At 41.5% G+C, this 57,671-nt stretch carries 36 protein-coding genes (1 of these 36 cut by a window edge); 23 read left to right on the top strand and 13 right to left on the bottom strand.

Annotated features, from left to right (window positions below; all coding sequences use genetic code 11):
- Positions 1-19 precede the first annotated feature (19 nt).
- From BUA96_RS02890 to BUA96_RS02880, 3 genes are read left to right on the top strand one after another with little or no spacing between them, the layout of a single operon-like run.
- The gene (locus tag BUA96_RS02890) at positions 20-1,306 is read left to right on the top strand and encodes a rhamnogalacturonan acetylesterase (protein ID WP_233430599.1); all 1,287 of its coding nucleotides are present in this window, start codon (positions 20-22) and stop codon (positions 1,304-1,306) included.
- 18 nt (positions 1,307-1,324) lie between these two features.
- Positions 1,325-4,186, top strand: coding sequence for a glycoside hydrolase family 2 TIM barrel-domain containing protein (locus BUA96_RS02885; RefSeq protein WP_072980147.1), 2,862 nt, complete (start codon positions 1,325-1,327; stop codon positions 4,184-4,186).
- 8 nt (positions 4,187-4,194) lie between these two features.
- The gene (locus BUA96_RS02880; protein WP_072980145.1) at positions 4,195-5,706 is read left to right on the top strand and encodes a rhamnogalacturonan acetylesterase; all 1,512 of its coding nucleotides are present in this window, start codon (positions 4,195-4,197) and stop codon (positions 5,704-5,706) included.
- A gap of 52 nt (positions 5,707-5,758) precedes the next feature.
- Here the strand turns inward: BUA96_RS02880 and BUA96_RS02875 are convergent, their stop codons facing one another.
- Positions 5,759-9,721 (bottom strand): hybrid sensor histidine kinase/response regulator transcription factor, encoded by a 3,963-nt coding sequence (locus tag BUA96_RS02875; RefSeq protein WP_072980143.1) that lies wholly within the window; start codon positions 9,719-9,721, stop codon positions 5,759-5,761.
- A gap of 253 nt (positions 9,722-9,974) precedes the next feature.
- Here BUA96_RS02875 and BUA96_RS02870 point away from each other — a divergent pair, with 253 nt between their 5' ends.
- The 11 genes from BUA96_RS02870 (at position 9,975) to BUA96_RS02820 (ending at position 25,369) form a co-directional block, all read left to right on the top strand.
- Entirely contained in the window at positions 9,975-11,783 is a 1,809-nt protein-coding gene (locus BUA96_RS02870) for a glycoside hydrolase family 2 protein (protein WP_072980141.1), read from the top strand.
- 114 nt (positions 11,784-11,897) lie between these two features.
- A complete protein-coding gene (locus BUA96_RS02865; RefSeq protein WP_072980138.1) occupies positions 11,898-13,610 on the top strand; it encodes an arylsulfatase in 1,713 nt (570 codons plus the stop codon).
- Positions 13,611-13,628: 18 nt separating this feature from the next.
- On the top strand, positions 13,629-14,450 hold the full coding sequence (locus tag BUA96_RS02860) for an alpha/beta hydrolase (RefSeq protein ID WP_072980136.1): 822 nt from the start codon (positions 13,629-13,631) through the stop codon (positions 14,448-14,450).
- A gap of 6 nt (positions 14,451-14,456) precedes the next feature.
- Positions 14,457-17,159, top strand: a complete 2,703-nt coding sequence (locus BUA96_RS02855; protein ID WP_233430598.1) for an alpha-L-rhamnosidase — start codon at positions 14,457-14,459, stop codon at positions 17,157-17,159.
- A 189-nt stretch (positions 17,160-17,348) separates the two neighbouring features.
- Positions 17,349-18,668, top strand: coding sequence for an L-fucose:H+ symporter permease (fucP, locus tag BUA96_RS02850; protein ID WP_072980132.1), 1,320 nt, complete (start codon positions 17,349-17,351; stop codon positions 18,666-18,668).
- Positions 18,669-18,713: 45 nt separating this feature from the next.
- Positions 18,714-20,762 carry a glycoside hydrolase domain-containing protein gene (locus BUA96_RS02845; protein WP_072980130.1) on the top strand — a complete coding sequence of 683 codons (2,049 nt, stop codon included), beginning with the start codon at positions 18,714-18,716 and terminating at the stop codon, positions 20,760-20,762.
- Positions 20,763-20,875: 113 nt separating this feature from the next.
- Positions 20,876-22,246, top strand: coding sequence for a 3-keto-disaccharide hydrolase (locus BUA96_RS02840; RefSeq protein ID WP_072980128.1), 1,371 nt, complete (start codon positions 20,876-20,878; stop codon positions 22,244-22,246).
- A 1-nt stretch (position 22,247) separates the two neighbouring features.
- Positions 22,248-23,585 (top strand): Gfo/Idh/MocA family protein, encoded by a 1,338-nt coding sequence (locus BUA96_RS02835; protein ID WP_072980126.1) that lies wholly within the window; start codon positions 22,248-22,250, stop codon positions 23,583-23,585.
- Between the two features lie 6 nt (positions 23,586-23,591).
- Positions 23,592-24,779 (top strand): Gfo/Idh/MocA family protein, encoded by a 1,188-nt coding sequence (locus tag BUA96_RS02830; RefSeq protein ID WP_072980124.1) that lies wholly within the window; start codon positions 23,592-23,594, stop codon positions 24,777-24,779.
- Positions 24,780-24,830: 51 nt separating this feature from the next.
- Complete coding sequence (locus BUA96_RS02825; RefSeq protein WP_072980122.1) at positions 24,831-25,073, top strand: type II toxin-antitoxin system ParD family antitoxin; 243 nt, start codon at positions 24,831-24,833, stop codon at positions 25,071-25,073.
- Positions 25,070-25,369: a type II toxin-antitoxin system RelE/ParE family toxin gene (locus BUA96_RS02820; protein ID WP_072980120.1), complete on the top strand. Its 300-nt coding sequence runs from the start codon at positions 25,070-25,072 to the stop codon at positions 25,367-25,369. Before BUA96_RS02825 ends, BUA96_RS02820 begins: the two co-directional genes overlap by 4 nt.
- Positions 25,370-25,506: 137 nt before the next feature.
- Here the strand turns inward: BUA96_RS02820 and BUA96_RS02815 are convergent, their stop codons facing one another.
- Complete coding sequence (locus tag BUA96_RS02815) at positions 25,507-25,968, bottom strand: Lrp/AsnC family transcriptional regulator (protein ID WP_072980477.1); 462 nt, start codon at positions 25,966-25,968, stop codon at positions 25,507-25,509.
- Positions 25,969-26,217: 249 nt separating this feature from the next.
- Here BUA96_RS02815 and BUA96_RS02810 point away from each other — a divergent pair, with 249 nt between their 5' ends.
- Positions 26,218-27,216, top strand: coding sequence for a DUF1852 domain-containing protein (locus BUA96_RS02810; RefSeq protein WP_072980118.1), 999 nt, complete (start codon positions 26,218-26,220; stop codon positions 27,214-27,216).
- Positions 27,217-27,239: 23 nt separating this feature from the next.
- Entirely contained in the window at positions 27,240-28,268 is a 1,029-nt protein-coding gene (locus BUA96_RS02805; RefSeq protein ID WP_072980116.1) for a methionine synthase, read from the top strand.
- A 64-nt stretch (positions 28,269-28,332) separates the two neighbouring features.
- On the opposite strand, the gene BUA96_RS02800 is transcribed toward BUA96_RS02805, so the two are convergent.
- Together BUA96_RS02800 and BUA96_RS02795 are read right to left on the bottom strand one after the other, a co-directional pair.
- Entirely contained in the window at positions 28,333-29,046 is a 714-nt protein-coding gene (locus BUA96_RS02800) for a gluconate 2-dehydrogenase subunit 3 family protein (protein ID WP_072980113.1), read from the bottom strand.
- Between the two features lie 3 nt (positions 29,047-29,049).
- Positions 29,050-30,768, bottom strand: coding sequence for a GMC family oxidoreductase (locus tag BUA96_RS02795; protein ID WP_072980111.1), 1,719 nt, complete (start codon positions 30,766-30,768; stop codon positions 29,050-29,052).
- A 254-nt stretch (positions 30,769-31,022) separates the two neighbouring features.
- Here BUA96_RS02795 and BUA96_RS02790 point away from each other — a divergent pair, with 254 nt between their 5' ends.
- From BUA96_RS02790 to BUA96_RS02760, 7 genes are all read left to right on the top strand, one after another.
- Positions 31,023-34,037 carry a SusC/RagA family TonB-linked outer membrane protein gene (locus BUA96_RS02790; protein ID WP_072980109.1) on the top strand — a complete coding sequence of 1,005 codons (3,015 nt, stop codon included), beginning with the start codon at positions 31,023-31,025 and terminating at the stop codon, positions 34,035-34,037.
- Positions 34,038-34,047: 10 nt separating this feature from the next.
- Positions 34,048-35,667, top strand: a complete 1,620-nt coding sequence (locus tag BUA96_RS02785) for a RagB/SusD family nutrient uptake outer membrane protein (protein WP_072980475.1) — start codon at positions 34,048-34,050, stop codon at positions 35,665-35,667.
- A gap of 10 nt (positions 35,668-35,677) precedes the next feature.
- The gene (locus BUA96_RS02780; protein WP_072980107.1) at positions 35,678-36,478 is read left to right on the top strand and encodes a discoidin domain-containing protein; all 801 of its coding nucleotides are present in this window, start codon (positions 35,678-35,680) and stop codon (positions 36,476-36,478) included.
- Between the two features lie 295 nt (positions 36,479-36,773).
- Positions 36,774-38,204, top strand: a complete 1,431-nt coding sequence (locus tag BUA96_RS02775; RefSeq protein ID WP_072980105.1) for a glycoside hydrolase family 125 protein — start codon at positions 36,774-36,776, stop codon at positions 38,202-38,204.
- Between the two features lie 12 nt (positions 38,205-38,216).
- Positions 38,217-40,400 carry a GH92 family glycosyl hydrolase gene (locus BUA96_RS02770; protein ID WP_072980103.1) on the top strand — a complete coding sequence of 728 codons (2,184 nt, stop codon included), beginning with the start codon at positions 38,217-38,219 and terminating at the stop codon, positions 40,398-40,400.
- An 11-nt stretch (positions 40,401-40,411) separates the two neighbouring features.
- Positions 40,412-41,239 (top strand): alpha/beta hydrolase, encoded by an 828-nt coding sequence (locus tag BUA96_RS02765; protein WP_072980101.1) that lies wholly within the window; start codon positions 40,412-40,414, stop codon positions 41,237-41,239.
- A gap of 137 nt (positions 41,240-41,376) precedes the next feature.
- A complete protein-coding gene (locus tag BUA96_RS02760; RefSeq protein WP_233430597.1) occupies positions 41,377-42,504 on the top strand; it encodes an ROK family protein in 1,128 nt (375 codons plus the stop codon).
- Between the two features lie 69 nt (positions 42,505-42,573).
- Here the strand turns inward: BUA96_RS02760 and BUA96_RS02755 are convergent, their stop codons facing one another.
- From BUA96_RS02755 to BUA96_RS02715, 9 genes are all read right to left on the bottom strand, one after another.
- Positions 42,574-43,266, bottom strand: a complete 693-nt coding sequence (locus BUA96_RS02755) for an SGNH/GDSL hydrolase family protein (protein ID WP_072980098.1) — start codon at positions 43,264-43,266, stop codon at positions 42,574-42,576.
- A 4-nt stretch (positions 43,267-43,270) separates the two neighbouring features.
- Positions 43,271-45,586, bottom strand: coding sequence for a GH92 family glycosyl hydrolase (locus tag BUA96_RS02750; RefSeq protein ID WP_072980096.1), 2,316 nt, complete (start codon positions 45,584-45,586; stop codon positions 43,271-43,273).
- A 20-nt stretch (positions 45,587-45,606) separates the two neighbouring features.
- Positions 45,607-47,898, bottom strand: a complete 2,292-nt coding sequence (locus BUA96_RS02745; RefSeq protein WP_072980094.1) for a GH92 family glycosyl hydrolase — start codon at positions 47,896-47,898, stop codon at positions 45,607-45,609.
- 41 nt (positions 47,899-47,939) lie between these two features.
- On the bottom strand, positions 47,940-50,111 hold the full coding sequence (locus tag BUA96_RS02740; RefSeq protein ID WP_072980091.1) for a beta-L-arabinofuranosidase domain-containing protein: 2,172 nt from the start codon (positions 50,109-50,111) through the stop codon (positions 47,940-47,942).
- Positions 50,112-50,138: 27 nt separating this feature from the next.
- Positions 50,139-51,113, bottom strand: a complete 975-nt coding sequence (locus BUA96_RS02735) for a glycoside hydrolase family 43 protein (protein WP_072980089.1) — start codon at positions 51,111-51,113, stop codon at positions 50,139-50,141.
- Between the two features lie 256 nt (positions 51,114-51,369).
- Positions 51,370-52,818, bottom strand: a complete 1,449-nt coding sequence (locus BUA96_RS02730; protein WP_072980087.1) for a Gfo/Idh/MocA family protein — start codon at positions 52,816-52,818, stop codon at positions 51,370-51,372.
- Between the two features lie 11 nt (positions 52,819-52,829).
- Positions 52,830-55,121: a GH92 family glycosyl hydrolase gene (locus tag BUA96_RS02725; RefSeq protein ID WP_233430596.1), complete on the bottom strand. Its 2,292-nt coding sequence runs from the start codon at positions 55,119-55,121 to the stop codon at positions 52,830-52,832.
- Positions 55,122-55,295: 174 nt separating this feature from the next.
- A complete protein-coding gene (locus tag BUA96_RS02720) occupies positions 55,296-55,985 on the bottom strand; it encodes a DUF3823 domain-containing protein (RefSeq protein ID WP_072980083.1) in 690 nt (229 codons plus the stop codon).
- 18 nt (positions 55,986-56,003) lie between these two features.
- Positions 56,004-57,671, bottom strand: partial view of a RagB/SusD family nutrient uptake outer membrane protein gene (locus tag BUA96_RS02715; RefSeq protein WP_072980471.1) — the 3' portion only. The gene runs 213 nt beyond the window's last position; the window shows 1,668 of its 1,881 coding nt (coding positions 214-1,881); its start codon lies off the right edge, out of view; it ends in the stop codon at positions 56,004-56,006.

Raw genomic sequence — 57,671 nt, 5'->3', positions numbered from 1 at the left:
AGTTTACCCAAAACGTGTTATGTATAAAATTTTTCAAATGCTTGTTTTGATTGTGGCTTCAATGCAATCGATTGCGAGCCAAACGAACACTCATTATTTTGACTTCGGAAGGAAGGCAACCCAGGCTGATGCGACTTTCATTGCAACAGCACTTCCTTATACTCCTGCTTCGGGTTATGGTTTTGATCTGGGTACAGCCTATCGGGTAGCAATTCAAGAAGAAGGGTTTAAAGCCACAATGCCGGTGTATTTTTCGGTAGATCTTCCTGAAGGAAATTATAAAGTCACGGTAACTTTATCAGGCAAAAACACCGAGATGACGGTTAAAGCCGAATCAAAAAGGCTCTTTCTAGCGCAAGAACGTATCGCCTCATCAAAGGCAGCTATTCAAACCTTCACGCTTAGCCTTTTCAATAAAACGATCGAGCCCGGTTATGATGTTGGACTTAAAGAGCGCGAACTAGCCAAATTAGATTGGGATAAGAAGTTAACGCTCGAGTTCTTAGGGAGCAGTACTGTACAATCAATAAAGATCGAACCTGTAAATCAGACAAAAACCTTGTTTTTAGCGGGGGATTCTACGGTAACCAATCAAGATGTGGAGCCTTGGGCTTCTTGGGGTCAATTTATTACGGCCTACTTGAACGAGGAGATCGCTGTCGCCAATCAAGCTTCTTCAGGTGCTTCTCTGGCGTCTTTTAGAAGTAGTAGAATCGATAAGATCTTAAACCAATTAAAAGAAGGCGATTTTGTAGTGATCGAGTTTGGTCATAACGATGAGAAGGTAAAAGGAGAAGGCGCAGGAGCATACGGCCTCTATACTTCAATAATGACCGATTTTATAAAACGGATTAAAGAAAAAGGCGGTACTCCTATCTTAATTACGCCTACACAACGTCGTGCTTTTGACGGGAAAAAATTAAAACCTACACACGGTGAGTTCCCTGATGCAATGCGTAAAGTTGCTCAAAACGAAGCGGTGGCATTAATAGATCTAACCAAAATGACGACCAAAATGTACGAAGCCTGGGGCCCGCAATTATCTCGTAAGGCTTTTGTACAGTATGCCGCAAATATGTTTCCGGGGCAGCGGGAAGCTTTAGAAGATAATACGCACTTCAGCAATTTTGGTGCTAATGAGGTTGCGCTGGCGATTCTAAGCGGTCTGCGCAAAAGCGATTCTGAACTTAAAAACTATATCGCTAAAGATGCACCAAGTTACGATCCTGATACACCCAATCTTCCTGAATCGTACACCCTTCCTTACAGCAGTTTGTTTGAATCCCTAAAACCTGACGGAAATTAAAATTTAACCCAGTTGTTTATGAACCTTAAAACACGCATACTTTCAGTTTTTTTACTGGCAAGCAGCACGTTTATCTGTGCGCAACAAACCCATAAAATAATGCTTTCGGGGCCTGATTTTGAACATCCTAAAACTTGGGATTTTAAAGTTTCAGAAGGAAATAACAGCGGAAAGTGGTCAACTATTGAAGTTCCTTCGCATTGGGAATTGCAGGGCTTTGGCGAGTACACGTATGGTCGCTGGTATAAAGAACTGGAGCAGGATGAACCCAGTAAAGAAGAAGGCTTTTACAAACTTGATTTTGAGATGCCTGCTTCAGCAGAGGGACAGGTTGTTAGCATTCATTTTGGTGGAGTAATGACCGATACCGAAGTGAAAATAAATGGGGAAGTGGTAGGGCCGAAGCATCACGGCGGTTTCTATGAGTTTGAATATGATATTACTGAGTTTCTAAATTTTGGGGACGACAACCTACTCGAAGTGCACGTCTGGAAGCATTCTGAAAATAATACCGTAAACAACGCAGAGCGAAAGGCCGACTGGTGGCTGTTTGGCGGGATATATCGTCCGGTTTGGCTCGAAGTAAAACCACAAACACATATAGATCATATCGCCGTTGATGCGCAGATGGACGGAAGCCTAAAGGCTGTTCTGGATTTAGTGAATCCTTCAGAAAATCTAAAGGTTCTGGCTTCGTTGAGTCCATTAGAAGGGAATGAAACTTTTGAGGTAAAAACCATTGACCTCACTGCCGAAAACGAGCAAACCATCGCCACACAATGGAGCAAAGTAAAACCTTGGGATCCTGAACATCCTAATTTATATACGCTGAAACTGGAATTGCAAAAAAATGGAAAAACCGTGCACGAAGTTTCAGAACGCATCGGTTTTAGAACCTTAGATTTTAGAAAACGCGACGGAATTTACCTAAACGGAACCAAGCTCGTGATGAAAGGGATCAACCGCCACAGCTTTTGGCCGGAAGGTGGTCGCAGTACCAGCAAACGCATCAGTGTGATGGATGTAAACCTGATCAAAGATATGAATATGAATGCAGTGCGTTTTCATTATCCGCCTGATGATCATTTTCTTGCCGTATGTGATTCTTTGGGGCTTTTGGTGTTAGACGAACTCGCCGGTTGGCAGAATCCGTATGATACAGAAACCGGCGAACAATTGATCAAGGAGATGGTAGATCGCGACGTAAACCATCCTTCGGTGATCATTTGGGACCAAGGAAATGAAGGTGGATGGAACTACGATCTCGACGATGATTTTGAACGACACGACCCACAAAATCGAATTGTAATTCACCCGTGGTCTGATTTTAACGGTTGGGATACCCATCATTATCCAACCTATTTGACTGGTGTGCACCGCTTCGGAAGTGGAGAAAATGTGTTTTTTCCTACTGAATTTATGCACGGAACGTACGACAATGGGATAGGAGCCGGACTCAAAGATTTCTGGGAACATTATAGCGAAAGTCCGTTGTTTGCCGGTGGATTTATGTGGGTATATAGCGATGAAGCTGTGCTGCGAACCGACTGGACCGGCGAGGAGAAATTTGATTCTAAAGGCAACCTTGCTTCCGATGGTGTTTTAGGTCCGCATCGCGAGAAAGAAGGCAGTTTCTACACGGTGAAAGAAGTATGGGCACCAGTCCAATTTCAACCGAAAGCAATCACAGAAACCTTTGACGGAAGTTTTCTTGTTACCAATGCGTATTTATTTAGCAACCTAAACACCGTAACGATGAATTACAGGGTGATGGAAGCCGGAGCGGGAACAATGTACAACCCCAATACCAAAGCCAGGGTTGTAGCTTCTGGAGCTATCGATCTTCCGAATGCTGCACCCGGTGAAACCCGAAAAATTACAATGCCGGTAGCGGCTGATTTCTTTAAAGGAGACTGGCTGGAGATCACCGCCAGAGATCAATATGGGCGCGAGATCTATACCTGGACGTGGGCGATACATAAAGCAGATTACTTTGCTGATAAGTTGATCTATCAAGAAGCGGTTAAGAAATCGGCTAAAGCTACACAGGATGAAAATCTGGTCACTTTGAAAAGCGATAAGGTCACCCTAAAACTGAATGCACAAACCGGTTACATCACAGAGGTAAAAAGTGAAAAACGTAATATACCTTTTGTGAACGGTCCTAAGCCTATTGGGATGAAAGCTGAGGTAGAAAAAGTTACCTTAACTCAAGAGGGGAAAAATGCGGTTTGTAGAATTGATTATAACGGCGGGATTGATCACATCACCTGGACGATGTATCCTGATGGTCGTGTGCATATGAAAATGATCGCACTTAAAAATGCAGGCCGAAATAGTGGTTTTGACGGGGCATTTTATGAAGGCGATATCGATAAATTTGGAATCACTTTTGACTTTCCAGAAGAAGGAGTTGAGGGAATTACGCTTTTTGGCCGCGGACCATACCACACATGGCGCAACCGCTTGCAAGGAATTGAATACGGTATTTGGGAAAAAGAATACAATACCACCATTACCGGAGAAAGTTTTGAAAATTTGGTTTATCCGGAGTTTAAAGGATTTTATGCAAATTTCCTTGCCGGAAATCTTCAAGCCGGGAAAAATAGCTTCAAAGTATTTAGTGAAAGCGATAAATTATTCCTGCGCTTATTTACACCGGATGAGGCACAAAATGGCTTTAGAGGCAGTCATTTTCAGCCCTCATTTCCTCCGGGGAATATCTCATTTATGTATGAGATTCCGGGGCAACGTGCCTTTAAACCTTTATCGCAACAGGGACCTAGTAGTCAGCCTTCAAACATTAGGATCAAGAGCGGCGACGATGGGATCTCTATGAAACTTTGGTTTGACTTTAGAACAGATGTAGACTTAAAATAGAATTAGATATGAGAATAGTTTCAGCATTTTTAGTGCTTTTTTCGGCAGTGCTTTTTACAAGTTGTGATACTGCACAGGCTCAAAAACCCACGGTCTATTGCGTGGGAGATTCTACAGTAAAAAATGGCAGCGGTAAAGGAGATGGAGGTCTTTGGGGCTGGGGCGATTATATCGGTCAGTTTTTAGATACTACAAAAGTTTCGGTTAAAAATCACGCCTTGGGCGGAACCAGCAGCCGCACTTTTCAAAGCAAGGGGCTTTGGCAGCCGGTTTTAGACAGTTTGCAAAAGGGCGATTATGTTTTGATTCAGTTTGGGCATAATGATAGCGGAGCGCTCAACGACGATTCGCGCGCTCGTGGAACCATCAAAGGAACAGGTGAAGAAACTGAAGAAATAGACAATATGCTCACCGGTGAACACGAAGTGGTGCACAGTTATGGCTGGTACATTCGTAAAGTGGTTACCGAAGCAAAAGCGAAAGGAGCGATTCCTGTAGTTATGGCACCAATTCCCCGTAACGACTGGATGGATGGACAAGTGCCCCGCAATGATGAAAGTTATGGCGGTTGGGCAAAACAGATCGCTGAAGAAGAACAGGTGACCTTCATCAATCTTAACGATAAAATGGCTTCGGAAATGGAAAAGCGGGGCGAGGATCAAGTCACCGGTCATTTATTTTACAAACGCGATCACACGCATACTTCGGCTAAAGGAGCGGTTTTAGCAGCCTCGTTGATCGCAGAAGGACTTCAGGAAAGTGATAATTCATTAAAAGAATATGTGCTTGAAAATCCTGAGATCACGCTTCCGCAAAAGCATAATTTATTCATCATTGGAGATTCTACGGTGGCCAATAATGGTCAGGATGGGAAAACCGGTTGGGGCGTCTATCTTCCGCAGCATATAGACACCACTAGAATGAATGTGTATAACAAAGCGCGTGGGGGAAGAAGCAGCCGTACCTTTCGCTATGAAGGACTTTGGGATGAAGTAAAAGAGCGATTAGAACCCGGAGATTTTGTACTGATGCAATTTGGTCATAATGACGGCGGACACGTAGATCAGCCTAAATATCGCGGTTCTTTAAAAGGAATGGGCGACGAAACGCAAGAGGTGCAGCGCGATAGTACAGGTGTTGAGACTGTACATACATATGGCTGGTATATAAAGCAATACATCAAAGAAACCGAAGCTGCGGGAGCAACACCAATTGTGTTGAGTATGATTCCTCGTAACGAATGGCCTAATGGAAAAGTGGAACGCCCCACCGAATCTTATGTGAAATGGGCGAAAGAAGCAGTGGATGAAGCCGGTGGGTACTTTTTAGATCTGAATGAAGCCGTTGCTCAGAAATACGAAGCGATGGGTAAAGAAAAAGTTGCCGAATTTTTCCCCGATGATCATACCCATACCAATCACGCGGGAGCACAATTAAATGCGCTTACGGTTGCAGAACTGATTGAAGGATTGCGCAAATCAGACTTGCGGGATTATGTGTTTATCGCTTCTGAAGAATAGAAATCGATTTTATGAACTAATAACAAAGCCCGGTGTTTCCGGGCTTTTTCTTTTAGGAAATACGTTGATCGCTATTCACATATTCAGAAGGTGTCATTTGAAACTGTTTCTGAAAGTTGCGACCAAAACTCGTAGCCGAATTGTAACCTACAATTTCTGCCACCTCATAAATTTTATAATTCTCTGTTTTTAGCAATTCAGCAGCCTTTTTAAGTCGGGAAATATTGATGAGTTCGTTTGGACTCAAATTAGTGATTTCGGCGATTTTTCGGTATAAAGTAGACCTGCTCATATGCATAATTTCGGCGAGGGTTTCTACATTGAGATTAGAATCTGCCATATTATTGGCGATGGTATCGTCTAGTTTTTTAATGAATGCGTCGTCCGTTTTCGTGTTGGCCATACTACGCATATGTGCAAGCGGCGAGGTGGCGTAATGCTCCATTATATGCTTGCGGTTCTCGATTAGATTAGCCACTTGCTTTTTTAAAAAATCTACCGAAAATGGCTTAGCAACGTACGCGTCAGCACCAGATTCAAGGCCTTCAATTTTAGCTGAAAGTGCATTTTTTGAAGTCAGTAAAATTACCGGTACATGGCTGGTTTCAATATTGGTTTTAATTTCTCTACAGAGCGTGAAGCCATCTTTTACCGGCATGGCAATATCACTGATAACCAAATGCGCACTGTGTTCTTTGAGCATTTGAAGGGCGATCTCTCCATTAGGAGCAGCATAGATTTTATAAGCTTCCTGTAATTCTTTAGTGACAAATTCGCGTAAATCCTGATTGTCTTCAGCAACGACAATAACAGGTTTTGTAGCTGCGGAAGCTTGTACAGGTTTTTGAGGAATTAAGGGAGTTTCTTCGGTGGTAGCGGGATGGTCGTACAGTTCAAAATGCTTTTTCTGGTGTAGCGGAAGCTCAACCACAAAAGTGTTCAAACCATTGTCTAGCGTTTGAAGTTTTAGACTTCCATCGTGCATTTCACTCAGCGAGTGCGCTAAGGATAACCCTATTCCGGTTCCGGCTTGCGTAGCTCCTTCCGAAAGACGATAAAAAGGTTCAAAGATCTTATTCTTCATCGATTCAGGGATCAGGTAACCGTCGTTTTTTACAGCGATCTTAAAGTGCTGCCCGGCTTTTTCCAAGCTTAGATAAATATGCTTTTCGCCATATTTGATCGCATTGCTTAAGAGATTACTCAATATCTTTTTGAGGGCTTCGGGATCCACGAAGGCAATAACCTCTTCTTCCAGATCCAGATGAAGTTCCATTTCTTTATCGTTAATCGCTTCGGTAAATCTGCTTTGTGTTTTTCGTACTAATTGGCTCACATCGGTCTCCACAAAACTGAGACTCATTTTTTCAATTTCGGTCTTTCTAAAGTCTAAAAGTTGGTTGACCAGATTAAGAATACGATTGGTATTCTTGTTCATTATTTTGAGGTTGTCAGCAATCTCAGGATAAATGTCTTTGTACTTGAGAATTTTCTCTAACGGACTCTTGATCAGTGTGAGAGGCGTGCGTATCTCGTGCGAAATATTAGTAAAAAATTCAATTTTAGCCTGATACACTTCCTTCTCCTTTTTATCATTGGCCTGCTTGATTCTTCGGTTGTTTTTACGTGCTAGGTATAAATGGTAGACTCTAAACGCCGCAGCAATACAGAGCACAGCAAACAAAATATAAAGTGCAAAAGCAAGTTTGGTTAAATAAAAGGGCGGCAAAATCTCGATGTTCAGGGGTTGGCTTTCTTGGCTCCAAACGCCATTGCTGTTTTGAGATTTGATGTGTAAGGTATATTCACCGGGATTCAGTTTTGTGAAATGCACGGTGTTGTTAGTTCCCAGCGAAATCCATTCTGTATTTAATCCTTCAAGTTTGTACCAGTATTTCGTGACCTCGGGAGCGGTATATTCCAGAGCAGCAAAGTCAATACTGAATGAAGAATCTTCCGGCTCAAGAACCAACGTGTTCAGGGTTGCAATGGATTCCGGAAGTATGTCATCTTCAGGATTTACAGCAACCTCTTTGTTATTGATGTGTAAGCCCGTTAAATAAAGCGGTGCGTGATTTTTATCTTTTATAAGGCTTGAAGGATCAAAGCTGACCATCCCGTTGACGCTACCGGTATAAATACGCCCGGATGGATTTTTATAAATGCTGTTGTAATTAAACTGATTACCCAACAATCCTTGCGCTTTAGTAAAGGTTTGAATATTCTCAAAATTACTGTTAAACGCAGTCAGACCATTTGCAGTAGTAGCCCAGAGTTTCCCTGAATTATCTTCTACCACCGCATAAAATACATTGCTGGGGAAACCTTGCGCGGTAGTAAACACATTGAAGGTTTTAGTGCTTGGGTTGAACAGGTTGAGGCCGTTTTCGGTAGTGACCCATAAACGTTGGGAATCATCTTCAAAAATACCGTTGATGTGGTTGTGACTTAGCGTGTTGCCCTGTGCGTTTTCTTCTTGAAAATATCCTTTCTCTTCGGTTTTTGGATTGAAAAAATAGAGTCCGTCCCAATACGTGCCCGCCCAAAGGACTCCTTTAGAATCCTGAATAAAAGAGGTGTAATGATAATTTTCGGGGAAAGCGTCACACAGCACAAATCGGTCTTGATCAGGATCGTAATACTTCACGCCGCGTACCGTAGCTGCGTAAATTTTTCCGGAAGTCGTTTTAACCAGTGAGAAAACAAAATTGTTACGCGCCTTGCCTAAAGTTCCCACTTGATAATGCTTAAGCACCTTATGGGTATTAATATCAATGACGTCAATCCCGTTATCAAAGTAGCTCACCCAGATCTGATCGCCATCCGGCATTAACGCGTGAATGTTGTGATGCGTAAGAATTCCGCCGGACTCTTCTGATTTAAAATTGGTAAACGTATCAGTTTTGGGATTGTATTTGCTGAGACCATTATCTTCGGTACCAATCCAAAGCATGCCGTTTTGATCTGCTTTAATTTCGCGCACCGCGTTTCCAACTATAGAATTCTGTGCAGGTTTAGGGAAGTATTTGGTAAAAAAGCGCGAGGCAGGTGCATAATAATTGATTCCGCCAAAATACGTCCCTGCCCAAACGCCGCCACTGCTGTCAACCGTCAACGTATAAACCGCATTGTCTGAAAGCGCGTAGCGATCGCTAATATTCTTTTTAAGATTAGTATACGCCTTCGTTTTTAGGTTATAGATGTGCACGCCAGATTCTGAAGCTACCCAGAGTTCGTCTTCATTTTTAAGCGTAAGATCGTGTATGTAAAACGGATTGGCTACCGGAAGCAGACTCGTTGTTTTTTTGGTTTTGAGGTCAAAAGCGAGTACCCCATAATTGTGCGAACCAATTACTATCGTATTGTCGTCTAACATCAACAAAATATTGATGTTGAAGGCCGAAAGCTCCACGTCTGGCATATAAAAACCTAAAGATTCAAAGGATTTCTCCTCTGGGTTGAAGCGATACAATTGATCTAAACCCGCAGCAACAATGCCACCTTCGGGCGTTTCTAGAAGTTCAGAAGCTATAAAATAATTACTGGGCGGAAAGTCTTCGGTTTGCCTTGTGGTGATGTTATAATTATAAATAGTACCGTTACCGATGTACCAAATGTTTCCTTCAGCGTCGTGCTCCAGATCTTGAATGATGATATCTTCGGTTCCCTCAAGTAGGGTAAAATTCTCGAGTTTATAATCGTATCTGAAAAGGCCGTTATCGGTACCGGCATAAATATGCCCATCATACTCTAAAAGCGATTCTACGTAATTGCCTAACAGGTGTTTTTGATCGTTGGGTTTATTCTGAAAACGTTTGAATGCATAGCCATCAAACCGATTGAGACCATCTTTAGTGCCAAACCATAAAAAGCCCTTTGAATCCTGGAGCGAGGATAAGACTGTATTGTGAGAAAGACCATTTTCTACCGTATAATGCTCAAAATAATAGTCCTGACCCAAAACGATCTGAACAAATACTAAGAGAAAAAGAGTGGTGTGTTTTAAGTATTTCAAAACCTTAAGATTTATGGGTTAAAAGATACAGCTATCCCTACAATAATACAGTTCAGCATCTCAACATATCGTCTCACTATCCCGGTATTTTTTAGAATAACGCCGAAATTGAATGGATTTAATAGCAAATTGATACGAAATCTTGACAAAATTAGGAGATTCTATAACGTACTTTGAATTGCAAATTTTTGGAATCTTTTAGAATTACAACGTTGTAAATTTTAGAGATCCAAGTTTAAATCTATTATTTGAAATGAAAAAAATTAGAGTTTTAGCCATTTTGGCTTTTGTTACGACCACACTCACGGCGCAGTGGAAGCCCGCCGGAGACAAGATCAAAACCAAATGGGCATCGCAAATTGATGTGAATAATGTTCTACCCGAATATCCACGCCCAATTATGGAGCGCGATGCTTGGCAAAACTTAAATGGGCTATGGGAATACAGCATTGAGAAAAAGGGAGCAGCTGCTCCAAAAAGTTTTGACGGAAAAATATTAGTGCCTTTTCCTGTAGAGTCGAGCCTTTCTGGTGTGATGAAAGAAGTGGGTGCAGATCAAGAAGTGTGGTACAAACGCAACTTTAGTGTTCCTTCAAATTGGAATAATAAAGCTGTTCTACTCCATTTTGGTGCTGTAGATTGGGAAACTGAAGTTTGGTTAAACGGAGTGAAAATAGGCTCACATACCGGCGGGTTCACCCCGTTTTCATTCGATATTAGTCCGTTTTTAAAGAGCGGAAAACAAGAGCTCACGGTTAAAGTTTGGGACCCTACAAGTGATGGTCCTCAACCTAGAGGGAAACAAGTGAAAAATCCTGACGGAATCTGGTACACTCCGGTTACCGGAATTTGGCAAACGGTGTGGTTAGAGCCGGTAAGTAAAAAGCACATAGAAGATGTGCGTACGACTCCAGATATTGATCAAGGTACGATCTCTTTTGAAGTTGCTGCTGCGGGAACTACGTATGGAGATGTTGTAGAGATCACAATTCTAGATGGTTCTAATACAGTATCTACTACAAAAGCTGCGGTGGGCGAACCAATTGTTATTGCTGTTCCTGATGCGAAGTTATGGTCGCCAGAATCTCCTTTTTTATACGATACTAAAATCGCACTTCTTGATAACGGTAAAGCTCAAGATGAAGTCCAAGGCTATTTCGCAATGCGCAAGATTTCTAAGAAAAGAGACGATAAAGGCATTATGCGTATGCAGCTTAATAATAAAGATTACTTTCAGTTTGGTCCGCTTGATCAAGGTTGGTGGCCTGATGGTTTATACACCGCACCAACTGACGAAGCGCTTAAATACGATATCGTGAAAACCAAAGAATATGGGTACAATATGATACGTAAGCACGTGAAGGTAGAGCCTGCACGCTGGTATACGCATTGTGATCGTTTGGGAATTTTAGTTTGGCAAGATATGCCTAACGGTGATAACTCGCACGACTGGCAAAATCGCGATTACCATAAAGGAAACGAATTTGAGCGTAGCGCTAAATCTGAAGCGATCTACCGCAAAGAGTGGAAAGAAATAATGGATTATCTCTATTCGTATCCAAGTATAGTGATCTGGGTACCCTTTAATGAATCTTGGGGACAATTCAAGACTGTTGAAATTACAGATTGGACCAATGAATACGATCCTTCACGCTTGGTAAATTCCGCTAGTGGAGGTAATTTCTTCCAGACCGGTGATATTCTGGATTTACACCATTATCCTGCGCCTAATATGTATTTATACGACGCCAATCGTGTGAATGTTATAGGAGAGTATGGAGGAATCGGACTTCCCTTGGAAGGACACCTTTGGAAAACCGGAAACAATTGGGGGTATGTGAAATTCAACAATTCTAAAGAAGTTACCGATGAATATGTAGACTATGCTGAAAAGTTGAAAGAACTTGTAAGCGCCGGATTCTCCGGAGCGATCTACACACAAACTACTGATGTAGAAGGTGAAATCAATGGCCTAATGACCTATGATCGCGAGGTTGATAAATTAGATATCAAGCGAACAAATCAAATCAATACCGAAGTGATTAATGCACTTAACGAATAAGCACATGTTCACCAAGTAAAGCTCAAAATCAGGATTTTCTAAAATGAGAATCCTGATTTTTTCATTTGAAAAGAATACATTTACAACAAAAGTAAAACGTTTTAGTTTTGAGTTATGTTACATAAATTAAATCCTTTCCGTAAAAAAATCAGCCTAATTGCAGGTTGTTCCTTACTTTTTATCAATTGCAAAAACAACGACACCTCTGATAAAGCTTCAGTTTCAGAGACACCCGAAAAACCGAATATCGTTGTGATTATGGCAGACGATCTTGGTTTTTCAGATCTGGGCTGTTATGGTGGTGAAGTAGACACGCCGGTTTTAAACGGTCTTGCAGAAAACGGCTTACGCTTCAACGCGTTTTATAATACATCAAGATGTTGTCCTTCTCGCGCAGCATTACTTACCGGGCAATATCCGCATCAGGCGGGAATTGGTCAGATGACGATGGATCGTAACCTTCCGGGATATCGCGGTCGTCTTGATGAACAAACCGTAACCTTGGCCGAAGTTTTAAAAACTGCCGGTTATCAAACCGGAATGGTTGGGAAATGGCACGTTTCACCTACTGAAGATCTCGGCGGAAATGAGCAGCTCGAGTGGTTAAATCATCAGACAGAAAAAGAAACGTTTTCAGATTTAGATACCTATCCTACAGCGCGTGGTTTTGATAAATACTACGGAAACATTTGGGGAGTAGTAGATTATTTTGATCCGTTTGCGTTGGTAAATGGTACAAAGCCTGTAAAAGATGTTCCAGAAGATTTCTACTACACTGATGCCATCGGCGATTCTACTGTAGCTTATGTAGATCATTTTGTAAAAGAAGAAAAGCCTTTTTTCCTTTATGTAGCTCATTGTGCACCGCACTGGCCGTTAATGGCACCTGAGCAAGAAATCAAGAAATACGAGCACGTGTATGACGAAGGCTGGCAAAAAATCAGAGAGGAGCGCTATAAAAAACTCATCGAGAAAGGGATTTTCAAAGGAGACACGACCAAACTTTCTGAGTTCATGTTTCCCGACTTGAAGTGGGCAGAAAATGAAAATGAAAACTGGGATTCTCGAGCGATGGCGGTTCACGCAGCAATGATTGATCGTATGGATCAAAACATCGGGAAACTCATTGACAAGTTGGAAGCAACCGGCCAACTTGATAATACCGTAATTATGTTTATGTCAGACAACGGAGCAAGTTCAGAGCGTCCTTCTCAATACGGAATTGGCTTTGACCGCCCTTCAGAAACACGTGATGGTCGCGAAATTCATTATCCTGTAAAGAAGAGCGAAGAACATCTTCCGGGACCTGAAACGGTGATGTCTGGTATTGGTGCCGTTTGGGCAAATGTGGCCAACACGCCGTTTAGATATTGGAAGGCCCGCGTTTACGAAGGCGGAATCACTTCGCCCTTCATTGTACACTGGCCGGCAGGAATTAAAGAACAAGGTGCTGTAAAATCGCAAGCAGCACACATCATAGACATTATGCCTACCTTACTGGAGCTTTCAGGAGCGACTTATCCGGAGGAGTTCAACGGAAATACCATCGACCCATATATGGGAAAAAGTATGGTTTCGGCTTTTACAAATACAGAAGAAGCACCGATTAATGAAACGTTATTTTGGGAGCATTTTGGTGCAGCAGCTCTACGTCAAGGCGATTGGAAACTGGTTAAGCTTGACGGTAATGCAGATTGGGAACTGTATAATCTGAAAGAAGACCGTACCGAAATGAATAATCTGGCAGCAAAATATCCCGATCGTTTAAAAGCGATGCAAGAAGAATGGAATACCATGGCCAAGGCAACAGATGTTTTTCCGAATTAATTTGATACAATTTTAAGTATGAGAAGTTTACACCAACTCGTTTTAGGACTGTTTTTACTCACGTGTACCTTTACGTACGCCGGTAAACTAGAAACGGTAACCACCCACAGTGATGTGATGGATAAGGACATTAAAGCGATGGTGATCACGCCAGACGACTACAATGCTTCAAAAAAATATCCTGTGGTGTATCTCCTCCACGGGCATTCTGGTAGTTATATCGAGTGGCCTAAACGCGCTCCTCAACTGCTGGAGTTTGCTGATACCTATCAGATGATTTTTGTAAGCCCAGACGGAAATTATAATAGTTGGTATTTTGACAGCGAGGTAAAACCAGAAAGTCAGTATGAAACTTACATAGCTGAAGAATTAGTGGCGTTCACAGATAACACCTACAGCACCATAAAAGACCGAAGCGGGAGAGCGATCACCGGTTTGAGTATGGGCGGTCACGGTGCGCTTTATCTTGCTTTTAAACATCAAGATGTTTTTGGCGCTGCGGGTAGTATGAGTGGTGGCGTAGACATCACACCATTTCCTAACAACTGGGAGCTTTCAGAATATTTGGGTACGTATGCTGAGAATACAGAACGCTGGGAAGCTAATAGCGTGATCAATATGACGCCTTTATTGACGCCCAATTCCTTACAGATAATGATCAGTTGTGGGACTTCAGATTTCTTTTATGATGCCAATGTAAAACTTCACGAAAAACTGGAATATATGAATATTCCGCACCGTTTTTTAACCACGCCCGGCGGTCATACCTGGGATGTTTGGCGGGATGCGATTAAATATCATTTGGTGTTTTTTGATTCATTTTTTAATCCTGTAGAATAATTTCCTGTGAATTATATTCCTTTCTCAAACCGATTTTTCAATCAGCGCATTTACTATTTCCTGTCATTTTTAGTGCTAGGAACTACAATGTTTGTATCGTGTAAAACCGAAACGGACTTTAAACCTTACGATCTTAAGACCGAATACCTGAAAGATCCTATCGGCTTAGATGCGGCTGCACCAAGATTTACGTGGAAGATTGACGCCGATAGCCAATATCATCAAAAAGAGTATCAAATTTTAGTGGGACAAGATTCTGCTGAGGTGGCTCAGGGAACCGGAGCTGTTTGGGAACACGCTTCCGCAGAAGCGATAAATCTGGTTGAATTTAAAGGAAAGGAGCTAATACCGTTTACAGCGTATTATTGGAAGGTTATTGCCAAGGATAGTTCAGGAGCTTCTAGCAGTTCTGAAATTGCTCGGTTTGAAACCGGAATGATGCAAACCGAAAACTGGCAAGGCCATTGGATCACAGATACCAACAGTATTGAAGTAAAGCAGGCGCCTTATTTTAGAAGAGCGATCACGCTAGAAAAAGAGGTTAGCAAAGCGACAGCGTACATTACCGCTGCAGGATTATTTGAGTTTTACATCAACGGCAACAAAATAGGAAACCATTTTATGGACCCGGTGTATACGCGTTTTGATAAACGCAACGCGTATGTCACTTTTGATGTTTCTGATGCGGTTAAAGAATCTAGTGAATTGGCCTTAGGCGTACTTTTGGGCAACGGTTGGTACAATCACCAGTCAACTGCAGTATGGAATTTTGACAAGGCCGGTTGGCGCAATAGGCCGCGATTTTTACTCAATTTGAAAGTTACCTATACCGATGGTACTTCAGAGGTAATCGCTACAGATGCCGATTGGAAAACGAGTTTAGGACAAGAGGTTTTTAATAGTATCTACACGGCAGAGCATATAGATGCGCGTTTAAACCAGTCAGGATGGAATACCACCGATTTTGATGATAGCGCCTGGACGCCCGCTCAGGTTGTAGAAGCACCGTCAAAACATATTGTCGCCCAGGCCATTCAGCCCATACGTTTGGTAGATACCCTAACTCCGGTTAGTATTACGAAGTTGGCAGATACGAGTTATGTGTTTGACCTTGGTCGTAATATTTCGGGGATTACGCAGTTAAAAGTACAGGGTGATGCAGGTACGGTTTTTCGAGTGACTCACGCTGAACAGTTAGACAGTTTAGGCGATGTAGACCTTTCAAACATTAACGTACACTACAGGTCACACGATGATTCTGATCCTTTTCAAACCGATATTTATACCTTGGCCGGAACCGGAGATGAAGTATTTCAGCCTAAATTTAATTATAAAGGCTTTCAATATGTACGCGTTACAAGTAACGAACCGGTTAATCTTTCCATAGAGAATCTCACCGGATATTTTGCACATAGTGATGTGGAGCAAGTAGGCGAAATAAAGAGCTCAAACGAGGTGCTCAATAAAATTTGGGAAGCTACAAATGCAGCTTATTTGTCTAATCTTTTTGGGTATCCAACTGACTGTCCGCAGCGGGAGAAAAATGGTTGGACCGGAGATGCACACATCAATACTGAGACCGGACTATACAATTTTGATGGAATAACCATTTATGAGAAATGGCTTGCTGACCATCGGGATGAGCAGCAACCTAATGGCGTTTTGCCTTCTATAGTTCCTACTTGGGGCTGGGGCTATGATTGGGGAAATGGCCCAGACTGGACGAGTACGATCGCAATTATTCCTTGGGAATTGTACCAGTTTTATGGAGATGATCGCGCGCTTCGGTTAAATTATGAGGCGATAAAAAAATATGTAGATCATATTACCGAAACTGAAAATGAGGATGGTTTGACCACTTGGGGATTGGGTGATTGGGTTCCGGTAAAATCGGTAACGCCTAAAGAATTCACTTCTTCCGTCTATTACTTTGTTGATGCCAGCATTTTAGCAAAGACCGCAAAACTTTTAGGAAATGAGGCAGACGCCAAAATCTATGCAGATTTGGCGACAAGAGTACGGTCTGCGATCAATAAAAAGTATTTGAATACCGATACCGGAATTTATGAAAGTGGTTTACAAACTGAATTGAGCAGCGCCTTATATTTTGACGTGGTTCCCGAGCATTTGAGAAGCAAAGTGGCTGAAAATTTAGCAAAGCGGGTGCGAGCAGACGACAAGCATATTGATGTAGGCCTATTAGGAACCAAGACTATTTTAGGAGCCTTGAGTGAAAACGGATATGCAGATCTTGCTTACGAGGTGGCTTCGCAAGAAACTTATCCGTCATGGGGCTGGTGGATCAAAAACGGAGCAACTACTTTGTATGAAAATTGGGATATTGATGCTGCGTCAGACATTTCTAGAAATCACATTATGTTTGGTGCCATTGGTGCGTGGATGTATAAAGGTCTAGGCGGAATTCTACCAGATGAACAAGCTCCCGGATTCAAGAATATTATTCTAAAACCCAATTTTGTGAAAGGGCTTGAACAGTTCAAAGCATCGCATAAAAGTCCGTACGGGAATATTGTTTCTTCCTGGAAGCGAGAAGGAAACCTTGTGAGTTATACCGTTGAAATTCCAACCAATAGTACAGCTTCTTTTAATCTGAAAGACTTTAAAGAAGTAATGCAAGAAGGTGAAGCATTAAAGCCGGAGTTATTAACATTAAGCTCCGGAACCCATCATTTTCAAATCAAGCTCTAAAATTTAATTTTTGATTTAAAAGAAAACATTTAGATTTACAAAAGTAAAACGTTTTAGTGAAATCGATATCGAGATCGTTTTCGCTTAAAGTTCAACAAAAACCACGCGTATAAAATTTTTCAGAATTAGTTTACTACAACGATTGTGTAGTGCTAGATTTTAGAAAGGTCTGATTTAAATAGTTTAAGAATGAATAAAACACAAGCAGCTCCGGTTGTACCTAAAAAATTATTACTTCCTTTTATTTTAGTTACCTCTTTATTTGCCCTCTGGGGATTTGCCAACGCGGTAACAGACCCCATGGTACAGGCCTTTAAAAAAGTATTAGAGTTGTCTAACTCGCAAGCCGCCTGGGTACAGATGGCTTTTTATGGAGGATATTTTTGCATGGCGCTTCCGGCCGCTTTATTTGTACGTAAGTTTTCGTATAAATCTGGAGTTCTGGTTGGTCTCACGCTCTACGCCGGCGGCGCCTTATTGTTTTACCCTGCTGCAACAACCGGGCTTTTCTGGTTTTTTTGCTTGGGCTTATACATCCTGACTTTTGGTCTGGCATTTCTAGAGACCACGGCAAACCCATACATTATGGCAATGGGAGATCAGAAATCGGCAACGCAGCGTTTAAATTTGGCGCAAGCCTTCAACCCTGTCGGCCTCATCGTAGGTTTGCTGGTTGCGAAGTTTTTTGTCTTGGATCTCTTACAATCTGATGATGTAGAGAATTTTTCGGCATTGCCCGAAGCGCAAAAGCTACTTATAAAATCTGCTGATCTTATGGTGATCCGCAATCCTTATGTGATCTTGGGGCTTGTGGTTTTGGCTATTCTAGTGCTTATTGCCGTAAATAAAATGCCGCAGGCAAAAGGAGACGGCAGCATCCCAAGTATAAAAGATACCTTCAGCGAACTTTTTAAAAATAAGAAATATGCTCTAGGTGTATTTTCCTTGGTGCTGTATATGGGTGCGCAAATAGGCTGCTGGACCTATATTTATCAATATGCTGAGGCTAAAGGGATATCCAGTTCTACCGCAGCAAATTATCAGTTGGTAGCCTTTATTTTATTTACTGTAGGTCGTGCGATAGGTACGTATATGCTGAAGTTTATGAGCTCAGGAAAGTTGTTGTTTTGCTTTTCGGGGCTAGGAGGTTTATTCGCCTTAGGCGCGGTAATTCTTGAAGGCCACGCCGGCTTGTATAGCTTGGTTTTAGTATCGCTTTTCCTTTCGGTAATGTTCCCCACAATTTACGGGATTGCTTTAGAAGGCTTAAAGGAGGATCAAGCTAAAATAGGCGCAGCCGGACTCGTGATGGCTATTGTAGGTGGTGCTTTATTACCAAAACTTCAAGGAATGATCATAGACTTTGGTGGCGTAGGAGTAAACGATATTACCGTTTTAGGGCTTTCTGAAATGAATCTTTCGTTCCTGCTTCCTGTTTCATGTTTTACGATTATCGCGATCTATGGAATATGGATTCATAGAAAACATAACATTGCCGAAACGCTTTAATCCTTCGAAAACCTAACTTTAAGATCTATTATTGAAGCTTTTTTGATGAAAAAATATATTCCGCTATTTCTTACGTTATTGTTGGCTTTTACAAGTGCTGCGCAACAGCAATTAACAGATTACGTCAATGTGTTTTTAGGTACGAGCGGCGATCACGGGCAGATGTCTCCATCGGCGACTACACCATTCAATATGATGAATTTAGGCCCGCAAACCAATCCGCATCAGCATACGGGCTATGAATATTACGCAAAGCAGTTTGACGGTTTTACCCATACCCGAATGGAAGGCGTGGGCTGCACGGGAAGCGGAGGAAATCTACTTATTAAACCTATTCTAAATGCTGAAGTAGAGACCCAACTCATAAAAAAAACGCAGGATGCAGTTCCCGGTTTTTACCACGTGAATTTTGAAAACGGAATCGACGCTAAACTCACCGTAGCGCAAAACTTAGGGATGCATCAGTACACGTTTCCGAATGCGAATAGCGGTTTGTATATAGATCTTTCTTTTGCCTTGAGTAATCGTTTTGTTGCTGAAACACACGAGATACGCCGAAATCTGATCTCGGGATTTATTGATACCAAAACCACTTGTCACGCCGGAACCTACCGCGTTTACTATGCGATTAAATTACCGGAAGAAGCGCAAATTCAGAACGTAGGGGAGCATCAATTGATGGTAAAAGGTTTGGGGAATACGGCTGAAGTCCAGGTAGGTTTTTCTTCAGTAAATGAGGGATATGCCAAAAAACGCATTACTTCAGATGATTTTGAAACATTAAAAGAAAGCGCTTCCGCAAGTTGGAATGCCTATTTGAACACTATTGAAGTTTTTGGGGAAACCGATCGCATGGAATTATTCTATTCCTTAATGTATAGAACTGCACAATCTCCGTTTTTGGTTTCTGAAGAAGATGGGACGTTTAGAGCCACAGATGGTTCTGTGCAAAATGAGGAGTATAAAGTCTATAACGGTTGGGCGATTTGGGATAATTACCGCGAGCAGTTGCCGCTTTTATCTTTAATTAAGCCTAAAACCTATCAAAATATCACAACGAGTATTGCCAATTTATACCGCTTTGGGAAAAAGAATTGGGCAACAGAACACGAGACCTCGCCTACGGTACGTACAGAACACGCGATGGTTGTGCTACTCGATGCGTATAAAAAAGGTTATGAGGTCGATTTTGAAGCTATCAAGGATTCTTTGCTTTATGAAGCAGATCATTTAGATTTTGGTGCTCCGGACAAAGCTTTAGAATCGTCTTACGATCTATGGGCGATGAGCGAAATTCTCAAAGCGACAGGAGATTCCAGAGCGGGTAAAACGTATCTAGATAAAGCTTTAGATTATAAAGCCTATTGGGATAAAGATTTTAAAGATCTGTCAAAAAATGATGTAGATCGAATGCAAGCACGCGGTTTGTATCAAGGGACCATCTGGCAATACCGCTGGTTTGTGCCTTGGGATGTAAACGGCTTGCAAGATTTAACAGGTGGGGCAGAGGCCTTTGAAGGTCAACTGGATCAGTTTTTTGAAGAGTTTAATTACAATCACGCCAATCAGCCTGATTTGCAAGTTCCGGGATTGTACAATGCGACCCGTCAACCTTGGAAATCACAAAAGCTTTTTAGAGAAATTCTTTTAGACACTGTGGTGCAAACCTATTTTAACGACAACAGCAAAGGGATAGATCCTTATGTGGGCCGCATTTATCAGAACAAACCCAAAGCTTATTTGCGTACGATGGATGATGATGCTGGTACGATGTCATCGTGGTTTGTGCTGCACAGTATGGGACTTTCGGTAGCTAATGTAGGTAGTCCGGTTTACTATTTAACGGCACCAATTTTTAAAGAAGTGAATCTTAATCTTGCCACAGGGAAGACCTTTAAAATTTCGGTCAAGAATTATAACAAGGATCATTTTTACGTGAAATCGGCAACCTTTAACGGTAAACCTTTAAATCGAAACTGGCTCACGCACGAAGAACTGACTTCCGGTGGTGACTTGATCATTGAAACAGCAGATACGCCCAATAAAGATTGGGGAACGCAAAATACTTTTATTACAAAAGTTGAATTAAACTAGTGTGTATGTATAGCGAGGCTTTTTATTGAAGTCTCGCTATTTTTTTGATGGTTTGCTATAACGATTGCGTATATTTAAGCGTATTATGAACATTTAATCGATAAATAGGATTTATGAATAGACATCTCTACAAAGGCGCAGCATTGTTTGTGCTTGCAAGCTTACTGATCACGGGCTGTAAAAAAGAATCAGATCAAGAACCTTGGCAAGACCTGTTTGATGGTACTTCGCTTAATGGTTGGGAACAACTTAACGGCAAAGCAGCATATCGTATAGAAGGTGAGGAAATCGTTGGTACCACCGTAGCCAATACACCGAATTCGTTTTTAACGACTACCGAAGATTATGGTGATTTCATTTTAGAGTTTGATTATAAGGTAGATCCCTCAATGAATTCAGGTGTGCAAATACGCAGCCTAAGCGATCCTGATTATAAAAAGGGGAGAGTTCACGGATATCAGGTAGAGATAGACCCATCTGACCGGGCTTGGAGCGCCGGTATTTATGACGAGGCGCGCAAAGGCTGGTTGTATTCGTTAGAAAATAACCCTAAAGCGCAGCAGGCTTTTAAACAAAATGAATGGAATCATTACCGTGTGGAAGCATTGGGTGATACGCTCAAAACTTGGATCAATGGGGTTGAAGCGGCCCATCTTGTAGATGACCAGACCGCTTCAGGATTTATTGCATTGCAAGTTCACGCGATAGGCGCTGAAGATGAACCGGGGAAGGAAATACGATGGAAAAATCTAAAGATCATTTCAGAGAATCCGCGAGAATACAGTAAGCAGATGCGCTTGCCTGCTTTCAATACTAAAAATAATCTGACACAAGCAGAAGCAGCATCTGGTTGGCAACTGCTATGGGATGGAAAAACCACAAAAGGTTGGAAAGGAGCAAAACTTGAAACTTTTCCGGAGCAAGGGTGGCAGATCGAAGACGACATGCTCACGGTTATGGAAAGTGGAGGCGGAGAGTCTGAAGCCGGTGGAGATATTGTTACCACACAGAAGTACGAAGATTTTGAACTGAAAGTGGATTTTAAAATTACCGAAGGTGCTAACAGCGGAATCAAATATTATGTAGATACAGACCTGAATAAAGGTGAAGGTTCTTCGATAGGTTTAGAATATCAGATTTTGGATGATGAACGGCATCCTGATGCCAAATTAGGAAATCACGAAGGTAGTCGCACTTTAGCTTCGTTGTATGATTTGATTCAGGCTAATCCTAATAAACCGGTAAACCCTATCGGCTCTTGGAATACTGCACGCATTGTGAGTAAAGATGGTAAAGTTTCGCACTGGCTTAATGATGAAAAAGTGTTGGAGTACGATCGCAGTACAGATGCTTTTCTTCAATTAGTTCAAGAAAGTAAATACAAAGACTGGCCGGGATTTGGGACCTTAGAGCGCGGCAATATTTTACTACAAGACCACGGAAATCGCGTATCCTTCAAGAATATCAAAATCAAAGAACTTTAATATGACCACACGTAGATCGTTTATCAATAAATCAATTTTAGGCGGAACCGCGCTGGCGCTAAGCAATACCGCAATGGGAATGGCTGCCAGTAGTTATCGCAATATTATAGGAGCTAATGATCGCCTAAATGTTGCGGTCGCGGGATTAGGAAGACGTTTGGGAGCCTATTATGCACCCATCGCCCGCAAAGAATCTAACGTACGCCTACTGTATCTCTGTGATGTGATGGAAAAAAGCCGACTGAATGCGCTTAAGAATTTTAAAGAACATATTGATTACACACCGGTATTAGAAAATGATATTCGCAAACTTATTGAAGATAAGGATGTAGATATTCTTGTAAATGCAACTCCAGATCACTGGCACACTCCGGGGTCTGTTATGGCATTAAAAGCGGGCAAACACGTGTATGTTGAAAAACCGTGTAGCCACAATATGAATGAAAACGAACTCTTGGTTGTGGCGGCAAAAAAGTTTGACAAACGCGTGCAAATGGGTAATCAACAGCGCTCGTCGTTGCACACTATAGAGATCATAGATCAGATTCACAAAGGGGTAATTGGTGATGTTTATAAAGCTGTAGCCTTTTATTCTAATACGCGTGGAGAAACACCGGTGCAGCAGCAGGCGGCTGTACCCACCGGATTAGATTGGGAGCTTTGGCAAGGGCCGGCTCCGCGTAGAGCGTACACGAGTGAAACTTGGGATTACAACTGGCATTGGTACGGCTGGAATTACGGCACCGCCGAAACCGGAAATAATGCGACGCACGAACTCGATATTGCCCGATGGGCTTTGGGTGTTGAATTCCCTAATTACGCCGAAGTGCAAGCCGAAAAACGCCATTTTAAAAATGACGGTTGGGAAATGTATGATACGATGTATGCGACGTTCAAATTTGATGATGATAAAGTGATCAATTGGGACGGAAAAAGCCGCAACGGGTACAACACGTATGGCCGCGGTCGTGGTACCCTAATTTTTGGTGCCGAAGGTTCGGTTTTGGTAGATCGTTCTAATTATGTGCTTATGGATCGCAGCGGAAAAGTGATCAAACAAAGTGAAGAAACCTCAGAAAGCGGACTCGCACTTGGCGGTGGGGGCGACTCTTCCACAGCGCATATGGTAAACTTTTTTGAAGCGATTCGCGGTAAAGAAACTTTAAAAGCGCCTATTGAAGATGCTTCGGTAAGTATGGCGATGGTGCATTATGCAAATATGGCGTATCGCGTAGGGCACGGTTTTGATATCGATGCTAAATCAGGTCGCATTTATGATCGGGAAGCGATGCAACTTTGGGGACGCGAGTATGCACCTAATTGGGAACCTAAAATTTAAGAGACTATGAAACGTAGAGATTTTGTGATCAAAAGCAGTCTGGCAGCAGCGGCGGTATCTTCTGCTAGTCCGGGGTTTGCTTACATCAATAAATATGTGGGTTCAAGTGCACCAATACGCATAGGTGTGATAGGAACCGGCGATCGCGGAGGCGGTTTAATTTCAGTGATGAATGGTATTGAAGGGATTGAAGTAGCTGCCTGTTGTGATGTTATTCCGTTTCGATTGGCTAACGGAATGAAACGCGCGGGAGATTCAGCAAAAGCCTATACCGATTATCGAAAATTGCTAGAAGATAAGAGTATTGATGCGGTTTTGGTAGCGACTCCGTTCAGCACGCATGCGCAGATAGAGCTTGATGCGCTTGCCGCCGGAAAACACGTGTATGGCGAAAAGACAATGGCAAAAGGCTATGATGCCGTGTTGGATGTTGTTGATGCCGCACAAGGGAATTTAGTCTTTCAAACCGGCCATCAGTACCACAGTTCGCGCTTGTATACGCACGTGGTTGATTTGATTAAAGATGGAAAAATAGGCGAGATCACTGCTTTTGAATGCCAATGGAATCGCAGCGGAAACTGGCGCAGACCCGTTCCTGAACCCGAACTGGAGCGTATGATCAATTGGCGTATGTACCGGGAATATTCCGGCGGATTGACTGCAGAATTATGTTCGCACCAGATCGATTTTACCAATTGGGTTTTGGGAGAAACACCGTCGCAGGTTTTTGGTACAGGCGGTATTGATTACTGGAAAGACGGCAGAGAAACCTTTGATAATGTACATCATTTATTTTCGTATCCCAGTGGAGTAGAGGCGACCTTTACTTGTTTAACGACTAATGCTAAAGACGATTACCAGATCAAGGTAATGGGCGACAAGGGAACCATTATTTTAGATTATGTCAACGGCTGGTTTTATCCTGAAGGAAATTATACTAAAAAGCGCGCTGAGGTTGATGGTGTTGCGGGTGCTACAACACCTTGGGAAGCCGGAAAGGGAATTCCGTTTGAGTTTAGCCACGCAGATCCTAGCAAGCAGGCTCTAATGGATTTGAGAGATGCGATCAAGAATAATAGCAAACCCATTTCAGACTTAAAAACCGGTGCCAATACCGCAATCTGTGTGCAAATGGCTATTGACTCGATGCTTACCAATGAAGTCGTTAAATGGAACCCAAAGCATTCGATTTAGAGCATTTGGACGCGATACCAAAAGTTGGTACTTTTATTTAAAATATTAAAAATGGGAAAGAACACGTCAATTTCATTGGGAAGTCATTTTGAAGAATTTGTAAATGAAGAAGTAAAATCGGGTCGCTATAGTTCGGTAAGTGAGGTGATTAGATCTGCATTGCGCTTATTTGAACGGGAGGAGCTTAAAGAACGCGAATTGATTAAAGCTTTGGAGGCGGGAGAGCAGAGTGGTTTTGTTGATGATTTTGATTCTCAAAAAAGGCTCGAAGCTTTACACAAGAAGTATTTATGAGGGAGGCTAAATATCGTATAAGTCAACAAGCGATTGAAGATTTAGACCATATTTGGTTATACACATTACACAAATGGTCAAAAGAGCAGGCTGATACCTATTATAAATTATTGATAGATCGAATTGAATTTATCGCTGCTAATTTTATGACGGGAAAGTCTGTTGGGCATTTAAGGAAAAACTACAGGGTTAGTGTCATAGAATCTCACGTCATTTTCTACCGAAAGGATGATACCAATACTGTTGAAATAGTAAGAATTTTACATCAGAGGATGAATGTTAAAGATAGGATTTGATCCTATTGAAAATAATTGGTTTCCCCAAAGGATTTAGTATTACTTCACGATAGCTACCGCTATGTCTCGAAATGGATAATTCGTTTTCGAGCAATGTCCTAAAGGCTTATTCTAAGTTACTTTAATGGAGGTGCGCATTATATGGGCACGGCGTAGTCGTGTTTTATAACCCCCATTACAAAGGTACTATGCGCACTCCCAATATTTTTTATGGAACCTAGGTCATTCAGTACAAAATCCTGATAGTGTTTCATATCCCGCACCATAACTTTCAATCTGAAGTCGTAATTCCCCGAAATATTATAACATTCACAAACGTACTTAGACGCCATGATATCTTGTACAAATTGATGGCCAATTTCTTTAGTATGTTCTTTGATCGTGATGTCACAAAAAACGATCAGTCCTTTACCCACTTTTTCGGCTTCTACAAGCGCAACGTATTTCTTAATAATTCCTTCCCTTTCTAAACGTCTTATGCGTTCGTAAACAGGAGTGTGAGATAAGTTTACCTGTCGTGCAATTTCCTTAGTGGTTAATTTTCCGCTTTGCTGAAGCAATTCTAATAGCTTCAAATCGATCTGGTCTAATTCTGACATAGATAAATTTTCTATTTGTAGGTCCATTTTATACCGCTAAAAGACGATTTGTCTTTTATAGTAGTTTGTGTAGTTATTGTATCTAAATATCGGTTCAAACTTAATTAATTAATCTTTTATTTTGAGATTTGTAAGAGATAAAAACTGCAAAATGAGCCTCAGGTAGTTTTTAGACATATAATTGAAGAATATACCCAAGGGCTTGCCTCAAAGTAGTTTTAATACTAAAACAACAAATCAAAAAAAGCCATGACTAACACTCAGGATACCATTAAAGACGATTTTGAATTTACAGTAAAGCGTATTTATTTCGACGAAGACTATGTGCCCTCTAGCAGTACACGTACTACAACTAATTTTGCAAATTTGGCAAGAGGAGCGAGGCGTCAAGAAAATCTCCGAAACACCCTTACAATGATCAACAATCGTTTTAATTCGTTGGCAAACTGGGACAATCCTGATCAAGACCGTTATCAGGTTGAGTTGGAAATTGTTTCTGTGGATCTTGATATGCACGACAACGGAGCAACATTTCCTGCGATCGAAGTTTTAAAAACGCACATACTGGATCATAAAACAGGTAAGCGCATCGAAGGGATTGTAGGCAATAATTTTTCTTCCTACGTACGGGATTATGATTTTAGTGTTTTGCTTATAGAACACAATAGAGGTAAAACTGATTTTAGTATTCCAGATGATTTTGGAAGCTTGCACGGTACGATCTTTAAGCGTTTTGTTTCCTCAGAAACGTATAAGAAGCATTTTGCTAAACCACCTGTGATCTGTTTGAGTGTTTCGCACAATAAAACCTACCAGCGTACAGGCAATCACCATCCTATTCTTGGGTATGAATATCAAGTGAATGAAGCTTCTTTAACCGAATCCTATTTCAAAAAAATGGGCTTGCAAGTACGGTATTTTATGCCGCGACACAGCGTAGCGCCGCTCACCTTTTACTTTTTTGGGGACCTACTTACAGAGTATACCAATCTTGAATTAATAAGTACCATCAGTACGATGGAAACTTTTCAAAAAATTTATAGACCTGAGATTTACAATGCCAATTCGGTGGCGGGATCCTGCTTTAAACCCAGTTTAAAAAACCCAGATCATTCGCTCACCAAGATTGAATATGACCGGGAAGAACGCAGTCAGCTGGCCATTGAACAAGGAAAATTTACCGAAGAACATTTTATAAAACCGTATAAGAATGTGCTGGAGCAGTGGTCTGCAAATTACGCACACTAATCAATTCAACTAACTACTTCATTATGAAAAATATATTACCAACATCAACCGTTGGAAGTTTACCTAAACCTGCCTGGCTTGCGCCACCCGAAAAACTTTGGTCGCCCTGGAAATTAGAAGGTGATCAATTATTAGAAGGCAAACAAGATGCCCTGCGTATTTCGTTACAAGAACAGCATTCTTTAGGAATTGATATCATTAGTGATGGCGAGCAAACACGCCAACATTTTGTAACCACCTTTATAGAACATTTGAGTGGAGTAGATTTTAAAAATCGAAAGACGGTAAAAATCCGTGACCGGTACGAAGCCAGTGTTCCGGTTGTTGTGGATGAGGTGGCGCGGCAAAAAGCAGTATTTGTTGAAGATGCTCAGTTTCTACGCAAACAGACCAACCAACCTATAAAATGGGCACTTCCGGGGCCTATGACTATGGTCGACACTTTGTACGATGATCATTATAAAAGTCGTGAAAAATTAGCTTGGCAATTTGCCAAAGCACTTAATGAGGAAGCCAAAGCGCTACAAGAAGCAGGAGTAGATATTATTCAGTTTGATGAGCCGGCGTTTAATGTATTTTTTGATGATGTGAATGATTGGGGGATGGCAGCATTAGAACGTGCCATCGAAGGATTACACTGTGAGACCGCAATACATATTTGTTATGGCTACGGAATAAAAGCGAACAATGATTGGAAAAAAACGTTAGGTTCAGAATGGCGGCAATACGAAGAAATATTCCCGAAAATTCAAACCTCGAATATTGATATTGTATCCTTAGAATGTCATAACTCACACGTGCCACTTGAGCTCCTGGAGCTCATTCGCGGTAAGAAAGTAATGGTCGGGGCTATAGATGTAGCTACGAATACCATTGATACGCCAGAAGAAGTAGCCCAAACGCTGCGTAAAGCACTTGAATTTGTAGCTATTGAAAATCTGTATCCGTCAACCAACTGCGGAATGGCGCCACTATCACGTGAAGTTGCCCGCGGAAAGTTAAGTGCCTTAAGTGCCGGAGCAGCACTTGTACGCAACGAACTTGGGTTTTAATACCAAACGCTTAGAACAAAAAAACCTCCTGTTTTAGGAGGTTTTTATGGATTTATAGTACGTTTTAGGTAAGTAAATTCCCGTCGTCATCCCACTCGGCGGTGACGCCACGCTGACTTTGATCTACGCATTTTGCGATCCACTCGGGATCGTAGCTTACGCCGTGTTTCTGCAAAACTTCTTCAGGAACGCCATCCCAAATATTGGGTTGATTACCCTTGTAGTCCAGATCTTTGATTCCCATTTCTGAAGTATAATACCCCGTCATCGTCAGGTTACGCATCAAGCTAAAAAACTGTAACTGTACCGGTTGTTCCCAGCCGGGTTTTTCGGGATCAGGAAAAGCGATCGTATCTAAAATAGCTTTCTGATTTTCTTCCGAAGTACTTTTAAATTCAGTGTCGTATTCTAAATTAGAAGTATGGTCTAGCCACATCAAACCACCGCGTATGGGCGTTTGTAAATAGGGCATATCTTTGACAATAAATTCAAGAAACTCGGGCACGCCGGCATCGGTAGCACTTCCATATTCCTCATTTGCAGGTAAGATCAGCGCACATAATACATTCAATGTGTCCATCTCGTGTTCTCTAAAAAACTGCTCTGATTGTAGCTTTTCAATCAGTTCGAGTTCTTCAGGGGTACGGCCAAAATAATCTTCAGCAGCTTTCGCAATTTCAACTTCTTTTTCGCCCAGATTAGGATCACATCCTGTGAGTAAAAGTCCGGTTCCTAACGAACCTAAAAACATCGATTTTAAACTATCTCTTCTATCCATGATTTAGATGTTTTGCTGTTTTAGTTGTTCAATAATATAATCTGAAGCTCTCCATGAAAGCGCTAAAATGGTCCAAGTAGGGTTTTTATCGGCTTGAGAAACAAACGGTCCCGCATCTACAATAAAAACATTATCCACGTCGTGCAACTGCTGAAATTCATTAACTACAGAAGTTTTAGGATCACTTCCCATACGGGTGGTTCCTACCTCGTGAATGATTCGGCCCGGATTTTCGAGACCGTAATTCGATTCTTTTGAAGGAGCATCTTGAAGCATCGTACCGCCTATATTATGCACAATTTCTTCAAAAGTATCGTTCATGTGCTTGGCTTGATTCACTTCATATTCAGACCATTTATAATTGAAACGCAACACGGGGATCCCAAACTCATCAACCGTGGTTGGGTCGATCTCGCAATAATTATCTTTCATCGCGATAGACTCGCCACGACCGGCCATACCAATGGTAGAGCCGTAATATTTTTTTATATCTGCACGTAAACTGTTTCCGTAGCCGCCCACTTTTTGATTGAAGAAACGGTTAAGGTCATTGGGGTTAAAGCCAAAACCATAGCTCGGCATTCCTAGACCACCCCAAACTTCAATATGATAACCACGCGGGAAATTCAGTTTTTTATTATCGCCCCACCACGGTGTATAGACGTGCATTCCGCCTACACCATCTTCATTATAGGTATCGCGATTCATCAAATCTGGAATGAACGCAGATCTACTCGCACCGGTAGAATCGTGCAGATAACGGCCCACCATATCACTACTATTCCCTAATCCGTTAGGGTGTTGCGCACTCTTAGAATTCAATAAGATCCGCGCTGAACTACACGCCGAAGCTGCAAGCACGACAATGCGGCCTTTCAGCTTATATTCTTTACGATCATCTTTACTGATGTAAGAAACTCCGGTAGCTTTTCCTTCATCATTTGTAGTTACCTCGCGTACCATTGCATTGACAAAGAGGTCTACTTGACCGCCGTTTTTTTGCGCCGGAAAGATCAAACAAGTCCCTGCAGAGAAATCGGCATATACCGCACACGCACGGGAACATTGTCCACAATAGAAGCAAATACCGCGATCATCGTTGATTTTTTTGGTAAGCATAGACATTCGCGAAGGAATCACTGGAATATTAGATTTGCGAGCTCCCTTGATGTAAAAAAGTTCGTGCAATCTGGGTTTTGGTGGAGGTAAGAAAAAACCATCAGGCTCATTTTCTATATTTTCTTTGGTACCAAAAACTCCAATAAGCTTATCTACTTTATCATAATAAGGTTTAACGTCCTCGTATCCTATGGGCCAGTCGTCGCCGTGACCGTCATAGCTTTTATGCTTAAAATCGCGTTCCCCAAAACGCAACGAAATGCGCCCCCAGTGATTGGTACGACCGCCTAGCATTCTAGATCTAAACCAGTCAAATTGAGTTCCGTCTTTTTGAGTGTAAGGTTCACCTTCAATTTCCCAACCTCCATAGGCGCTGTCAAAATCTCCAAAAGGTCGTCTATTTGAGGCACCACGTCTTGGAGATTCATAAGGCCATTTGAGTTGCGTACGTTGTTTAGGGTCTGCAGGATCAAAATGAGGACCTGCTTCTACAACCGCTACTTTGAGTCCGGCATCTGCCAAAACTTTTGTTGCCATGCCACCGCCGGCTCCAGAGCCTACGATGATGACATCATACATTTTTGAAGATTCTTGTATTTGCATAGGATAGGTTTAATGTGCTTTAAATTATTTCTAAAAATATGGCGTATAAATTACTGATAATGATAATAGACCTAGAAATAACCTTGCAAATTGTTAATTATGTTAATTTATTAAAATTTAAGTGAATTTCACACAATTATACTAAAACGTTTTATTATAATTGCTAAAACGTTTTACTTTAACGTTTGCGAAAAACAATTAAAACTTAAACATGCATTAATGGGAATTTGAAATTCCAGAAACACCGAACAATTATGGACAAAAACTTTAAAAGATTTATTCTGGTTTTTTTCCTTGCATTAGGTATGACATCGCTACATACGCTTTATGCACAGGGAGGAAAAACCGTTACGGGAACGGTCACTGATCCCGGAGGAATGCCTTTGCCGGGAGTTACGGTACAGGAAAAAGGAACCACCAATGGTGTGGCGACAGATTTTGATGGAAATTTTAGTATAGATGTTGCCTCTAATAACGCTGTACTTGTGTTTTCTTATGTGGGGATGACTAACGTAGAGCAAGCAGTAGGCTCTCAAAATTCGTTTACGATAACGATGGAATCGAATGAAGAATCACTTGAAGAGGTGGTTTTAATTGGTTACGGTTCTCAAGAGCGTAAAGCCGTTTCTACCGCTGTAACTAAAGTAGATACTGATGATTTCAATCAAGGGCAGGTATCCTCACCGGTTGAATTGATTCAAGGTAAAGTTGCGGGACTACAGATCACCAGAGCAGGAGGAAACAATCCTAATGGTGGTACAGCAATACAGCTTAGAGGGGTGACCTCGATCACCGGTTCTACTTCACCACTTATTGTAATTGACGGAATTCCGGGAGGTAATCTTGATTTACTTCAGCAAAATGATATCGAGTCTTTTGATGTACTTAAAGATGGTGCAGCAGCAGCAATTTATGGTACACGAGGGACCAACGGGGTAATTTTAATTACTACCAAAAAAGGAAAGAAGGGTAAGAGTACTTTTAATTACTCAAGCTTTGTTTCACGCGATTATGTAAACAGTAAACCAGATTTTCTATCGGCAGATCAATTTAGAGCTGCTATCGCAGACGGAATCATTAGCGCTAATAATGATCTAGGAGCTTCTACTGATATTTTTGAAGAACTGGTTAACCGTTCTAATCTTACACAGTATCATAACTTCGTTGCTTCTGGCGGTAACGAAAATGGTAATTACAGAGCTTCATTATACTACAAAGATTCTGAAGGTATTGCTTTGGAAAATGGAAGAGAAGAATTTGGAGTGCGCGCAAGTTTCAATCAAAAAGGACTTGATGACAAACTTACTTTTGCCTCTAGCGTTGTTGTTAATGTAAATGACGCAAACCTTTTAGGAGGTAACCAATTCGGTATTGTGACAGACTGGAATCCTACGGCGCCTATTTATGCACCATTTAATACTTCAGAAGAAGGGGTGTTGTTCAACCAAGGGCGTTATGGTTTTTACCAGCCGGAGAACGGGTATAACCCATTTTCTGAATATGCAAATCGTTTTAATCAGCGTAAGCAAATTACTTTTTCAGGGGACGTAAAACTTGGGTATGAAATAATTCCCGGGTTAGTAGCTTCTGTTTTTGGTTCTTATCAAAGAAACTCTTGGAATGATCGCTTTTACCGTTCAACGCAAGATTATCAGCAGTATAACACTGGTAGTCCTTACTTCGGAACCGGGTATGCATATAAAGGGAATCATATAGATTATACTCAAACTGTAGAGCCAACAATCAACTTCACTAAAGATTTTGGAGATCACGGCTTTGAATTACTAGGAGGTTATAGTTATCAGTACTCAACCACCGAAGAATATTCTATGGATAACAGTGGTTTTACCACAGATGGTTTTGAAGATTGGAATTTTGGTGCGGGTAACGCGATCACTGATACAGATTTGCCACGTCCTAATTTATCAAGTTTTAAAGAAGATAATACGCTTATCGCTTATTTCAGTCGTTTGAGTTATAACTATCTTGATCGTTACTTTTTACAAGCCTCTGTGCGTCACGAAGGTTCTTCACGTTTTGGAGCCAATAACAAGTGGGCTAGTTTTCCTGCGATATCCGGAGGTTGGTTGATCTCTGATGAGAATTTTATGGAAGGTGCCGCTTGGGTAAACAATCTTAAATTACGTGCAGGATATGGTATTACGGGTAACCAAGGGATTCCTAATTACCAATCTATTGTGACTTTAGGAACAGGAGGTAAATACCCTGTATTTTTAGATGGTGCTGATGGTGCTACTTACTATCAAACCTATGGTCCTGTAAAGAACCCTAACCCAGATCTTAAGTGGGAAACCAAGAAGGAATTCAATATTGGTGTTGATTTTGGATTCTGGTTTAACAAGCTTAGTGGTTCTATTGATTACTATACACGTCGTACCGAGGACTTATTGCTGAGTTATGATGTTCCTCAGCCACCTTTTGTACAGGGAAGTATTTATACAAACGTAGGGAATATCACCAATAATGGTTTAGAACTCGCGCTGAGTTACCGTGTGTTTGAAGAAGGAGATTTTAAATGGAATGTGGATTTTGTAGGAAGTTATCAAAACAACGAGCTTACAACACTTTCTAATCAAATCTTCTCTGTGAGTGAACTTTACGGAGGAAATATTGGTAACCCAGGAAACTTAGGGGATGCAATTAGAAATACTGAAGGTGGCCCTATCGGAAACTTCTACGGAAAACGCTTTGCCGGTTTTACTGTTGATGGTAAATGGTTATTCCATAAAGCAGATGGGACTATCGGAAGAGCCAGTGATATGACCGAGGAAGACAAGGCGATTATTGGTAATGGTTTGCCTAAATATTATGCTTCTTTGACCAATACCTTCCGTTATAAGAATTTTGACCTTACCATATTGCTACGCGGTAAATTCAAATATGATATTTTGAACACCGTAGATCTATTCTATGGCAATCCAAGTTTACTGCCGGGTAACGTGCTTACTTCAGCATTAGGACAGTACAACAACATCACAGAAGCACCACAATATTCAGATTACTATCTTGAGAATGGGGACTTTGTCAAATTAGATAACCTGACTCTAGGCTATAACTTCAACTTGGGAGAGAACAGTCCGTTTAGTGCATTACGATTATTTGGTAGTGCTAGAAACCTTGCAACCTTTACCGGATATACCGGCCGTGATCCTGAAGTACAAGATACCGGGTTGTATCCTGGTATAGATGATAGAAACTTTTACCCAAGAACGGTAACGGTTACCGCAGGTGTCAATGTTAACTTTTAATATTAAGAAGATGAAGAAGATAAACTTATTTCAGAAGGCTGCGTGCGCAATGGGAGTGTTACTTACTATTGGGTGTACAGACCTTGAAGAAACTACATATTCAGAACTTTCAGAATCAAATTTTTATAAAACTGAATTAGAACTCGTACAAGCTAACTTAAGACCGTTCACGCATATGCAGGCGTGGTTGGCTTGGTCTGGCCAAAATGGTTATTACTACCATAACGAACTTTCGGCAGATCAAACCGCTTGGCCTCAAAAGGGACGTCACGGTTACGACAATGCAGACCACATACGTCAACATTATCACACATGGACTGATCAAGAGGGGCGTTTAAATAATGCCTGGAGACTCATGTGGACCGGTCTAGGTTTTGTAAATACGGCTATCGAGAGTATTGAGGCTGTAGATGCAGCATCTATTGGGGTAACTCCGGAGCGTTTGGCTTCAATCGTTGCTGAAGCTAAGGTTTTACGTGCATATCACTATATGAAAATTATGGATATGTGGGGTAATGTACCTATTGTAACCACCGTAGGTGAGCCTAACAATCCACCTACTGCTTCTAGAGAAGAAGTGTTTGCTTTTATTGAGCAAGAACTTTTAGATAATGTTGAAAAACTTCAGCCACTTTCACCACAGCTTATTGGACGTATGAGTAAAGCTGTAGGATATTCAATTCTATCTGAGCTTTACCTTAATGCTGAAGTATGGTCAGGTACTCCGCGCTGGGAAGAAAGCATCACGTATGCTGATAAAGTGATCAATGGAGAAGGAGGTTCGTTAACCGGAAACATTGCGTTAGATCAAGACCCGTTAGGACCTTTCAATAATACAAATGAAGATTCTCCAGAAAACATCTTTCAGTTTCCATTCAGTCGTCAAAATGACTTTGGATACAGCTGGGCTTCGTTTTACATGGGCTTCTCTAATATGACTGCAGCTTTAGACGTAAACTACAGCGGTAATAATGCTTTTGTTGTAATTCCTACAGCGTTCAATGCATATCAGGAAAATGACATTCGTAAGCAAGAATGGTTTTTATTTGGACCTCAATATAAATTTGGTACAGAGGAACCTATTTTAGGATCTGAAGAGTATAATGGTGAGCCATTTATCTACGTGAATAACATTCGTAGAAATACTGAAGGGCAAACCGGTGAAGGTTCTATGACTGATGGAGAAGAGAATAGCGGTGCGCGTTTCCATAAATACCGTTCGGGTAGACAAGAAGACCCTAACTATCTAGAAGGGGATTACGTGGTTTACCGTTTAACTGAATTGTATTTTAATAAAGCCGAAGCTTTGATGCGTTTAAATAATGGTAACGCAACTCAAGAAGCGGTAGATCTTATCAATGCTAGTAAGGTACGTTACTTTACTTCAGATGATTGGGCAGATGAAGCCTATACAACGACATCTTTAACGATGAGTGAATTGTTAATTGAGCGTGGTAGAGAGTTCATTTTTGAAGGAAAACGTCGTACTGATCTTATTCGTTTTGGTGAATTCACCACAGGATCTTGGTGGGATCACGAGCCTTCAGGAGATCTTAACTTGACGATCTATCCTATTCCATACAGACAATTACAAGCAAATCCTAACCTTGTTCAAAACCCAGGATACTAAAAAGTATATTATGAAAACAATTTTAAATTCTATAAAACCGGCGGTCGTGCTTCTCCTTATTGCGTTTGCATCTTGTGAGGGAAGGCGCGAATTTGACGCCATCGTTGAAAGCGGAGTCAATCTCGATAATTATGACATCATTTTACTGGAATCAGGAAATACGCTGGATGTCACGGCTACCTTTGAGCCTAATGTTGTTCCCCAACGCGATTATATCTGGGAGGTAGAAGATCCTAGCGTAGCTGACTTACAAGTAAACGAGGATAAATCTGTAACCCTAACCGCAACCGGATCTGGAGAAACTGTTTTGCGTGTTACGGCAGCAGATGACAGTTCACTTACAGATACTGCGCCGTTAAAAGTGATCGCAGGGCCTCCTGTAGATATTACAGATCAAAGTACGATCTCGGTAAACCGGGAATACAGCGGTGGAGCAGAAGGTCGTGAAGGATCAACTAAGCTTATTGATGGAGATTTGACTACAAAATATCTATCTGGTTTTGTCACTCCGTTTTGGATAAATCTAGAGTTTGAAGAACCTATTGTTGCGGGTTATTATTCGTTTACTTCAGGTAATGATGCTCCAGATCGTGATCCACAGGATTGGGAGATACAAGGTTCACAAGATGGTGAAACATGGATCACCCTTGACAGCAGAGAAGATTACAGATTTTCAGATCGTACTCAAACCAGAGAATTCTATTTTGATAATAATACCGCTTATAAATTCTACCGATTAGATATTTCAAGTAATGGTGGAGGCAGTTTGTTTCAAATGACAGAATGGAGATTATTCTTATTACCATTCTAAGCTCAAGAATAAAAAAGAATCTTTATTTATTTGAAAAGATTTATTTAGCCCCAGCCGCCAGACATAACGTCTGGCGGCTTTTTTTATTAACGCAGTCAAGTAGTATAAAATATCTCTAAAAAATCCAATGGAATTAGAGAAGTTGCTTAAGCAATAATTAATGATAAAAAACTTGAATAACTAAAACGTTTTACTTATTTTCACTTAAATTACAAAAATATCGTTTTCGTATATGCTACGCTTATTAGTGTTTAAGGTGTTAAATAGCTAAAGTGTAGTGTTTTATATCCTCATTATGCAAAGAAGAACATTTATTCAAAATACGGCCTTAGCCGGAGGCTTAACCGTGATAAATCCTACTGGCCTTTTTGCCGAAAGTTTATTTAAAAAATTTCCAACAGTGCGTGTGCCGGAAGGGCAGCGTAATTTTGAGAGTAAGGCCATTGAAAAGGCGATTAAAGAATTTTCAAAAAATGTTGACGATCAAGAGCTGTCTTGGTTATTTAACAACTGTTTTCCTAACACATTAGATACTACGGTTACTTATTCAAAATATAAAGGAGCGCCAGATACCTATGTGATCACGGGAGATATTGATGCCATGTGGTTGCGGGATAGTTCTGCGCAAGTATGGCCTTATATGCAATTTGCAGACGAGGATAAAGATCTTAAAAACCTTATCGCCGGTGTGATCAATAGGCAAACACGTCAGATTTTAAAAGATCCGTATGCTAATGCATTTTATGACGATCCTGAGAAAAAAGGGGAGTGGACCTCTGATAATACCGCTATGCTTCCGGGAGTGCACGAGCGTAAATATGAGATAGATTCTTTATGCTATCCTATTCGTTTGGCTTACAACTATTGGAAAACCACCGGAGACACAGCTCCTTTTGACAAACAGTGGCTGGCGGCGATCAAGAATATTTTAAAAACATTCAAAGAGCAACAGGAGAAAGACGGTACCAATCCGTATTCTTTCAGTCGAAATACTTCTAACGGAACCGATACGCGCTTTCTTCGTGGGAAAGGGTATCCTGTAAAACCGGTAGGTTTGATTTGTAGCGCCTTTCGACCTAGTGACGATTCTACGGTGTATTCATTTTTAATTCCGTCTAACTTTTTTGCGGTGGTAAGTTTAAATCAGGCTGCAGAAATGGTTGAAACACTTCAAAAAGAAACCGCTCTAGCAAACGAACTGAAAGCTTTAGCATCAGAGGTCAAAGAAGCGATTGCTAAATATGGTGTGACTGAACACGAAAAATACGGTAAGATCTATGCTTTTGAGACTGATGGTTTTGGTAACCATTTGATGATGGATGACGCTAACGTGCCTAGTTTACTTTCTTTGCCTTATCTGGACGCGATAGATGTGAACGATCCTATTTATCAAAATACCCGAGACTTTGTTTGGTCGTTAGACAACCCGTTTTTCTTTAAAGGAACGGCTGCCGAAGGCATTGGCGGACCGCACGTGGGTATGAATATGATCTGGCCGATGGCGATTACGATGCGCGGCTTGACCAGCACTTCAGATGCAGAAATTAAGGAGTGCATCAAAATGCTCAAGAATACGCACGGCGGAACTGGCTTTATGCACGAGACTTTTCATAAAGATGATCCTACTGACTTTACCCGATCTTGGTTTGCTTGGGCAAACACCTTGTTTGGAGAGTTACTTTGGAAAATCTATCAGGAGAAACCCCAATTACTCAATTCGATTTAAAATAAAAAGTTGATGAAACACAACGCTAGCGCTTTCCGTAGGAAGATACTATTTAGTTTTGCAGTTACGCTGTTAAGCCTCAGCAATCTTGTAACAGCGCAACAAAAAGAAGCCTACGTAGAAAACCCGGTGGCTTATGTCAATCCATTTCACGGTACCGCACCGCTCACAGATCCTGATTTTATAGGGTACACACCGCCTGAAGGATGGCGGGTATGGGCAGGATTAACCTATCCCGGCGCGACGCTGCCTAATGCGATGGTACAACTGAGTCCCATTACCCAATACGGAAGCGGCGCCGGCTATGAATATGAAGACGATGAAATTCTAGGCTTTACACATACCAATAAAGGGCACTGGAATTTGTGTCATATTCCGATTTTGCCAATTGCAGAAAATGCTTCGGTACCTTTTAAATCTTCTTTTGATAAAGAGACTGAAAATGCTTCCGCCGGCTATTACAGTGTTTATTTGAATGATTACAAGGTTAAGGTTGAGGTTACATCAACCTTGCGTGCGGGTTTTCACAACTATACTTTCGATGATAATTCGGCACATACAATTCTATTTGATCTGGGACGCGCAAATCATCACGTTGACGAGTGGCAACTGCGACAAACCGGGCGTAAGACACTTGAAGGATTTCAGCGTACGGGAGGTGATAAAGTATATTTTTCGGTAGAACTCAGCGAGGCGATCAGCGAACTCCAGCAAGTAAACCCAAATACAGATAAAGGTTATGCGATTCTGAATTTAAAAGCTTCGCCAAACCCGGTAACTTTAAAAATAGGTTTGTCTTTTGTAAGTACCGAAAATGCACGAGAAAATCTTCAGCAAGAAATAGGGACTAAAACTTTTGAGGAAATACACCAAGCTGCGGAAAAGACTTGGGAGGCTGTGTTGTCTAAGATCCAAGTTTCCGGCGGAAGCCAAAAAGAGAAAGAGCTTTTTTATTCCTCGTTATACCGAAGCTTGCAGTGGCCGGCTTTGCGCAGTGATCACAATGGGGAGTTTACAGATGCTCAGGGAACGGTTCAAAATAAAGGCTTCCGGTATTATACCAATCCGTCGCTTTGGGATACGTATCGCAACAAATTGGTTTTATTGAGCTTATTATCGCCGGAAGTTACCGGTGATATCATTCAATCGTTAATCGACAAAGGAACTCAAAGCGGATTTATGCCTACCTTTTTTCACGGCGATCACGCTGCACCTTTTGTCGCACAGGCTTATGGTAAAGGCATTACGAATTTTGATGTGAAAAAAGCCTACGAGCAGCTTCTAAACAATGCGTATAAAGAAGGCGGCACACGACCACACATCGCAGAATACATAGAAAAAGGTTTTATTTCAGACCCTGATGTTGAAAATCCGCATGTAGAAACTAAAGCAAAGGCCGGTGTTTCAAAAACGCTTGAGTATGCTTACGATGATTACAGTTTGTCTTTGTTGGCAGCAGCTTTAAATGATGACAATCACGCCAAAGATCTCGCTGCACGTGCAAAGAATTACAAGAATGTCTTTGACCCAAAAACACATTTTATGCGCGGTAAGCTAGCTGATGGATCTTTTATAAGTCCGTTTGATGCAGAATATCCATATTATGAGTATATGTATCGCGAGGCCAATGCTTGGCAACTTGCGTTCTTCGTGCCGCACGATATGAATGGTTTGGTAGCTTTATATCCAAGTGAAAAAGCTTTTGAGCAAAAGCTAGATTCCTTATTCACCTTACCTTGGAATCCTAAACATATCGCGCGCAATGTAAGCGGATTTTTAGGTCAATACTGCCACGGAAATCAGCCCGATCACGAGGCACCCTTTGCCTATTATTTTATCAATAAGCCCGAAAAATCCCAGCACATTGTAGACACGCTTCTAGAAGACTATTATGGGGTAGGACCAACCGGTTTGGCATTTAGCGGGATGGATGATGCGGGGGAGATGAGCGCTTGGTATGTTTTTGCAGCTTCTGGACTGTATCCGCTGTCACCGGCAGATAATGAGTATCTAGTAAGTCTTCCCGTTTTTGACCGCGTAAAATGGAATTTAGGTAGAAATTCATTAGAAACCTCCAAAGAAGGAACATCAAGAACGCTAAAGCAAATTCAATACAACGGAAAAACGCTTGATGGCTATTTTATTGATCAGGAACAATTGATGCTTGGAGGCGATTTAAAATTAAACGTAGAGTAAAAGCAATTTTTATGAGGAAATTAGTCGGATTTTTTATCGTTGTTCTAAGCTTTTTGGAACCCGTTGTGGCGCAGGAAATCAGCTATAAAACAATTGAAAACATCAATTACTACCCTAAAGCACTTCAGCAATCTGACACCTATCTCGCTTCACAAGCGCGTCTAGATATTTACTATCCTGAAGATAAAAAAGATGTTCCGGTGATTATTTGGTTTCACGGCGGCGGCCTCACCGGCGGCTCTAAAGAAATTCCGCAAGCTTTAAAAAACAAGGGCTACTGTATTGTCGGAGTAGGGTATAGGCTTTCTCCTAAAGTTAAAGCTTCGGTTTGTATTGAAGATGCAACTGCAGCGATCGCCTGGACGTTTAAAAATATCGAAGCCTATAATGGTGACTCAAAAAATATCTTTGTGAGCGGGCATTCCGCAGGAGGTTATTTGGCCTTGATGAGTATTATGGATAAAAGTCGTCTTGCTAAATATGATATTAATGCTAATGACGTCGCGGGATTGATACCGTTTAGCGGGCATACCATTACTCATTTTACCATTAGAGCAGAGCGTGGCATTCCGGGAGAACAACCCATAGTAGACGCCTATGCTCCGCTTTATTTTGTACGGAATGATGCGCCGCCTATACTCTTGATTACCGGCGATCGAGAACTGGAAATGTTAGGGAGGTATGAAGAGAATGCCTACTTCTACCGAATGATGAAAGTCGCAGGACAGCAACACATAAAACAATACGAAATGCAAGGCTATGGACACAATATGACGCATCCTGCTTACCCCTTGTTATTGAGATTTGTAGCTGAAAATTCGGTCAAATCTGAGCAATAAATACAGATTAAGAAGAAGTTTTTAAAGTTATTACTGAATCTAATAGAAATGTTCTTAGTAAAACCTTTTAGTTATCGTACTTTTGCAGGTTCACCAGGGACGGTATTATTAATAGTTTTTAGAGTACCAAACAAAGAATGAAGAATATTTACGAAGATGAACGGATTGTAATGACGCTTGATGCAGGAGGAACTAATTTTGTTTTTTCGGCATTGCAGCGGGGAGAAGAGATTATTCAACCTATCACATTACCTTCTAATTCAGACGATCTAGAGCGTTGTCTCAAAACGATAATTAAAGGATTTGATCAGGTAAAAGCCCAACTCAACGGGCAGCAGCCTGAGGCGATCAGTTTTGCATTTCCGGGACCTGCAGATTATAAAAACGGAATCATTGGTGATCTGGTGAACTTACCTGCATTTAGAGGTGGCGTGGCTTTAGGACCTATGCTTGAGGAGATTTTTGAGATTCCAACGCTGATCAATAACGATGGAGATCTGTTTGCTTATGGCGAAGCGGTAGCGGGAATGCTTCCGTTCATTAATGAATCATTGGCAGCAGCAGGAATAAGCCGGACGTATAAGAATTTGATTGGCATTACCTTAGGCACCGGTTTTGGTGGTGGTATTGTGGTAAATAACCAGATCTGTTTAGGTGATAATTCCGCCGCAGGCGAAATCTGGCTCACTCGAAATTACATCAAACCAAAAACCGTAGTTGAAGAAAGTGTGAGTATTCGCGCCATTCAGCGTGTATATGCTGAGCAGTCAGGAACAACCGAATTGATCTCGCCTCGTGAGATTTATAAAATTGCAAGCGGGGAGAAGGAAGGTGATAAACAAGCTGCGATCAATGCTTTTGAAGAAATGGCAACAGCAGTGGCAGAATCTCTGGCCAATGCACTAGCGCTTGTAGATGGCCCTATCGTAATTGGTGGCGGCATTGCGGGAGCTTCAAAATTTATTGTACCTAAGATTATTGAGCATCTTTCGGGCTGTATTTATAATTTAGAAAATGAGGGTATGCCTCGTGCGATTTCAAAGGTTTTTAATATAGACGATCCTGCACAATTGAATGCTTTTACGGCCGATTCTGAGTATGAGGTTAAGGTGCCTTTCAGTACAGCAAAAGCGAAATACAATAAGGAAAAACGCATTGCTATCGGCATTAGTAAATTAGGCACAAGCACATCTGTGTGTCTCGGGGCTTATGCTTTGGCGCTAGATTATCTAGACAAGAAAAATTTGTATAAAGAGCTGGTGTAGAGCATTCACCAAGACATAAAAAAAACCTGCTTTATAAAGCAGGTTTTTTTTTGATACTATAAGCAGTATTTAGTTTTTAAGCGCTTCTTTAATTGCTGCTAATGCCAACGGCTCCATCACTTGATAGCCTTCATCTGTAGGATGCACGCCATCATAAGATAGTGCTTCGGGAAGACCGTTTTCTTCATCTACCATTTCAGAAAAATAATCTAGATACACCAAGCCTTTTCCTTCGCAGTAATACTTCAGCATCGTATTCAGTTCTAAGATAGGACCTACGGAATCAACCTCAGGCTTCCACGGATATTTAGCCGCAGGAAGAATAGAAGAGACGATAGGAACAATGCCATTGGCTTCTGCCAGTTCAACCATAGAAACCATATTGTCAAAAATCTGCGCTGTAGTCATCGGGCCGGTATTTCCGGCGATATCGTTGGTCCCGGCAAGGATCACTACCGCTACCGGATTTAGATCGATTACATCCTGTCTAAAACGCAACAGCATCTGAGGCGTGGTCTGACCGCTAATTCCGCGACCAATGAAGTTATTCTTGGTAAAGAAATCAGGATCGCTATTGACCCAACCTTCGGTAATGGAGTTGCCCATAAAGACCACTCTGTTTTCTTTTGCATAGATCGAATCTACTTGGGCATTGGCTTCGGCGTAGCGCTTTAAATTAGGCCAATCTTGTGCCTTTGACTTAAAAATACTACCCCAAACCATAAAAACTATACATACCGAAAGTTGGACAAATTTGCTCATAAACTTAGTTATAAAGATTTTTATTAGGTTTTCTGCTCATATAAAAAGTAAGCGTTCCACCGTTCATAACCTGATCGTGCGTGATGAATGGTTCGGTAAGTTCTTTGCCATTCAGCTCTACCTTGCGCACGTATACATTCTTCTCAGACTGGTTTTTAGCTTCAACCTTGAAGGTGTTTCCGTTATCTAAGTTAAGTGTTGCTTCTTTAACCGCAGGGCTTCCTAAAGCATAATCTACCGATCCCGGAGCTACAGGATAAAATCCTAAACTGCTGAATAAATACCAGGCACTCATTTGACCAAAGTCGTCATTACCACTCAACCCATCAGAACCGGTCATATACTTTTGCTTTAAGATCATTCTGATCTTGTCCTGCGCTTTGTAGGCATCATCGGTCCAGTTGTATAAATAAGCCACGTGATGCGAAGGTTCGTTACCGTGTACATAGTTCCCAATGATTCCCTCACGCGAAATATCTTCGGTGTTTTCAAAATACTTATCAGGCAATTCCATTGTAAATAAAGAATCTAAATGCGTGCTGAATTTCTCTTTTCCGCCCATAAGATCGATCATTCCTGCAGGATCCTGAGGAACGTATAAACTGTAGTTCCAGCTGTTTCCTTCAATAAATCCTTGACCGTGCGTGTTCAAGGCGTCAAACTCTTTTTTAAAGCTTCCGTCGCTCAATTTAGGACGCATAAATCCGATAGATTTATCATACACGTTTTTCCAATAGGTAGAACGCTCGATAAATTCTTTATAGATTTCGTCACGGTCTAATTTCTTAGCGGCTTGCGCGATCGCCCAGTCATCGTAAGCATATTCTAAAGTTTTTGATACCGAAGCGCCACTTTTATCTTCAGGAACATAACCCATATCAATATAGTCGCCAATACCGTCAAAATAACGAACGCGCGCCGTCTCTACACAAGCGTCTAAAGCAGCATTCTGATCAAAATCTGCATTGCCTTTTACAATAGCATCTGCAATTACTGAAGCTGAATGATAACCGATCATACACCAGTTTTCATTAGCATAATGCGACCAGATAGGAAGCATATGATGTACACTTTGTTCTTGGTGAACCATCATAGATTGCACCATATCTTGATTGCGTTGTGGCTGCAATACATTGAATAAGGGATGCAACGCACGATACGTATCCCAAAGCGAAAAGCTGGTATAATTGGTAAAGCCATCGGCCTCGTGCACATTGCGATCAAGTCCCATATATTTTCCGTCTACGTCCATATAAACGGTTGGGCCTAAAAAGGCGTGATACATTGCGGTGTACAGATTTACTTTATCAGATTCTTCTAAAGTCTCTACTGTAAATTTTTGCAATTCTTTATTCCAAGTGTTACGGGCTTGTTGCTTTACAGTGTTAAAATCCCAACCCGGAACTTCTGCTTCCATATTGTTGAGTGCACCTTCGGTACTTACAGGCGATAATGCCATTTTAACCTGAATCGCTTCATTTTCTTCCGTATCAAAATCGAAATACAGTCTCAGGTCGTTTCCTGCCATTTGTGGGAAATTATGCTCCTGATCAAAACGGCCCCAGAATCCGCGATAAACTTGTCCCTTTTGTTTTTCCTGACCATAACTCTTAAAGGCTTTGCTGAACGTCATTGCAAAATAAACCTTACGCGTACGCGCCCAACCGCTGGTTTGACGATAACCGGTAATGGTCGAATCGTTTTCTACGCGAACAATTGTCCACACATTTTTCTCATCATAATTGTAGATTCCTGATTTTAGATCAAGAATAATGTGCGCTTGCTCACTTTTTGGAAACGTATACTGATGCATACCCACACGGGTGGTGGCTGTCATTTCGGCTTTGATCCCGTAATCTTTTAGATTAACGGCATAGTAGCCTGCTTCAGCGGTTTCTTCATCGTGAGAAAAACGAGAGCGGTAACCGCTGTCCGGATTAGTCTCTGTTCCCGGATTGAGTTGTAGTTTTCCTACCGTTGGCATTACTAGAAAATCACCCAAATCAGAGTGACCGGTTCCGCTAAAATGTGTGTGGCTGAATCCAACAATAGTTGAATCTTCATATTGATAACCGGCGCAGTATTTATAAACGTCAGGGTTGTAGCGCCCATTAACCGCATATGGAATCGTATCAGTATCCGGGCTTAACTGAACGCTGCCAAAAGGTACAGTAGCACCGGGATAGGTGTGTCCCATTTTTGCAGTCCCGATCATCGGGTCTACATATTTGGCAAGGTCTTCTTGTGCTTGGGTGTTAAAAACACCAGCCGCAAGTAAACTTGCGGCGGTGCATAAACCCTTGAATGTAATTCGTGTCATGTATTTAAAGGTCTCTGGATTTATTCGTTAGAAAGTGAATACGGGTACGCCGATTCTTTGGTTCCTCGGGATTTATTAGGAGTATCGCTCATTTCATAATCTATGGTGGCTCCTTTCATCAACTCTTCGTGGCTTAACCAGTTTTTGTTGTAGGTTTTACCATCAACTTTCATCGATTCAATATAACGGTTTTCATCGCTATTTTCTGGAGCTTTGATCACGATCTCTTTTCCATTCTCTAAATTGATCGTCATGTTTTTAAATAAAGGAGCACCAAGAACGTACTGGTCTGTAGCAGGAGCAACAGGATAGAAGCCCATTGCAGAGAACACATACCAAGCAGATGTTTGCCCGTTGTCTTCGTCACCGCAATAACCATCCGGAGTTGCCATATACATTCTGTCCATCGTTTCACGCGCCCAGTATTGTGTTTTCCACGGAGCACCAGCGTAGTTGTATAAATATATCATGTGTTGAATAGGCTGATTACCGTGCGCATACTGTCCCATATCTGCGATTTGCATCTCACGAATCTCGTGAATCACACCACCATAAACGCTTTCGTCAAAAATAGGAGGCATAGAAAATACAGAATCTAATTTCTTAATAAACTTTTCTTCTCCACCAATTAAGTCGATAAGTCCTTGTACATCGTGAAATACAGACCAGCTGTAATGCCAGCTGTTTCCTTCAGTGAAGGGGTTACCCCACTTGAACGGGTTAAAATCTTCTTGCCAGCTTCCGTCTTCGTTTTTACCACGCATTAGGCCATAGCTAGGATCAAAAAGATTCTTGTAGTTCATACTACGCTCTTTATAGATCTCGATCTCTTTTTTAGGCTTTCCGATCGCTTTTCCGAATTGATAGATCGCAAAATCATCATAAGCATATTCTAGTGTTCTTGCGGCGCTTTCATTTACACCAACATCATATGGAACGTAGCCCAGTTCGTTATAGTATGGTGCACCGGCACGACCTACAGCAGTCATAGGTCCTTCGTTGTTCGCACCATTTACTAGCGCTTCCCAAAGGGTTTCAGTATCATAACCTCTCAAGCCTTTAATGTATGCATCTGCAACTACAGAAGCCGAGTTGTTACCTACCATAATATTGGCATAACCAGGGCTAGACCATTCTGGTAACCAGCCACCTTCTTTAAAATCATTGGCAAGACCTGCTTGCATCTCTTTGTTGATCGATGGGTAAGCCAGGTTTAAGAACGGGTAAAGCGCTCTAAACGTGTCCCAGAAACCGGTACCGGCAAACATATATCCCGGTAAGATTTCACCGTTATACGGGCTCCAGTGTACGATCTCATCTTTAGCATTGATCTCATACATTTTGTTTGGGAAAAATAACGTTCTATATAAGCAAGAATAAAACGTTCGCACCTGATCAATAGTCCCGCCACCAACATCAATGCGGCCTAGTTTTTCATTCCAAAGTGCTCGTGCGTTTTGTTTGGTAGTTTCAAAATCTTGTTTGCCAATTTCGCGCTCCAAATTCAATTCGGCTTGTTCAAAACTGATGAATGACGAAGCAACTTTTGCATTCACTACAGTTTCTTTTTCCGTTTTAAAACCAACGATCGCTCCGGCGTGATCTGCTGTCATTTCAGCTTGACCTTTTGCCAGCGTATCATTTTGCCAAGTATTTACATCACTAAATGGTGTATCAAACTTGATGACAAAATAGTTCTTGAAATTGGTCAATTTTCCACGCGCATATTTTGTGGTATAACCAATGATCTTGTTTTCTTCCGGGATCACTTTTACATAAGATCCTTTATCAAAAGGGTCGATCACTACATAAGAGCTATCTGCTTTAGGAAAAGTCATTTTAAATTGTGCAGCGCGTTCTGTAGGTGTAAGCTCGACCGTTACATCGTGATCTGCTAAATACACTTTGTAATAGTACGGCGTAGATTCTTCCGCTTTATGCGAAAACCAGCTCGCGCGATCATCCTGATTGAATTTCATACCACCGGTTACCGGCATTAATGAAAATTGTCCGTAATCATTCATCCAAGGCGATGGCTGGTGGGTTTGCTTAAATCCACGTATTTTATCTGCATTGTACGTGTAAGCCCAACCGTGTCCCATAGGTCCGGTTTGCGGCGTCCAGAAATTCATTCCCCACGGCACAGCCACGGCAGGATAGGTATTTCCGTTTGATAAACCCGGGCTTGAGTCGGTTCCCATAAGCGGGTTAACATAGTCTACAGGGTTTGGTACCTCTTCTACCAGCGTTTCTTGTGCTTGCGTGGCAGTGATTAGCAATGTGGTACACAAACCTAAAAGTAGTTTTTTCATAAGCTTCAATTTGCGATTAGTGTCTGTTTAGAGTGTTTGATTTATTTAGTAGGTTCCCAAGTGGTTGCGGCGTTGCCTTCTCCGATCACCGGAAATGCACTGATGCGTAAACGCGCTGCGCCCATAGGAATTAATTCAATATCTTCAGCCGGTTCTGTAGATTTTACAGGACTTGGCTGCAGTTCGCCTGCAAGACCATATTGATCAATCGTCCATTGCGGGATGCGTTTTCCTTTTGCTTTGATCACAATAGGAGCAGCATCAACCGTAAATGGATAATCGTCTTCTGGCCACGACTTAGTTTCAATGGTGAACGAATCTTTAAGATGATCTTTGTCTAAAATTAAGCCATAATTCCACGGTGAGGCTGGATGAATCTCAAAAGAAGGCCATTTTTCTACATCGGCATCTTTTTGCCATTTTGAATCCCAAACTGCGGTTTGCGAACTGTTCTTCGTTGGATATTCTTCTTTTATTTTAAGCGAAAAAGTCAGCGGACCGTAATCAAGACTTACACTGTTGTTATTGGCTTCCCAGGTTCGTAAACCTAATTCCTTCGGAAGGATTAAAGTAATGGTGTCACCGTCGTTCCATTCCCGCTCAATACGTAAATAGGTATTTGCTGAAGGATTTGCATCAAGTGCTTCACCATTCAATGCTACCGAAGCATTCTTGGCCCACGCCGGAATTCTAAAATATAATGGGAATTCAACAGCTTCTGAAGTGTTTACGGTAAAGTCTAAACTTTCTGTAAATGGGTAGTTTGAGTCATTAGTTACCGTCACTTCTTTGCCATCACTCACTTTTGCCGTAACCGAACCTGCAGCGTAAAGAACAGCTGCAAGACCGTTATCTGGCGTAGCCATAAAAAGATTTTCGGTAAAATAGGCCCAGCCTTGCCCGTGGTTATGCTGACAGCATCTTGAACTAAATGGGTTCATCATTAAAAACGGACCCGAATTCGCAATCCCCGGACTGTGGTTTGCATCGTCGTTCAATACCATATTGGGGCTTGTGATGTAGCGCAGTGATCTAAAATCTGGCATTAACGCAGCAGGGTAGGTGTTAAAGGCTACTTCTTCAGCGTGGTCTGCCCAAAAAATATCACCAGTAATGCGCAGCAAATGCTCATCACTGTTCATTTGTTCTACCATTCCGCAGGTTTCAACTCCTTGACGAGGATCGCTATAGCCGGGACGCGCATTTTCATCGGCACCAAACATTCCACCCGGCACCTGACCAAAATAATCTCTTATGATCTTAAAGTCGTCATAGGTGGCTTGCAGATCCTCTTCCTTTTTGCTTAGCTGATAATATTGCGCCGGTTCTCTAAAACCTTGTGCAATATTTACATTATGCCAGTCAACCAATTTGCTAAACCAGTCTGGGAACTCCATTCCCTCCCGTGTTTCTTTATGGTTGTGAATTTCGGCTAAAGTATTGTCGCGCTTCGACCAATCGGCATTCGTGCGGTGTAGTTTTTCGGCTAAATCTAAAAGGAATTTATCTCCGGTACGGTTGTACAACCAGATCACGCTATAAAGGTTATCACCACCACGCAAGGTTTGCCAGTAGTGCACACCTGAAAGCATTTTATCATCAGGCACACTGTTTTGATACTCAAAGTACTTGGTCATCAAATCGATCACGCGCTCATCCTGAGTTGCCTCGTAATACGACTGCAGGCAATACAGCATAATCATATTGGACCAAAAGTCTTGAGAGCCATCGCGATCTGAAAACATTTTAGGACCAAAGTTGCCATCTTCACGCTGACTTTTCAGCGCAGCTTCAAACCAAATTTGCGATTCTTTGATCATCGAAGAATCTTGCAAAATATAGCCGGTATTCGCATAGCCTTTTAACCAGTAAGGGACTTCTTCCCAGCCCCAGGCACCGGTGCCATCATCAGATAACCAAGCATTGTCGTCTTTTTGTAACCACGCGCTGATCTCGCCAAGATTGCCCATAAGGCCATCGGCTTGACGTTGCAGACTTTCTTTTAGCCAGCTTCCCGGTTTGATTGCGCCTAGCGGAAGTTTGATCAGCGCACTTGGAGAAAGCGGAGCGCGATTGCTTACATAATTTATATTTGTTGTAGCTACCGAAGGCTTATCTACAGTAGTTATGTCTATATTTTTATTTTGAGAATCATCACAGGAAAGCAGCAATAGGCAACCTGCAAAGAAACTCATTAGATTATATTTTTTCATTTTAGTTATTTCTGGTGGTGTGTCCGGTTAGTCTAGGGGGTGAGCCTGGACGCCTTCATTGGTGATCTTAACGGTTTTAATACGACCGTTTTCGTCAAAATACATTCTGTCAATACAGGTTTCTCTAGAGTTCTGATCGGTCTCATCTAAAGGTCTGCGGTGATAGACCATATAGTAATCGTCAGAATCTTGAGGGTGAATCACACTATGATGCCCGGCACCGGTAGCGATCTCCGGGTCTTGCTGTAAGATCTTATCTTCTCTTTTAAAAGGGCCGAAAGGAGAATCAGAAATGGCATAAGCGACACTGTAATCAGGACCGGTCCAGCCACCTTCAGACCACATAAAATAGTACTTACCGTCTTTGATAAACATAAACGGACCTTCAACATAACTTTCTGGTGTGATTTCTTTAAAGATCGTACCATCTTCAAAAGGAATGAAACCGGTGAAATCATCATTCAATTTAGCGACGTTACAATGTCTCCAACCTCCATAATACAAGTAGTACGAGCCATCTTTATCTTTAAACACAAATTGATCTATAGGCTGTGCACCATTGTGAAACTTATCAATTAAAGGTTTGCCTAAATGATCTTTAAACGGACCTTCAGGAGAGTCACTTACAGCGACTCCAATTCCACCTAATTCATCATCACTTTGAATATCGTTTGCACCAAAGAACAAATAATATTTATCGTCTTTTTTGATGATGGAAGGCGCCCACATTGCACGCTTAGCCCATTTTACTGCCGAAGTATCTAAAATGCGTTCGTGCTTTGTCCATTCGGTGAGATTGGGCGAAGAGAATACATCTAAAAATACTTGTTCTTCATACGGAGCAGAATAAGTAGGGTAGATATAATAGATATCATCAAAAATGATCCCTTCAGGATCTGCATACCATCCCGGAAAAACAGGGTTGTTGTTAGCAACTTCTTTTTTTTGAGCACAGCTGGTGAAAAGTGCCGAAAGAAGTAAAAGCGTTAAAAGTTTTTTCATAATTCTAAATTGAGGTTCTAAATATAATACATACAATAGTAAAACGTTTTAGTAGTGCTGAGAATTTTTAAAATTTTATTGGCGGGTGCTCAAGATTGAAGAGTATGAGATTTGCCAAATGATAGTTTACTACGTATTTCTTTTTGAGATAAAAAAATCTACTTTCAAAAACCTTGTAAAGGAAACGAAGGTCCAGAAAGTAGATTTCCTGTTCACAATCAGCTGTGTTGCTTCGGTGGGTATTAGCTTCTATATATTATAATTTCCACCCTTCACGGTAATTACGCTTCACAAATTGATTTGCTTCTTCAAAATTAGTTACACGCATATTTTCTGCGTCCCAAAGCATTTCAATATAACGCCCAGGGTATTCTACGTTTCCATTTTCAAGTTCCTTGCGAATGTCAAAACCTCTTATAGCGAGATTGGCAATCAATAAGGTCTCTGTAAGTGGTCCTGCAACGCTAAACGGCGAACTCACTTCTTTTTTGCCGTATCCGGCAAGAGCAGCTTCTACCCATTGCTTGTAATGACCGCCTGCACCGCCGGGTACACGCTCATATTTTTCGGCAACTTGAGTGCGTTCTGTTTTTGAAGTCGGTAATAGTTGTGGATTTTCAGAATAGGTACCACACATCATTTTACCTTTAGTACCTACAAATAGCACTCCGTTTCCGCCGTCTCCAAAGACTTCGTTTGGACCCAATTCTTCTGGGCGAGCCGGCTGAATACCTCCGTCCATCCAGTGTAATTTGATGTCTCCTTTTGTTTTATCGGTTTTAGGGAAGGTCATTGTAACGTGACTTGATGGAGGGCAGCTTTCAGGGAAATAACCGCGCTTGAATTCGTCTACATACACACTTCCTACGCTACATTGCACATCCTTAGGATATTTTAGGTTAAGCACACGCACAGGAACTTCAACCAAGTGACATCCCATATCGCCTAATGCGCCTGTACCATAATCCCACCAGCCACGCCAGTTGAACGGTACTAAGCCGCCTACATAATCTTTATAAGGAGCCGTACCCAACCAAAGATCCCAATCTAGTTCGCTTGGGACTGCTTCAGGCGTTTGTGGCCAAGGAATTCCTTGAGGCCAAACCGGTCTGTCTGTCCAGCAATATACTTCTTCAATCTCACCAATCAAGCCGGCATCAAACCACTCGCTCATTAAACGCGTACCGTTGTTTGACGCTCCTTGGTTACCCATTTGCGTAACCACTTTGTATTTGTCTGCCGCTTCGGTAAGCTGGCGCGCTTCATAAATATCGTGGGTCAGAGGCTTTTGCACATAAACGTGCTTGCCCATTTCCATAGCAGCCATTGCTTGAACAGCGTGGTTATGATCTGGTGTAGAAACAGAAACAGCGTCAATCTTATCGCCTTCTTTATCTAGCATTTCGCGATAATCTTTATAGTATTTCGCTTTTGGAAAACGCGCTCTTGAGTTAGCAGCTCTACGGTCATCAACGTCGCATAAGAACGCGATTTCTGCCAAACCAGAATCGGCAAAACTTTTAATATCACTTTCTCCTTTTCCACCTACACCTATACCGGCAACAACGAGTTTGTCACTAGGCGCAGTAAACCCTACACCTCCTAATACGTGTCTGGGTACAATAGAAATACCTAAAGAAGCTATAGAAGCCTTTTTAATAAAGTCTCTTCTTTCGGTAGAATGGGAGTTCTTTTTTTGTTTCATGTTTTTAGTTTTTAATATTCTGTGAGTGAAAAAGGTTTATCTGTATTCTGTATGCCACGTTTCTTATTTGGTGTAGCACTCATTTGAAGGTTAAAAGTACCTCCGTCTAAAAGTTGTTGATAAGTTAAGTAGTTTTTTGAGAAAGCGCTTTCATTAAGTTGAGCTGAATTGATGTAAACATTCTGTTGTGAATTATCAGCGGCTTTAATGGTGAATGTTTTTCCATTTTCAAGAGAAATGGTTGTTTTCTCAAAAACCGGACTTCCTAAAACATATTCGTTAGTTCCCGGGCACACACTATAAAATCCCATCGCACTTAAAACATACCAAGAAGAGGTTTGACCTTGATCTTCATCACCGGGATAGCCGTTTTCTGTATAATTATATAGTTTGCGCATTACTTCACGGGATTTTTGCTGGGATTTCCAGGGTTGACCCGAGTAATTGTATAAATAAATCATATGCTGAATAGGCTGATTTCCGTGCGCATACTGGCCCATTTCTGCCATCTCCATCTCGGTCATTTCGTGAATTTTTCCACCATAGGTTCCTACGTGAACGGTATTAGGTACCGTGAAAACAGAATCCATTTTAGCGTTAAAACGTTCTTCTCCACCCATTAAATTGATAAGACCTTTGGGATCTTGAAATACTGACCACACGTAGTGCCAAGCATTCCCTTCAGTAAACGGGCCTCCCCATTCATACGCATCAAAATCAGGAACCCAGGAGCCGTCAGCTTTTCTGCCACGCATAAAGCCTACACCAGAATCCCATACGTTTTTATAATTATACATTTGGCGACCAAATACATTCTCATAAAATGTATTGTTGGTCATTTTTGCCAAATTATATCCGCAAAAATCATCATAGGCATATTCTAATGTTTTAGCAGTGGCTTCACCATATTTAGGATAAGGCACATAACCCAACGTATAATATTCCTTATGACCGTGACGACCATTCGCCGGGCCCCACGGACCTTTTTCTGTTGCTTCGTGATAATAGGCTTCTAAAGCTTTTTGAGGGTCAAAGGTGTGTATACCTTTTGCCCAAGCATCTGCAAATAGGGTGATGGCGTGATTCCCTATCATACTCCCGGCTTCACTAGGGAAGGACCAAGAAGGCAACCACCCGCATTGCTCGTAGGCATCTAAAAGAGCCGAAACATACCTGCCGTGCATCTCAGGATATAAAAGCGCATTAAGCGGAAACTGTGCTCTAAATGTATCCCAAAATCCGGTATCAGTATACATATATCCCTCGTGCACTTTGCCATCATACGGACTAAAGTAATAAGGTTCTCCGGCTTCATTGAGTTCATAGAATTTACGAGAAAATAAACTCGCTCTAAAAAAGCAAGAATAAAAGGTTTTCATATCCTCTTCAGAGCCACCCTCAACTAAGATTTTACTTAGATGCTCATTCCAGATTTGTTTAGCAGCAGCCTTAGTAGCCTCAAGATTTTTAGCTTTACCTAATTCATTATTCAAATTACGTTGCGCTTGCTCCTGACTGATGTACGAAGAGGCAATTTTCACCTGTACATCAGCACCATTATTAAACTGAATATATGCACCTTTACCTTTGCCTTCTGCTGAGGTATTGCTTTCTTTTTTAGCACCATTTGTGTTATCCCAAGTACCAAAAGCCTTAAAGGGCTTGTCAAACTCGATGACAAAAAAGTTTTTAAAATGCTCAAAACGCTCCATCCCTCTGCCATTATGCACGTATCCTGAAATGCGTTTATTTTTTTGATCAATCTCAACACCGCTAATTCCTGTATAGCCGTCGAGGACTACATAAGATTTTTCATTTTTAGGGAAACTGAAACGCATATGAACTCCTCGCTCAGTGGGAGACATTTCGGTATTTACTCCGTTATCAAGATTTACTTGATAGTAATAGGGCTTCGCAGTCTCGTTAGTATGGCTAAATCCAGATTGCCTATCATTCTCATTTAACTTTAAGCTTTGAGTTACCGGCATTAAGGAGAATACTGCATAATCATTACTCCAGGAACTACATTGGTGTGCTTGTTGAAAACCGCGTATGGTTTCTTTAAAATATTGATATTTCCATCCGTCGCCATTAGTACCTGTTTGAGGTGTCCAGGTATTCATCCCAAAAGGAAGCGCTGTAGTAGGGTAGGTGTTACCTCTGGTAAGTTCAAATTTAGAATTAGTACCTTGAAGCGTGTTTACGTAGTCTGATAAGTTACGCTGTGCTATTATGGGCTGATATAAACTCAAACCAAAGAGCAGCAGGCTAAGAAAGAGTTTTTGTATTTGTTGTTTAAACACTTGCATTATATTAAAAATAAGCGTTTCACTATAACGTTTGAAATAATTTAATGGTTCAATATAAGTAAAACGTTTTACTTTAGTTTAGATTTCTTAAGTTAATTTTAATATTTAATAAAGGAAGCCCGAAAATTGCTTTACGGACTTCCTTCTCAACTTCAACTAAAAAAGAATTTACAGGTCTAATTTTTGAACCGGGCTAAAAAGCATGTCTTCTACGCCTACGATCTTAACTCCAATGCGAGCAAAAATATAAGGCTTGGCATAGCCGTCTGGTAAAGCGGTACTGCCGCTAAGGTTACCAGAACCCACGGTCATATCACTCCATACCCTATGATAATCTCCGTTATTAGAGACTTGTTCTGTATCGTTAAGATATAATCTGGCGAACTCAATAGCTCTTGCATCTGCGTCTGTAATGATCTGATCGTAATTGGCAGCGGCGTCAACCGCAGTGCTGCTTGCGCTAAAGGTCTCGCCACTAAGCATATAGTAGGGAAGTACCTCAATATCCATTTCAGTATTTCCGCGTAGCGAAATAAAAATAGTATCGCCTTGTTGCTCGTTCACTTCATAGGCTTTAAACGGTCCTTGACCATTTATGAACTTCAGTTTATAATCCCCGTCAAAAAAGCGTCCACTAAAAGAACCATCTAGATCCAGATGCATATCTAGTGGAGCTAAGGCTCCAAAACCGGGTTGAAAGAGCTGAAAACGTACTTCGCGCGCACCAACTTCAATAGGCTCCCCGTTGTACACGATGTTTCCGGTGAAAAAGGATTCCGGCTCGTCATAGTTGTCAATTTCGCAGGATGCAAAGAGCAATGCTGTCGCTGCTAAGTATATATAATTTGTGATTTTCATAATCTTAGGCTTTTAAAATTATTGATTAGGATTTCTGACAATCAATGGATTGTTGTTTAGAATTCCTGCTCCGATCTCTGAGTAGTAGTTCCCGAACTGAAAACGATCTGCACTGGTAACGCGATTTGGCTTTACAATCTTGTAGATATAGGTGCCGTCATTAGCATCTCCCGGATTGTAATATTTATAAGGCCAAAGTCCGAAAGGTTGCGTAAGTCGCTTGGTCGCATCTCCTATATTATCGGTTATTGTAGCAGCATCCATAGGTGTACCGTCAAGCACTTCGTGAGCAATTCTCCAGCGTTTAAGATCGAAAAAGTGTAACCCTTCAAAAGCAAACTCTACAAAGCGCTCGTGCGCGATACGGTCAAAAGTGATATCTGCAGCGGCAAGATCTGTTGTGATCCCGGCACGACGACGCACTTGATTGAGATAACCTGCTGCTACAGCAGGTTGATTTAATTCAAAAGCTGCTTCTGCTGCGTTGAGCAATACTTCTGCATAGCGATAACGAATAAACCATACGTCACTTTGTGTTCCACGTTGACCTGACCCTGCTTTAGGATCTTGATATTTACGAATGTAAAAACCGGTCTGCGCTGTAAATTCTAATCCGTCTATTGGTCCGTCAAAACCTACGACCTTCATATCTGTGCCCATCACTTCTTTTTGTTGTCCGCGAGAATCGCCGCTGATGATGGTTCCGTCGGCGAGCTGAATACCTGCAAAAATGTCTACTTCACGACCCTTAAATGAAGAACCTGGCACTATTACCGTCCCCATTAAACGTGCGTCTCTGTTAGCAAAAACCCCTTCTGGTGTATCGTAATAAATAGGATTTCCTGAGGCATCCTCAATAGGTAGCGGCGCATACTCACCGTCTAACGTTTCAAAAGACTGCACTAAACTCAGCGCCGGATTGATACGGCCACCTTCTTCTTCTTCAGCACCAAATCGCGGCTGATTTGCAATAGTAAAGCCATGTACTTTACCGCTTTGCAGTTTGTAGTCTTCGACAAAGATCGCTTCTGGATTATTGGATTTATCATAAAAAATACTTGCGAAGTTTTCAGACAGATTAGGCTTTTTCTCATATAGTGAATAATTGCCTACTTCGCCATTAATAATCGACTGAGCAGCACTTAGAGCAGTAGTGTAATATTCTTCTGCTCTTGATACGGGAATACCTACTTCACCACCAGGTAACGATACCTGAGGTGTGCTCGCTCCATATCTAGCAATAGAACCGGCATATAAGGCGGCACGAGCCTTCATAGCGAGAACAGCACCTTTACTCGCTCTTGATTTTGTATTTACATCAGAAGGAAGATCTGCTAAAATCGCATCAGCCTCACTGATTACAAAGTCATAAAGCGCAGCTTCGGTCTCACGTGGATGTTGTAAATAAGTCGCATCTCCACTAAAGTCATAGGTTTCAGATTCAAGAATAAGCGGTACGCCTCCCATACGTTTTACCATTGTAAAATAGTAGGAAGCTCTTAAAAACCGACCTTCAGCAGCAAATCGTGCTTTATCTGCGGGATCTAAAGCCTCAGAAAGCTCAAGACGCTCAAGAAAAAGATTCATTTCTCTTATGTAACCATAGTCCCAAGTTCCCCAATCACCGTAGCCGTAGCCTCCGTTTTGAAAATAGCCATATCTACCGGCTTCTGACCAGAAGGCAAC

Origin of the sequence: Leeuwenhoekiella palythoae, from assembly GCF_900130045.1 — a bacterium.
GTDB classification, from domain to species: domain Bacteria; phylum Bacteroidota; class Bacteroidia; order Flavobacteriales; family Flavobacteriaceae; genus Leeuwenhoekiella; species Leeuwenhoekiella palythoae.
Note: the sequence above shows the minus strand (reverse complement) of the source record. Positions and strands in the feature narration are given on the sequence as shown.

Bases quoted from the DNA above. Each gene is read 5' to 3' on its own strand.
- BUA96_RS02890 (WP_233430599.1), top strand. From the start codon at position 20: ATGTATAAAATTTTTCAAATGCTTGTTTTGATTGTGGCTTCAATGCAA.
- BUA96_RS02885 (WP_072980147.1), top strand. From the start codon at position 1,325: ATGAACCTTAAAACACGCATACTTTCAGTTTTTTTACTGGCAAGCAGC.
- BUA96_RS02880 (WP_072980145.1), top strand. From the start codon at position 4,195: ATGAGAATAGTTTCAGCATTTTTAGTGCTTTTTTCGGCAGTGCTTTTT.
- BUA96_RS02870 (WP_072980141.1), top strand. From the start codon at position 9,975: ATGAAAAAAATTAGAGTTTTAGCCATTTTGGCTTTTGTTACGACCACA.
- BUA96_RS02865 (WP_072980138.1), top strand. From the start codon at position 11,898: ATGTTACATAAATTAAATCCTTTCCGTAAAAAAATCAGCCTAATTGCA.
- BUA96_RS02860 (WP_072980136.1), top strand. From the start codon at position 13,629: ATGAGAAGTTTACACCAACTCGTTTTAGGACTGTTTTTACTCACGTGT.
- fucP (WP_072980132.1), top strand. From the start codon at position 17,349: ATGAATAAAACACAAGCAGCTCCGGTTGTACCTAAAAAATTATTACTT.
- BUA96_RS02845 (WP_072980130.1), top strand. From the start codon at position 18,714: ATGAAAAAATATATTCCGCTATTTCTTACGTTATTGTTGGCTTTTACA.
- BUA96_RS02840 (WP_072980128.1), top strand. From the start codon at position 20,876: ATGAATAGACATCTCTACAAAGGCGCAGCATTGTTTGTGCTTGCAAGC.
- BUA96_RS02835 (WP_072980126.1), top strand. From the start codon at position 22,248: ATGACCACACGTAGATCGTTTATCAATAAATCAATTTTAGGCGGAACC.
- BUA96_RS02830 (WP_072980124.1), top strand. From the start codon at position 23,592: ATGAAACGTAGAGATTTTGTGATCAAAAGCAGTCTGGCAGCAGCGGCG.
- BUA96_RS02825 (WP_072980122.1), top strand. From the start codon at position 24,831: ATGGGAAAGAACACGTCAATTTCATTGGGAAGTCATTTTGAAGAATTT.
- BUA96_RS02820 (WP_072980120.1), top strand. From the start codon at position 25,070: ATGAGGGAGGCTAAATATCGTATAAGTCAACAAGCGATTGAAGATTTA.
- BUA96_RS02815 (WP_072980477.1), bottom strand. From the start codon at position 25,968: ATGTCAGAATTAGACCAGATCGATTTGAAGCTATTAGAATTGCTTCAG.
- BUA96_RS02810 (WP_072980118.1), top strand. From the start codon at position 26,218: ATGACTAACACTCAGGATACCATTAAAGACGATTTTGAATTTACAGTA.
- BUA96_RS02805 (WP_072980116.1), top strand. From the start codon at position 27,240: ATGAAAAATATATTACCAACATCAACCGTTGGAAGTTTACCTAAACCT.
- BUA96_RS02800 (WP_072980113.1), bottom strand. From the start codon at position 29,046: ATGGATAGAAGAGATAGTTTAAAATCGATGTTTTTAGGTTCGTTAGGA.
- BUA96_RS02795 (WP_072980111.1), bottom strand. From the start codon at position 30,768: ATGCAAATACAAGAATCTTCAAAAATGTATGATGTCATCATCGTAGGC.
- BUA96_RS02790 (WP_072980109.1), top strand. From the start codon at position 31,023: ATGGACAAAAACTTTAAAAGATTTATTCTGGTTTTTTTCCTTGCATTA.
- BUA96_RS02785 (WP_072980475.1), top strand. From the start codon at position 34,048: ATGAAGAAGATAAACTTATTTCAGAAGGCTGCGTGCGCAATGGGAGTG.
- BUA96_RS02780 (WP_072980107.1), top strand. From the start codon at position 35,678: ATGAAAACAATTTTAAATTCTATAAAACCGGCGGTCGTGCTTCTCCTT.
- BUA96_RS02775 (WP_072980105.1), top strand. From the start codon at position 36,774: ATGCAAAGAAGAACATTTATTCAAAATACGGCCTTAGCCGGAGGCTTA.
- BUA96_RS02770 (WP_072980103.1), top strand. From the start codon at position 38,217: ATGAAACACAACGCTAGCGCTTTCCGTAGGAAGATACTATTTAGTTTT.
- BUA96_RS02765 (WP_072980101.1), top strand. From the start codon at position 40,412: ATGAGGAAATTAGTCGGATTTTTTATCGTTGTTCTAAGCTTTTTGGAA.
- BUA96_RS02760 (WP_233430597.1), top strand. From the start codon at position 41,377: ATGAAGAATATTTACGAAGATGAACGGATTGTAATGACGCTTGATGCA.
- BUA96_RS02755 (WP_072980098.1), bottom strand. From the start codon at position 43,266: ATGAGCAAATTTGTCCAACTTTCGGTATGTATAGTTTTTATGGTTTGG.
- BUA96_RS02750 (WP_072980096.1), bottom strand. From the start codon at position 45,586: ATGACACGAATTACATTCAAGGGTTTATGCACCGCCGCAAGTTTACTT.
- BUA96_RS02745 (WP_072980094.1), bottom strand. From the start codon at position 47,898: ATGAAAAAACTACTTTTAGGTTTGTGTACCACATTGCTAATCACTGCC.
- BUA96_RS02740 (WP_072980091.1), bottom strand. From the start codon at position 50,111: ATGAAAAAATATAATCTAATGAGTTTCTTTGCAGGTTGCCTATTGCTG.
- BUA96_RS02735 (WP_072980089.1), bottom strand. From the start codon at position 51,113: ATGAAAAAACTTTTAACGCTTTTACTTCTTTCGGCACTTTTCACCAGC.
- BUA96_RS02730 (WP_072980087.1), bottom strand. From the start codon at position 52,818: ATGAAACAAAAAAAGAACTCCCATTCTACCGAAAGAAGAGACTTTATT.
- BUA96_RS02720 (WP_072980083.1), bottom strand. From the start codon at position 55,985: ATGAAAATCACAAATTATATATACTTAGCAGCGACAGCATTGCTCTTT.